This is a genomic window from Pseudomonas vranovensis DSM 16006, from assembly GCF_000425805.1.
Classification (GTDB): Bacteria; Pseudomonadota; Gammaproteobacteria; order Pseudomonadales; family Pseudomonadaceae; genus Aquipseudomonas; species Aquipseudomonas vranovensis.
Genome location: NZ_AUED01000012.1, coordinates 57,672 through 113,261 on the forward strand (window position 1 = coordinate 57,672; position 55,590 = coordinate 113,261).

Below are 55,590 nucleotides of genomic sequence, written 5' to 3' on the forward strand. Positions count from 1 at the left end.
TAGTCGCCAGTATCGGCAGCACCTCGCCCTTCATCGGCCTGTTCGGTACGGTCTGGGGCATCATGGAAGCCCTCAAGGGCATCAGTGCAGCGGGCTCTGCCAGCCTTGAAACTGTGGCCGGGCCCATTGGTGCGGCGCTGGTGGCCACGGGCGTGGGGATTGCCGTCGCGGTGCCGGCGGTGCTGGTTTACAACTACTTCCTGCGTCGCCTGAAACTCACCGCCGCCGACCTCGATGACTTCGCCCACGATTTCTACAGCCTGGCGCAGAAGAGTGCCTTCCGCGTGCTGGTCCACCCTGCGGCCTACAAGGCAGCCGGTACCCGTGCGCAAAAAGTGAAGGAGGCCTCCTGACATGGCGTTCTCGACCCAGGACAGCGACGAAGTACTCAGCGAGATCAACGTAACCCCGCTGGTGGATGTGATGCTGGTGCTGCTGGTGGTGTTCATCGTCACCGCGCCCCTGCTGACCAACGCCATCCCCATTAACCTGCCCAAGACCGAGGCCGTGGCGCCGGTGGAGCAGAAGGACCCGTTAGTGGTGAGCATCGACGGCGGCGGCAAGTTGTTCATCAACAAGGACGAGATCCAGCCCGACCTGCTGGAGACCAGCCTGCAGAGCGCCAAGGCCAAGGACCCGGAGCTGCGCGTGCAGCTGCAGGCTGATGATGGTGTGAACTACGGCGAAGTGGCGCGGGCCATGGCGGCCATCGAGCGTGCGGGCATTACCAAACTGGCGGTGATCACCGCCCGCTGAACGAGCAAGACTTCAGGGACCATTTCTGTGGCAGGGGATGGTCCCTTTTTTGTGCCTGTAGCACTGCCCTCGTAGCCGCGGCCGACAGGCTGCGATCGGCCGCGAAGCGGTCGTGGAGGTTCCTGGGCGACTGCTGCGCAGTCGATCGCAGCCTGGCGGCAGCGGCGACAAGCACTATGGTTTTGGTTATTAATAAATAGCTTCTTATTCCTTTACGAATATAACCACCTCCCTATACTTGACCTCATGTACGCAAACCAGCAGGAGGCGTTCCCATGCGCAATGAGTCGATCCGTTACCTGATTGTGCCGGGCTGGCAAGGTTCGCCAGAGGATCATTGGCAGAGTCACTGGCAGCAGGTGCTGCCCAACAGCGCTCGGGTCGAGCAGGCCGACTGGCTGACGCCAACGCGTGAGGACTGGGTTGCGGCACTGGAACAGGCGGTCGCCGCTGACGATTCGCCGGTGATCCTGATTGCCCACAGCCTGGGCTGCATTACCGTCGCCCATTGGGCTGCACACGCCAGTGTGAACCTGCTGCGTCGCGTTCGTGGCGCCTTGCTGGTGGCGCCGGCCGATGTCGAGCGCCCCACCTGCGCCGACGTCCTGCGCAACTTCGCCCCGATTCCACAGCAGTTGTTGCCGTTTCCAAGCCAGGTGGTCAGCTCCGACAACGACCCGGCCGTCAGTGCCCCGCGTGCCATGCAACTGGCCCGGGCGTGGGGCGCCGAGGCGGGCTTTCTGGCCGGTGCCGGGCATATCAACGTCAAATCCGGGCACCGTCGCTGGGAACAAGGTTTCGCCTACCTGTACCGCCTGCAGAGCCGCCTCGAACAGCACGCCCTTCGCCGCGCCTGATTCCGGGCGCTGACCTTCGCCAGATCCGACGCCCGGCCTCAGGTGCCGAGGGCGGGAGTTTGCCATGAGTACTCACGACACCCTGGGGCAGCCATTGCTGACCTTCCCCGAGCAGGACAAAAGCCCGCTGAGCATCCGCGCCAAGGCGCTGGTGTTCGTCGACCCGCGTTCGCGGCAACTGCGCGAAGAGCTGGAGCTGCTGGCGCCGCTGGCGTTGCCGGTGCTGATTCGCGGCGAGACCGGCACCGGCAAGGAGTTGCTGGCCCGTCAGATCCACCGGGCCAGCGATCGTGGCGGCCTGTTCGTTTCGGTCAACTGCGCCGCCATCAGTCCTACCTACGCCGACGCCGAGTTGTTCGGCTATAGCGCCGGGGCCCATAGTGGGGCGGCCAGCAGCCGCGCCGGCTGGTTCGGCTCGGCCAACGGCGGCACGCTTTATCTGGACGAGATCGCCGATTTGCCGCTGGCGATCCAGGTCAAGCTGCTCGCCGCCCTGGAAAACCATGAAGTCACCCGCGTTGGTGCCCAGCAACCTCACCCGGTGGATGTGCGGCTGGTGGCGGCATCGAGTATCGATCTGGCGGAAGCGGTCAATGCCGGCAAGTTCCACGAGCGGCTCTATCACTATTTGCGCGAGGGCCGCCTGGAGCTGCCAGCGTTGCGTGAGCGGGTGGGTGACATCCTGCCGTTGGCCGAGTATTTCGTCGGTATCTACAGCCCGCGGCTGAACCTGCCGGTACCGCTGATCAGCGAAGCGGCGCAGCGGGTGCTGGAATTGCACAGCTGGCCGGGCAATACCCGGGAGTTGGAAAACGTCATTCATTTCGCCTTGCTGGTCAGCAGTGGCGAAGAGATTCTGCCCCAGCACCTGAACCTGCCCACACCGCTGCAAGTGCTGGCCAGGCAGCTGGATCACCTCTGCGCCTGGGGCGAGCCACATGAGCTGAGTGCGGTGCAGGGCTTGCTGGAGCACGTGCTAGTGCAGCTTGCGTCAAAAAAGGAATAAGAAGCTAAGTAAAAGATATTGTTGCGGCATAAAGAATCTCGGTATTGTCCGCTTCAAGCCAGCTAGCAAAGTGCTGGCAACCCAATTTGCCGTCGACTGATGGCCACGTATTCGAATAAGGACTGCGCATGAAAAAGGCTCTGTTGTTCACTGCTCTGGCGACCGCACTGTCGGTTGCAGGTTTCGCCCAGGCGGGCGAGAAACTGGTGGTTGCTGCCACCCCTGTGCCGCACGCCGAGATTCTCGAGCTGATCAAACCGACCCTGGCCAAAGAAGGTGTGGACCTGGAGATCAAGGTGTTCACCGACTATGTGCAGCCTAACGTGCAGGTCGACCAGAAGCGTCTGGACGCCAACTACTTCCAGACCCTGCCATACCTGAAGAACTTCAACGAAGGTAAGGGCACCCACCTGGAAACCGTGATCGGCGTCCACGTCGAGCCTTTCGGTGGCTACTCCAAGAAGATCAAGAGCCTGAGCGAACTGAAGGAAGGCGCCACCGTCGCCATTCCTAACGAAGGCAGCAACAGCGGTCGTGCCCTGTTGCTGTTGCAGAAGGCGGGCCTGATCACCCTGAAAGACCCGAAGAATGCCCTGGCGACCCCGAAAGACATCGCCGAGAACCCGAAGAAACTGAAGTTCCGCGAGCTTGAGTCGGCCATGCTGCCGCGCGTACTGGATCAGGTGGACCTGGACATGATCAACACCAACTACGCCCTGGAAGCTGGCTTGAACCCGGCCAAGGACGCGCTGGTGATCGAAGGCGCCGATTCGCCGTACGTGAACTTCCTGGTGGCCCGTCCGGACAACAAGGACAGCGAGGCGATCCAGAAGCTGGCCAAGGCCTTGACCAGCCCTGAAGTGAAGAGCTTCATCGAGAAGAAATACAGCGGTGCGGTACTGCCGGCGTTCTGATTCGCCGCAGTCCGGGCTGCACAAAAAACGCCGACGCAGGCTAAGCCGCGTCGGCGTTTTTGCGTACGGCGCGCATCAGCGCAGCCAAGAGTTTCAACAGGTCCTGGGGATCGTGCTGCGCAGTGTTGTTCATTGTTGTGTTCTGCCTTGAGGGACAAGCGATAGCGCTTGGAGTGCGCGCATGGCCGAAAGATCCCGGTGCCACCAATCAATTTGCAATGGCGGCTTGTCACAGGCTTCCCGTAGCCGCTGCCGCCATGAAACTTCGACGTCCGCTTCACGGCCGATCACAGCCTGGCGGCAGCGGCTAGGGGTCGCAACCAGCCTAACGCCCTGGCACCAGCCTCAAGGTGCTCTGTGCCGCAACCTCCCCCAATTGCGCCTGGTGATACTGCCCCTCGATATAGTCCTTGGCCTGGTCGGCATAGTGCTTGTCGAACAGCACACCGCTTTGCCCGACCGGGTTGATGGTCAGGGCCTGCCCGGCATCGGCGAAGTCGATCAGGCGTCGGGTCGATGGCCCATAGGTGACCGGCCAGGGTGCCGGGCCGATTTTCGCCGAGAGGTTATTGGGCACTTCATGGCTGCCCGGTGCGGCAAAGGCACCGACATTGAACAGCAGGTTCAACGGCTTCTGCAGCCCCAGTGGATGGTTATGGGTCAGGGTGTGCGCCTTGCCCCATTGCCAGTCGGCCGGGTCTTTGCCCAGGGTTTCGCGCAGGTGGACCAGGCTGGCCTGCCAGGCGCGTTTCACCGCTTCGCTGCGACTGCCGTGCTCGCTGCTGCCGTGCAGCCCCCACCAGGGTGATTCGGCGTCGGCGGCCAGGCGTGGCAGGGCGGCGTCGATGGCGCGGGCGCTGAGCAGTGTCTGGAACCAGGCATCGCCCAGTTCGTCATGCATTGCCGCGTAAGCCAGGTCGTAGAGGAATTGGTTGAACAGCGTGGCGTTGACCGAGTCCAGCGGGTAGTCGCCGTTCCAGCTGGCCAGTTGCTCGACCAGCTCTTTCTCCTGATCGCCCTGGGCCACTTCGCGCAGCACGCCGAGCAACGGTGCCAGGGTGCGTTGGCCATAGCCGGTGGTGGTGTCGAGCTGCAGCGCCCGGCTGTTCTGGGTGTCCCATTTGACTTGTGGGTCGGCCAGGTGGCGGTCCAGTTGCTGGCCACGGTCGGCAAGGTTGTAGTAACCCGGGATCGGCATGGCAGCGGGTGGCTGGTAGTTGGCCGAGACGATATAGCCGCTGGCTGGGTTCTCCTGATGCGGGTTGGCGCTGAAGGGATAGAAGCCGAGCTTGTCGGCCTGGGGTGTGCTGCCGTCGAGGATAAAGGTCGAGTCGACCCCCGCCGGGCGAATCGGCAGCTGCGCCGCCGCCCACCAGCCGATATCACCGCTGGCGTTGGCCCACACCAGGTTGAGCCCGGGGGCCTGGATCTTCGCCGCTGCCGCGCGCATTTTGTCCAGGGTGTCGGCGCGGTTGACCTGATAGAAGCCGTCGAGAATCGGGTTGTCGGTTTCCAGAAAGGCCCACCACATGGCAATCGGCGTGGGGCCTGCGTGGCTGCCGATCACGTCGTTGACGATGGGGCCGTGGGGCGAGCGGCGCAGGGTGATACTGATCGGTGCTTCCCCCTTCACCGCGATGCTGTCCTGGGTAATGGCCAGCGGCTGCCACTGGCCGTTGATACGCACCTGATCGGGATTGTCGGGGTTGACCTGCTCGGCGATCAGGTCGACATCGTCGTTCTGGAACATGGTCAGGCTCCAGCCGAACTGACGGTTATGCCCAAGCGATGCAAACGGGTTGAGCGCCTGGTGATAGCCATACAGGTTGAAGCCGGGCGCCGACAGTTCGGCCTCGTACCACACCGCCGGCACGGCAAAGCTGATGTGCGGGTCGCCTGCCAGCAACGGCTTGCCACTTCGGGTGTGGTTGCCGGAGACGGCCCAGGCGTTGCTGCCTTCGTAGTGGGGAATGCCGGCCTCGCTCAGGGCTTGCTGACTGACCCGGGCCAGGTGCTCGAGACTTTTCCAGTCGGCGGCAGCCAGCGGCGGGCTGCTGTGCAGTGCGCCCTGGGGATTCCAGCCGAGGTCAAAGATGTTCAGGTACTCGGCACCGAGTTGATCGCGCACGTAGGTCATTGCCGGTTCGGTACGAAACGCTGCGGCGAAGCTGTAGGCCATGTAGCCGGCGATGCTCAAGGTGTCTTGCGCGGTGAAGGGCCGGGGCGTGATGCCCAGCACATCGAATTCCATGGGTTTGGGATGGCTTGCCTGCCAGGCGTTGACGCCATCGAGGTAAGCCTGCAGGGCGAGCCAGGCGGGCGACTGCTTGTCCTGGCGTTCGACATAGCGTTCGGCTTGCTCGCGAATACGCAGGGAACGGAACAAGGTGTCGGTCGGCACCAGCTTGCTGCCGAGGATTTCGGCCAGCTCGCCACGGGCCAGGCGACGGATGATCTCCATCTGGAACAAGCGGTCCTGGGCATGCACGTAGCCCAGGGCGTGGTACAGGTCGGTCTCGTTCAGGGCCTGGATATGCGGCACGCCGCGCTCGTCGTAGCGCACGCTGACCGGGGCCTGCAGGCTGGCCAGGGTCACCTCGCCTTCACGCTGCGGCAGCTTGCCCTGCACATACCAGTAACCGCCGCCGGCTGCCGCGGCAATGACCACGGCGAGGAAGGTCAGGCTGCGCTTCATCAGAACTCCTTGTACTTTTTGGCGGACAATGTGGTCCGATCATCGAGGTATTTGCGCACAGAGGATAGTCCCTAAGGAGGCACCATGGACCTCAGCGAAAAGCAGAAAATGCTCACCGGCCAGCTCTACCGCGCCACCTGCCCGGAACTGCAGGCCGAACAGATCGCCAACAAGTTGTGGATGCAGCGCTACAACGGCAGCGTCGAGCTGCTCAATGACCATCGTCATGGCCTGTTGCTGGAGCACTTTCATGCAGTGGGTGAAGGCGCAGTGATTCGCCCGCCGTTCTATTGCGACTACGGGTACAACATCAGCGTGGGTCGCAATGTATTCATGAACTTCAACTGCGTAATCCTCGATGTCTGCCCGGTGAGCATCGGCGACGACTGCCAGATCGGCCCGGCGGTGCAGCTCTACACTGCCGACCACCCGATGGACCCGGAGCTGCGCCGCAGCGGCCTGGAAAGCGGGCGGCCGGTGAAGATCGGCAACAACGTGTGGATTGGCGGTGGGGCAATCATCCTGCCCGGCGTGACGGTTGGCGATAACGCTGTGATTGGTGCCGGCAGTGTGGTCACTCGTGATGTGCCAGCGGGCTCGACGGTGGTGGGGAATCCTGCGCGGATGCGTCAGCCAGCCCAGGGGCAGTAACACCCCACCGCCATCGTGTGAGTGGCACTGACTGACCGCCCCTGGCTCAGCGCCAGAAGAATGGGTTCGATAAAGCTGTTGCTTGAATTGCAGGTTGCCCCCTCGCTGTAGGGGCCGAAGTAAGCCAGCTTGCCCTGGCGGTCCCAGATCGCCACGGCGGGGCTGGCGGGCAGGTGTTCGGTCCCTGGCAGATCGGCCAGTGGCTTGAGGGCGCTCAAGGTGGCCGGCAACTGGCCACGGCTGCCGGGCTTTTGTACGACGTAGAACTCCACGCCCTGGGCACCGAAGTGTTCGATCAGTTCGGCCAGGTGCTGCTGGTTGCCGACGTTGCACGGGCAGGCCGGGTCCCAGAAATGCACCAGGCGGATCGGCCCGGGGCCGGCGATGGCGTCCGGCAGTTGCAGGCGATCGCCGGAAAACAACGCCGTCTGGTTGTCGAAGGTACGCAGGTAGCGATTCTGGAAGCTGTCGTACGCCCACCACAGGCCCGCGGCGCACAGTGCGGTGATAAGCAGGCCGAGCAAGGTGCGGGTGGTAGGCGCGAGCATGGGGATGGTTTTCCGGAAAATGTCGCCTAGCTTGCCATGCTGCCGGCGACAGCTGAATATCACAGGTCAATATCCCGCTTCTTGTGTTCGGAAATCCTTATGCCTGCGTCATTTCAACCCGACTCGTTACGCGCCAGCCTCTCGCCTCTGGTTGCGCGTCAGCCACTGTCGGCGCAGGCCCAGGCCTATCAGCGCTACTACGGGCTCGATCTGTCGGCGCGCAAGGTAGAGCCGCAGCGCTGGTTGGGGCGCTTCGAGGCCGCGGGTTTCGAGCTGGTCGGGCAGGTCTGGATACCTGCAGCACCCGTGGCGACCCTGGTGATGTTGCATGGCTTCTATGACCACATGGGTTTGTACCGCCATGTCATCGATTGGGCGCTGGATCAGGACTACGCGGTCATTGCCTGCGACTTGCCGGGGCACGGCCTGTCCAGCGGCGAGCGGGCCAGTATCGACAACTTCGCGACCTACCAGCAGGTACTGCAGGCGCTGTTCGAACAAGGCCACGCGCTGGCGCTGCCGCACCCCTGGCATTTGTGTGGACAGAGCACAGGCGGGGCGATTGTCATCGATCATTTGCTGCACAGTGGCGCGCAAAGCCCGGCCCAGGGCGAGGTAATCCTGTTGGCGCCACTGGTGCGACCACGCTCGTGGCGCTGGTCGAAATTCAGCTATCGCTTGCTGCGTCCGTTCGTCAAAGGTATCGAGCGACGCTTCAGCGAGAATTCCAACGACCCGACCTTCCTGCCGTTCCTGCAGGCTGACCCGCTGCAGCCACGGCGCTTGCCGACCGCCTGGGTGGGGGCGCTGGTGGCATGGGTCAAGCGCATCGAGGCGGCGCCTGCCAGCACGCGGCGGCCGTTGATTATCCAGGGTGAGTCCGACATGACCGTCGACTGGCCACACAACCTCAAGGTGTTGCGGGAGAAATTTGCCGAGCCTGAGATACTGCTGATCCCCGAGGCGCGTCACCACCTGGCCAATGAGCTGCCGGCGATTCGACAGCGTTACTTCGACTTTATCGACCAGCGCCTGGGCTGATCACTTCAGGTCAGAGGTGTTCTGCCCGACCGCCAGGCCCGCGCGAATGGCCGCCAGGGCGGCCTTGTAGTAGGCCTGGCCTTCGTTGGATTCGGCAAAGGTGGCGAAGGCTTCAAGCTCGGCGTCGGTCAGGTCGCGGTAGACGTACAGCAGGGTGTTGTTCAACTCGCTGCCGATCTGGCTCATCAGTCGCTGGCGCTGGCCATCGAGCAGGCTCTGGGCCTGGCCACCCCCGAGCAGGCCGGGGATCATCTGGCTCAAGCTGTCGGCGGCAACGCCGGCAATCGCCAGGCTGACTTCGGCACCGGCCTCGCGAGCGGGCAGGGCCTGGGCCAGGTGGCCGATGATCAGCAGACGGTCGTCGCTGGCCTCGACCTTGGGCAAGCCCTTGGCGTTCTTGGCCAGTTGGTCGCGACGGGTCGCCAGCAGTTCGGCCGCGACGATCTTGCGACCCAGGGGCGACTGGAAAAAGGTCAGCGCGGGTGCCGGGTTGCTCAGGTTGGCGCGCAATTGTGCCTGCGCACGCCGGTCCACGGCCTGGGCCTGGAAACGCTGGTTGCTGTTATTGACCAGCGCCTGGTAAACGGCAGGCGGCAAGCTATTGCGATAGCGCTGCTGGGCGGCATCGAGGGCATCGGTAAAGTGGGCGCGCTGCTCAGGCCAGCCGGCGACCTTGTAGAGTTGGTCGAGGCTGTCTGCCCAGACAGGCGTGGTGCAGATCATGATCAGCAGAAAAAACAAACGGCGCATTCAGGACTCCTGTCGGCAGGGCGCTATTGTCTTGGCCTTGCCGGGCTTTGTCGAGACGCCATTGCACACTCTCAGCCAAGTGGCGCTGTCGGATTGCGCAGCACATCGATACTATGCGCGCCATGCACTTACCTTCTGATCACCCGCTGCTGTTGCGTATTGTCGACGACCTGGCCACCTGTGGCTGGTCGCAGCAGAACTTCTTCCTGCCAGGGCCCTTCACCCTGGCGCTGGCGGCTGAATGCCGCAAACGTGCGGCCGAAGGTGAGCTGGCGCCGGCGGCGGTAGGCCGCGGGCCCTCCCAGGAGGTGCGCGAGGGTATTCGCGGTGACCACATCCAGTGGCTCGAACCCGGCCAGGCCGAGTCCTGCGACCAGTACCTGAACCTGATGGACAGCCTGCGCGAAGCACTCAACCGCGGCCTGTTCCTGGGGTTGGAAGACTTCGAGTGCCACTTCGCCCTGTACCCACCAGGGGCGTTCTACCGCAAGCACCTCGATCGTTTTCGCGACGACGACCGGCGCATGGTCTCGGCGGTGATTTACCTCAACCCCGAGTGGCTGCCGGAGGACGGCGGGCAACTGCGCATGACCCTCAAGGGCGACGTGGAGCATGACGTACAGCCCATTGGCGGCTGCCTGGTGGTGTTTCTGTCGGGCGATATCCCCCATGAAGTGCTGCCGGCACAGCGCGAGCGCCTGTCGCTGACCGGCTGGTTCCGTCGTCGTGGCAACGAACCCTTCTAGGCCGCAGCACAAGGTGCTGGTCAGCGCCTGCCTGCTCGGCCAGCCCGTGCGCTATGACGGGCGCTCCAGTGGTCATCCCGATCTGTTGCAGCAATGGCAGGGCGAAGGCCGGATCGTGCCGTTGTGCCCGGAAGTGGCGGGCGGCTTGCCGACGCCCCGCCCACCTGCAGAAATTCCCGGTGGCCAGGGGGCGGCTGTGCTGGAGGGTGATGCGCAGGTCATCACGGTAGGGGGCGAGGATGTCACGGCGCAGTTTGTGGCCGGCGCGCAGATGGCGCTGGCGCTGGTGCGCAAGCACGGCATTCGGATTGCGGTGCTCAAGGCGGGCAGCCCGTCGTGTGGCAACCAATTGACCTACGACGGTACGTTCAGCGGCACCAAGGTGGCGGGGGAAGGCGTCACGACCGCATTGCTGCGCCGCGAAGGGGTGCTGGTGTTCAGTGAGTTGGAGCTTGAGGCGGCCGCGTTGGCGTTGGGGCGGCTGTAATGCTTTCGTGGGGCAAGCCTGCTCCTACGATGGCAGGAGCGGGCTTGCCCCGCGATGTTCTTGAATTCACTTCGGCGGCTTGCTGGCATCCATCCCGAACCATTTCTGCGACAGTTCGCTCAGTCGGCCATCGGCCTTTATCCGTTGCAGGGCGTTGTCCACGGCGCTCTGGAAGGCCGGGTTACCTTTCTGGAACGGAATTGCCAGGCTCAGGATAGGCCCCACAGTGGCGCCTTTGGTCACGTGCTGCTCGCTGTCACGAATGGCGAAGGGCACCAGCAGTCGGTCGCTGATGGCCGCGTCGATCTGCTCGTTGGCCACGTCCTTGATCGGTTGGGTCGCATCCGGGTAGCTGCGCAGGTCAACGCCTTCGACGCCGCGCGCCTGTTCGGCGAACTGGCTGCCCTGGACCACGCCCAGGCTATGTCCCTTGAGAGCATCGAGGGTGCTCGGGGGGCGCTTTTCTTCCTTGCGCACGATCAACTGGGCACTGGAATAACCGTAGGGCTCACTGAAGTCCAGGCGCTCCTTGAGTTCCGGGGTAATGGCGACATGGTTCAGGGCGATGTCGTACTTGCCGCTTTCGACGCCTGGCAGCAAGTCGTCCCGATCGGTGACGACGAACTCGGCGCGAACATCGAGTTCATTCGCCAGCAGTTGACCCAGTTCGATCTCGAAACCGGCCAGTTTCTCGTCTTTCTTGAAGTTGAACGGCGCCATGTTGGCTTCGACGGCAATGCGAAGTTCGCCGCGGTCATTGATGTCGTCGATCAGTTCTGCATGTGCCCATGGGCTGAGCAGGGTGGCAAGTAGTACCCCGATGGTCAAACGCATAAGCCCCTTAATCCTTTTGGCAGTAAAAATGACAGTCGCCGCAGCTTTGTGATGATGCCACGGTCGCGCGCAACTTAGGACCGCATCCTGTCCTGGATGTTAGATACCAGGAGAAATATTTTCCTGCGGTGTTCCCGAACATATTTTGATTCATTTGTTCTATGGTTACAGGTCGTTGCCATTCGATTCAGTGGCAACGGTATTGAAGTAAATCACAGGAGAAGTGAATGAAAAGCCTAGTTTCGCGTGCTGCCGTTGCCGGCCTGCTGATGGGAGTCTCGGTATTTGCCGCCGCCGAAGGCCTGAAGAGCCAGGAGCCGCCGAAAGACGCCAAGGTCTTCATCGTCTCCCCAGCCGATGGCGCGACGGTCGACAAGACCTTCACCGTCAAGTTCGGCATCGAGGGCATGGCGCTCAAGCCAGCGGGTGACCAGACACCGCATACCGGCCACCACCACCTGCTGGTAGACGTCGACAAGGAACCGGCTAGCGACCAGGTACTGCCGACCAGCCTGCTGCCGGAGAACAAGGCACCTCTGCCAGCTGGCCCGCAAGTGCTGCACTTTGGCAAGGCACAGACTGAAGTGGAGCTGACCCTGACCCCAGGCAAGCACACCCTGCAACTGGTACTGGGCGACAAGTTCCACGTGCCCTTCAAGCCAAGTGTCGAATCGAAGAAGATTACCGTCACTGTGAAGTAAGCGGCTGAAACGATCGCGGGGCAATCCCGCTCCTACACTACGTAGGAGCGGGATTGCCCCGCGATTTTTGTCGCCTGAATAACTTAGAACAGTACGCGGGAACGAATGGTGCCCTTGACCTGTTGCAGTTTTTCTTGCGCCAGATCCGAGTACTCGGCGTCAACGTCGATGACCACGTAACCGACTTTCTCGTTGGTCTGCAGGAACTGACCGGAGATGTTGATACCGTTTTCGGCGAAGACTTTGTTGATCTCGCTGAGTACACCCGGAATGTTTTCGTGAATGTGCAGCAGGCGGTGCTTGCCTGGGTGCGCCGGCAGGGCCACTTCAGGGAAGTTGACCGACGAAACCGATGTACCGTTGTCGCTGTACTTGACCAGCTTCTCGGCCACTTCCAGGCCGATATTGGCCTGGGCCTCGGCGGTGGAACCACCGATGTGCGGAGTCAGGATCACGTTGTCCAGGCCACGCAGCGGGCTTTCGAACTCTTCGTCGTTGGAGCGTGGCTCCACCGGGAATACGTCAATGGCAGCGCCGATCAGGTGCTTGTCCTTGATCGCGGCGGCCAGGTGATCGAGCTCGACCACGGTGCCACGAGCAGCGTTGATCAGGATGCCGCCTTTCTTGATGGCACGGATTTCCTTCTCGCCCATCATCCACTGGGTGGCGGCGGTTTCCGGTACGTGCAGCGAAACGATGTCGGACATCGCCAGCAGCTCGTGCAGGTTGCCTACCTGAGTGGCATTGCCCAGCGGCAGCTTGGTGATGGTGTCGTAGAAGTACACCTGCATGCCCAGGCCTTCGGCCAGGACCGACAGTTGGGTACCGATCGAGCCGTAGCCGACGATGCCCAGCTTCTTGCCACGGATCTCGAAGGAGTTGGCTGCGCTCTTGATCCAGCCGCCGCGGTGGCAGGAGGCGTTTTTCTCAGGGATGCCGCGCAGCAGCAGGATCGCTTCGGCCAGCACCAGCTCGGCGACCGAACGGGTGTTGGAGTAAGGTGCGTTGAACACCGCGATACCGCGCTCGCGAGCGGCTGCCAGGTCGACCTGGTTGGTACCGATGCAGAAACAGCCGACAGCGACCAGTTTCTTGGCGCAGTCGAAAACCTCTTCGGTCAGTTGAGTGCGTGAGCGGATGCCGATGAAATGGGCATCAGCGATCTTTTCCTTCAGATCGGCGTCTGGCAGGGAGCCAGTGAGGTACTCGATGTTGCTGTACCCGGCGGCCTTGAGGACGTCCACGGCGGATTGGTGGACGCCTTCGAGAAGAAGGAACTTGATCTTGCTCTTATCGAGAGAAGTCTTGCTCATCTGCGTAAACCTGTGTCCCGGAGAAAAATGGCAGGGAAGTGAAGCGCTCGCAGTATCGGCCTCAAAGCACGATCAGCGGGGGGCGTATGCTAGCATGAGTACCCCCCGATACGCCCATCCCTGGCACGTGAAGAGTGCTCAGGGTGACTATGAATAGTTCGAGAGTTCTGTCGATGACCGATTCTGCGTTGCTTGATGAGCTGATGACCCTGGTTGAGCCCGGCAAGATGCTGACTGATGCGGCTTCTCTCGAAGCGTATGGCAAGGATTGGACCAAGCATTTCGCCCCGGCGCCGCGGGCTATCGTATTTCCCAAGAGCACCGAACAGGTCCAGGCCATCGTCCGCTGGGCCAACCAGCACAAGGTTGCCCTGGTGCCGTCGGGCGGCCGCACCGGGCTTTCTGCGGCGGCGGTGGCTGCCAATGGCGAAGTAGTCGTGTCGTTCGATTACATGAACCAGATCCTGGCGTTCGATGAATTCGACCGCACCGTGGTCTGCCAGCCCGGCGTGGTCACCGAACAGTTGCAGAACTTTGCCGAAGACAAGGGCTTGTACTACCCGGTGGACTTCGCCTCTGCAGGTTCCAGTCAGATTGGCGGCAATATCGGCACCAATGCCGGCGGTATCAAGGTTATTCGCTACGGCATGACCCGCAACTGGGTCGCCGGCCTGAAAGTGGTCACCGGCAAGGGCGAACTGCTTGAGCTGAACAAGGACCTGATCAAGAACGCCACCGGCTACGACCTGCGCCAGCTGTTCATCGGCGCCGAGGGCACCCTGGGCTTTGTGGTCGAGGCGACCATGCGCCTGGACCGTGCGCCAAACAATCTCACCGCGATGGTGCTGGGCACGCCTGATTTCGACTCGATCATGCCGGTGCTGCACGCCTTTCGCGACAAGCTCGACCTCACCGCCTTCGAATTCTTCTCCGACAAGGCCCTGGCCAAGATCATGGGTCGCGGCGATGTGCCTGCGCCTTTCGACACGCCGTGCCCGTTCTATGCCCTGCTGGAGTTCGAAGCCAGCAATGAAGCGGTGGCCAACGACGCCCTCGCCACGTTCGAGCATTGCGTGGAGCAAGGCTGGGTGCTGGATGGGGTGATGAGCCAGAGCGAGCAGCAGTTGCAGAACCTCTGGAAGTTGCGTGAGTACATCTCCGAAACCATCTCGCACTGGACGCCGTACAAGAATGATATTTCGGTGACTGTCTCGAAAGTGCCGGCATTTCTCCGGGATATCGATGCGATCGTCGAACAGAACTATCCGGACTTCGAGGTAGTTTGGTACGGCCATATCGGTGACGGCAACCTGCACCTGAACATCCTCAAGCCCGACGCTCTGAGCAAGGACGAGTTCTTCGCCAAGTGCGCCACGGTGAACAAGTGGGTGTTCGAGATCGTGCAGAAGTACAACGGCTCGATCTCTGCCGAACATGGAGTGGGCATGACCAAGCGGGATTACCTGACCTACAGCCGGTCGCCCGCTGAAATCGAATACATGAAAGCCGTGAAGGCGGTGTTCGACCCCAACGGGATCATGAATCCCGGCAAAATCTTCGCGGTCGAGTGAGTTACAAGCACAAGAGCTTCCAATAGCGCCAGGAGTCGGTAATGAGCTATCAGCACCAGTATGTAGACGGCACGCGTATTCACTTTCCCCTGGGCAAGGTGGTGTGCATCGGGCGCAACTATGCCGAGCACGCCAAGGAACTGGACAACCCAATCCCCACTGAACCTTTGCTGTTCATCAAGCCGGGCAGCTGTGTAGTGCCGATGGATGGCGGCTTCAAGATCCCCACCGAGCGCGGCTCGGTGCATTACGAGGCAGAGATTGCCGTATTGCTGGGCAAATCGCTGTCACCTGAGCCGAGCGAGGAAGAAGTGCTCGACGCCATTTCCGGCTTCGCCCCGGCCCTGGACCTGACCCTGCGTGACCTCCAGGCCGAGCTCAAGGCCAAGGGCCTGCCGTGGGAGCGCGCCAAGTGCTTCGACGGTGCGTGTGTGCTGGCGCCCTTCGTATCGGGCGGCACCTTTGAAGACCTGGCCGATATCGGCATTCGCCTGACCATCAACGGTGAGGTGCGCCAGGACGGCAACAGCGCCCTGATGCTCAACCCGATCGTGCCGATGATCCAGCACATGGCCTCGCAGTTCACCCTGCAGGCTGGCGATGTGATCCTGACCGGTACGCCGGTTGGCGTCGGGCCGCTCAATCCGGGCGACGAGCTGGTGCTGGAACTGCCCGGCGCGAGCCGTTTCGAAAGCAAAGTGCTGTAACCCCTCCCTCATGGCAGCCAGTGATGCTGGCTGCCATGCGCTCTGTCGGCTTTTGTCATTTTTTTCACAATCAATCCGGATAATGCTTGCGGATTCGGCTCTGTGAACGTGCCGGTAATGTGTTATTAACTGGCAAAAAACAAGAGCATCGATCCCCATGGCCACTCCCGTTCCTTCCAGTAAAACCGTGCCTTCTGCGCGTAAGCGCGGGCTTGCCTTGCGTTGGTCAACCTGGGTGGCCGCAGCGGCCATCATTGGTTATGGGGTGGCGATTGCCATGCACTGGGACGATCGCGGGCTGCTGTGGATAAAGGAAGGGTTTGAAACCCCGGTCGAGCAGCAAGCCAGCATCTGGCTGCCGGATTATCAGGTCGATATCGATGCCAAAGTGTTGCCGGGCATGGAAGACGACGAAGCGTCCGACCTGACCTATAACCCGGTGAGCAAGACGTTGTTCGCGGTGATGGGCAAGAACCCCTTCCTGGTCGAACTGAACCTTGACGGCGATGTATTGCGCAAGATGCCGCTGGTGGGGTGGAGCAACCCTGAAGGTGTGGCGGTGCTCGAAGGGGGTCGCCTGGCGATTGTCGATGAGCGTGATCACAAATTGACCATCGTGACCCTCGGCGCCGACACCCAGTCGCTGAACATCGCCGACTTCCCGCAATATGACCTCGGTCCTTCAAAGAATCAGAACAAGGCCTTCGAGGCGGTAGCCTGGGACCCGGCGCAGCAGCGCATTATCCTTGGCGAAGAACGTCCGCCGGCGCTGTTCACCTGGGCCAGCGATGGCAAGCGCCCGCTGGCGGGCGACAAGCAATCGCTGCCAAGCGACGAACTGGACCTGCGCAACCTCTCGGCGCTGGGTGTAGACCCGCGCACCGGCCACCTGCTGGTGCTGTCGGCAGACTCCAACATGCTGCTGGAACTGGACGAGAAGGGCGAGCAAGTCAGTTTCATGACCCTGCTCGGCGGCTTCAATGGCTTGAGCAAGCGTATTCCACGTGCCGAAGGCGTGGCGATGGATGAACATGGCACGCTGTACATCGTCAGCGAGCCGGATCTGTTCTATCGTTTCAAAAAGCCTTGAATTGAGACAATTCCTACGCAGCTTTTAAGTTTGGCTTCAGTTGAATGTGGTTTGATTCAGGCTGTCACCCATCGAGTCCCCCTGAATGCGCCGCTACATCCGCCTGCCCCTGATTGCCCTGGTTGTCAGCCTGATCGCCCTGCTTCTGCTTGCAGTAGCGGGGCAGCATTACCGTCTGTATGAGCGAGGTTGGTTCAACCTCAAGAGCTGGTGGCAGCCGGCCGAGCAGAGCATGGGGCTTGATCAGTACCGCGTGGTCCTTCAGGCCAAGCCCATCGACGGGCTGGATGAAGACATTTCCGCGCTGACCTTCGACCCGGATCGCAACAGCTTGTTCACCGTTACCAACAAGCAGCCTGAGCTGATCGAGCTGTCGCTGGACGGGCGTATCTTGCGGCGCGTACCGTTGACCGGTTTCGGCGATCCCGAGGCGGTGGAGTATGTAGGCCCCGGCAGCTATGTGATTACCGATGAGCGCGAGCAGCGCCTGATCCGTGTGCGGGTTGACGACACCACGCTGTTTCTCGATGCCAATGACTCCGAACAGCTGAGCCTGGGCATTGGCCTGAACGGCAACAAGGGTTTTGAAGGGCTTGCCTATGACTCGAAGGGCAAGCGCCTGTTCGTGGCCAAGGAGCGCGACCCGATGCTGATCTACGAAGTGCATGGTTTTCCCCATGACAACCCCGAGCAGCCCTATGCGGTACACGTAGTGCAGGACCGCAAGCGTGATTCGCGATTGTTCGTGCGTGACCTGTCGAGCTTGCAGTTTGACGAGCGCAGCGGCCACTTGCTGGCCTTGTCGGATGAGTCGCAGTTGGTGCTGGAGCTCGATACCACCGGCAAGCCCCTGAGCAGCCTGTCGTTGCGCAAGGGTTTCCAGGGACTGGAGAAGAGCGTGCCCCAGGCCGAAGGCATCGCCATGGACGATGCCGGGACCATCTACCTGGTCAGTGAGCCGAACCTGTTCTACGTGTTCAAGAAGCCGACTGACTGACCGTATCGCGGGGCAAGCCCGCTCCCACATGTGGGAGCGGGCTTGCCCCGCGATGCTTCAGGCTTTGAGCGTTTTCACACCTTCAGCCGTGCCCAACAGCAGCAGGTCCGCCGGCCGCGCCGCGAACAGGCCGTTGGTGACCACGCCGACGATGGCGTTGATCTGGCGTTCCAGCTCCACCGGGTTGGTGATCTGCATGTTGTACACATCAAGGATGATGTTGCCGTTGTCGGTCACTACACCCTCGCGATAAACAGGGTCGCCGCCTAGCTTGACCAACTGGCGCGCGACATGGCTGCGGGCCATCGGGATGACTTCGACCGGCAGCGGGAAAGCGCCAAGCACCGGCACCAATTTGCTGGCGTCGGCGATGCAGATGAAAGTCTTGGCCACGGCAGCAACGATTTTCTCGCGGGTCAGGGCTGCACCGCCACCCTTGATCAGGTTCAGGTGCTCGTCGCTCTCGTCGGCGCCGTCGACATAGAACTCCAGGTCGCTGACGGTGTTCAGTTCATAGACCGGAATACCGTGGCCCTTCAGGCGCGCGGCGGTGGCTTCGGAGCTGGCGACCGCGCCGTCGAAGGCGGTCTTGTGCTTGGCCAGGGCATCGATGAAACAGTTGGCGGTCGAGCCGGTGCCGACGCCGACGATGCTCTTGTCGTCGAGCTTGGGCAGAATGAAGTCGACAGCGGCCTGGGCGACAGCCTGTTTGAGTTGGTCCTGGGTCATGCGGGCTCCGAAGCGGGGAGGAGTATCGTGAAGGCGCGTAGTATAGCGGCTAAAACCGCAGACTTGCTGTGGTCGCCCGACGGGGCGCTGGGGTAGACTCCAAGCCCCCGCCCAACCGCCCAGTGATGCTTTCCCGATGCTCGAACAGTACGTCAAGAAGATCCTCACCTCGCGCGTTTACGACGTTGCGGTCGAAACCCCGTTGCAGACAGCCGGCCAACTGAGCAAGCGCCTGGGCAACAACATCCTGCTCAAGCGCGAAGACTTGCAGCCGGTGTTTTCCTTCAAGATTCGTGGTGCCTACAACAAGCTGGCGCAGCTGACCCCGGAAGAACTGGCCCGTGGCGTAGTCACGGCCTCGGCGGGCAATCATGCCCAGGGCGTGGCCCTGGCGGCGCGGGAGTTGGGGATCAAGGCGACCATCGTGATGCCCAAGACCACTCCGGAGATCAAGGTCGAAGGCGTGCGTTCGCGCGGTGGCAAGGTAGTGCTGCACGGTGACTCCTTCCCTGATGCGCTGGCTTATTCGCTCAAGCTGGTCGAGGAAAAAGGCTTCGTTTATATCCACCCCTACGACGATCCGCACACCATTGCCGGGCAGGGCACGGTGGCCATGGAGATTTTGCGCCAGCACCCGGGCCAGTTGGATGCGATCTTTGTACCGGTCGGCGGCGGCGGGCTGATTGCGGGCATTGCCGCCTACGTGAAATACCTGCGCCCAGAGATCAAGGTGATCGGCGTCGAGCCGGATGACTCCAACTGCCTGCAGGCTGCCATGGCCGCCGGTGAGCGGGTGGTGCTGCCCCAGGTCGGGCTGTTCGCCGACGGCGTGGCGGTGGCGCAGATCGGTCAGCACACCTTCGACATCTGCAAGCAGTATGTCGACGAGGTGGTGACCGTGAGTACCGATGAAATCTGCGCGGCAATCAAGGATATCTACGACGATACCCGCTCGATCACCGAACCTGCTGGCGCGCTGGGCGTCGCCGGGATCAAGAAGTACGTCGAGCTCAAGGGTGTCGGCGGGCAGACCCTGGTGGCCATCGATTCGGGTGCCAACGTCAACTTCGACCGCCTGCGCCACGTTGCCGAACGGGCCGAGCTGGGCGAGGGCCGCGAAGCTATCATCGCGGTCACCATTCCCGAGCAGCCGGGCAGCTTCAAGGCGTTCTGCGAAGCCATCGGCAAGCGCCAGATCACCGAGTTCAACTACCGTTACCACGCCGATGGCGAGGCGCACATTTTCGTCGGTGTGCAGACCCACCCGGATACCGATCCGCGCAGTGCGCTGATCCAGAGCCTGACCGAACAGGGCTTTCCGGTGCTCGACCTGACCGACAACGAACTGGCCAAGTTGCACATCCGCCACATGGTCGGCGGTCATGCGGCGCGGGTCAGTGACGAACTGGTGCTGCGCTTTGAATTCCCGGAGCGTCCGGGGGCATTGTTCAACTTCCTCAACAAGCTGGGCGGTCGCTGGAACATTTCGATGTTCCACTACCGCAACCACGGTGCGGCCGATGGTCGCGTGGTAGCCGGCCTGCAGGTTCCGGATGATGAGCGCCACCTGGTGCCGGCGGCGCTGGCCAAGATCGGCTATCCGTACTGGGATGAAACCGATAACCCGGCGTACCGGCTGTTCCTGGGCTGAGCAGCTAAGCTCAGTTCAGCCTAAAAGGAAGCAAATGACATGGAACACCTGACCACTCTCAAAGCCCTGCACGTGTTGGCCACCGTGGTGCTGCTCGGCAGTGCCCTGGGCCTGGCGATCTGGACGTGGCTGGCGCGTCGCAAAGGCGACGCCACCGCCCCCACCCGCTTGATGCAGCGTCCGCTGGTGTTCGTCTGGTTGTTGATGGGCATCAGCCTGGTGAGCATGCCGTTCACCGGCTGGTGGCTGGTACACCTGATTGGCTGGCCGCTGGGCCAGACCTGGGTGCTGGGCTCCAGCGTGATCTACACCTTGGGTGCGTTCAGCTGGTTCTGGCTGCTGGCGCGGGTCAATCGCCTACGCACCGAGCCGGGAGCGGGTAGCCCGAAGTTCACCCTGGCGCTGGCGGTGTTCAGTGGGGTGTGTTTTATCGCCATTGCGGGGTTGATGGGCGCTAAGCCGGTCTGACCAATGCATCGCGGGGCAAGCCCGCTCCTACAGTGTGGGAGCGGGCTTGCCCCGCGATCACCTTCACCTCAATCGCGCAGGCTGATCACCGGCCAGCCGCGCTTCTCGGCCTCGGCACGCAGGTTCGGATCAGGATCGACCGCCACCGGGTTGGCCACTTGCTCCAGTAGCGGCAGGTCGTTCATCGAATCGCTATAGAAGTAGCTGCCGTCCAGGTTATGGCCGTTCTCTTCCAACCAGCGGTTCAGGCGCGTCACCTTGCCTTCACGGAAGCACGGTACATCTGTGCTGCGTCCGGTGTAGCGACCATCAACCATCTCGCATTCGGTGGCCAGCAGGGTCTCGACGTCCAGGCGCTTGGCAATCGGGCCGGTAATGAAGCGGTTGGTGGCGGTGATGATCACCAGCTTGTCGCCAGCGTCGCGGTGCTTCTTCAATAGCGCCAGTGCCTTGGGCTGAACGATCGGCTCGACGCAGTCCCGCATGAAGTCACGATGCCATTCGTCGAGTTGCGCCATGTCAGTCGCGGCCAGGATCTCCAGGCTGAAGTTCAGGTAGGCATCCAGGTCCAGCTTGCCAGCCAGGTAGTCCTGGTAGAAGGCATCGTTGCGGTTCTGGTACTCCACCGGGTCGAGAATCCCGCGGGCGCAGAGGTAGTCCCCCCAGGCGTGATCGCTGTCGCCGCCAAGGAGGGTATTGTCCAGATCGAATAAAGCCAGGCGCATTGAAGTCACTCGCATAACATCTGAAAAGGCCCACAGAATACGGACTTTTCACAACGATGCACATAAGGTAAACAGGCGCGTTGCTGGCCTTGTGGCCTTTGTGGAACAATGCCGTGACATGCGTTTGCGAGGTTGCTGCCGTGATCGACCCCGATGGTTTTCGCCCCAATGTCGGGATCATTCTGACGAATGATCTTGGGCAGGTGCTATGGGCTCGACGGATCAACCAGGATGCCTGGCAGTTTCCCCAGGGTGGGATCAATCCTGAAGAAACGCCGGAAGATGCCCTGTACCGCGAGCTGAACGAAGAAGTGGGGCTTGAGCGGGATGATGTTGAAATTCTTGCCTGCACCCGCGGCTGGTTGCGTTATCGTTTACCCCAACGTCTGGTCCGTACCCATAGCCAACCGCTGTGCATCGGCCAGAAGCAAAAGTGGTTTCTCCTGCGCCTGGTCTCCAACGAGCAGCGGGTGCGGATGGATCTGACCGGGAAACCGGAGTTCGATGGCTGGCGTTGGGTCAGTTATTGGTATCCGCTGGGCCAGGTGGTGACATTCAAGCGCGAGGTTTACCGCCGCGCTCTCAAAGAGCTTGCCCCGCGCCTGCTGGCGCGCGACTGACGACGGAGTTCGACCCCGAGCCATGCTCAATACGCTGCGCAAGATCGTCCAGGAAGTTAACTCCGCCAAGGATCTCAAGACGGCGTTGGGGATCATTGTGTTGCGCGTAAAAGAGGCCATGGGCAGTCAGGTCTGCTCCGTCTATCTGCTTGATCCGGAATCCAACCGTTTCGTGCTGATGGCCACCGAGGGCTTGAACAAGCGCTCGATCGGCAAGGTCAGCATGGCACCCAACGAGGGCCTGGTCGGCCTGGTCGGCACCCGCGAAGAGCCACTGAACCTGGAACACGCCGCCGACCACCCGCGTTATCGCTACTTTGCCGAAACGGGTGAAGAACGCTTCGCTTCATTCCTTGGTGCGCCGATCATCCACCACCGGCGTGTGGTGGGGGTGCTGGTTATCCAGCAAAAGGAACGTCGCCAGTTCGACGAGGGCGAAGAAGCCTTTCTGGTGACCATGAGCGCCCAGCTCGCCGGCGTTATTGCCCATGCCGAGGCCACGGGATCGATCCGTGGCCTTGGTCGTCAGGGCAAGGGTATCCAGGAAGCCAAGTTCGTCGGTGTGCCAGGTTCGCCCGGTGCGGCGGTGGGCAAGGCGGTGGTCATGCTGCCGCCGGCCGATCTCGACGTGGTGCCCGACAAGACCGTCGATGACATCGACGCCGAACTCCAGCTGTTCAATAACGCCCTGGAAGGGGTGCGCGAAGACATGCGCAACCTCTCCGCCAAACTGGCCACCCAGTTACGCCCGGAAGAGCGCGCGCTGTTCGACGTCTACCTGATGATGCTCGATGACGCGGCCCTGGGCGGTGAAGTGGCGCAGGTGATCAAGACCGGCCAGTGGGCGCAGGGTGCCCTGCGCCAGGTCGTGACCGAGCACGTCAATCGCTTCGAACTGATGGACGATGCCTACCTGCGCGAGAGGGCTTCCGACGTGAAGGATCTGGGCCGGCGTCTGCTGGCCTACCTGCAAGAGGCAAGGCATCAGACGCTGGTCTACCCTGACAACACCATTCTGATCAGCGAAGAGCTGACCCCGGCCATGCTCGGCGAAGTGCCGGAAGGCAAGCTGGTGGGCCTGGTGTCGGTACTGGGCTCGGGCAACTCCCACGTTGCAATCCTCGCCCGCGCCATGGGCATTCCCACCGTGATGGGCCTGGTCGACCTGCCGTACTCGAAGGTCGATGGCATCGACATGATCGTCGATGGCTACAAGGGCGACGTCTATACCAACCCCAGCGATGTACTGCGCAAGCAGTATGCCGAAGTGGTCGAAGAAGAACGCCAGCTGGCCCAGGGGCTCGATGCCCTGCGCGAACTGCCGTGCATCACCCTCGATGGCCACCGCATGCCGCTGTGGGTCAACACCGGCCTGCTCGCCGACGTGGCTCGTGCCCAGCAGCGTGGCGCCGAAGGGGTAGGGCTGTACCGCACCGAAGTGCCGTTCATGATCAACCAGCGCTTCCCCAGCGAAAAGGAACAACTGGCGATCTACCGCGAGCAACTGGCGGCCTTTCACCCGTTGCCTGTCACCATGCGCAGCCTCGACATCGGCGGTGACAAGGCGCTGTCGTATTTCCCGATCAAGGAAGACAACCCCTTCCTTGGCTGGCGCGGTATCCGCGTTACCCTCGACCACCCGGAAATCTTCCTGGTGCAGACCCGCGCCATGCTCAAGGCCAGTGAAGGCCTCAACAACCTGCGCATCCTGCTGCCGATGATTTCCGGTATCCACGAGCTCGAAGAAGCCCTGCACCTGATCCACCGTGCCTGGGGTGAAGTGCGCGACGAGGGCACCGACGTGCCGATGCCGCCGGTGGGTGTGATGATCGAGATCCCGGCAGCGGTGTACCAGACCCGCGAGCTGGCGCGCCAAGTGGACTTCCTGTCGGTCGGCTCCAACGACCTGACCCAGTACCTGTTGGCGGTGGACCGCAACAACCCGCGTGTCGCCGACCTCTATGACTACTTGCACCCGGCAGTCCTGCAGGCACTGCAGAACGTGGTGCGTGATGCCCATGCCGAAGGCAAGCCGGTGAGTATCTGCGGCGAGATGGCCGGCGATCCGGCAGCGGCGGTGTTGTTGATGGCCATGGGCTTTGACAGCCTGTCGATGAACGCCACCAACTTGCCGAAGGTGAAATGGATGCTGCGTCAGGTGAGCCTGAGCAAATCCCAGGAATTGTTGGCCCAGGCCATGGGTATCGACAACCCGCAAGTTATCCACAGCTCGCTGCAATTGGCCCTGAAGAACCTGGGGCTGGCGCGGATGATCAATCCAGGGTCGTCGAAGACCTTGTGACATCGCGGGGCAAGCCCGCTCCTACACCGGTAGGAGCGGGCTTGCCCCGCGATTGTGTCAAAGCTGCAAACCCACCTCGCCCAAGTGCCCCCCGAACGGCCCGAAGCTGCGCTCGACCATCCTCCGCCGACCATCCGCCTCGACAATCAGCACAGTACTCGCCCGCGTACCGTAGTTCTGGCTGGCAATGAACACACTCGACAGCAACCGCTCAGTACTCATCCCCACCCCGGTTTCCGGCAGTTCTGCATCTGCCGCCTGCAGGTTATCCCCCAGCAGGTCCAGTAGCGCTTCAGGTTGAGGGTCGGCCAGGTGCTGCTGCAAGCTCGTTCGTGCCTTGACCAGCTTTGGCCACGGTGTATCCAGGCCAGCATTGGAGAGCCCGTACACGCCCTCACTCAGTAGTTGCGGCGCCGCTTCGCGGGCATTCAGATACCCCAGCTGCCCGCCATCAGCCACCAGCAGGTTGAACCCCGAATAGTGCTGGCTGTGGCTGGCCACCTGGTCCAGGTAGGCCTCGACCCCCAGCTTCCCGCGCAAAAACGCCGCCACCAGTTCGCCCCGTGAGCGGGCGCCCTGGGCCTGGTGCGGGTCGCGGATGTTGGTCAGCGCCGCGAAACGACCTGCCGGGCCCACGCCCAGCCAGGTGCCGCCCGCTTCCAGGTCGCGCCCGGCATAGACCCCTGGCGCATCGTCCCAGGCCTCAAGCACACGGCTCGGGCGGGCGTAGAACTCATCGCGGTTGGCCGCGACGATCAGCGGCTGGGCATGCCCCGGCCGCCAGGCGAAAACGATCAGGCACATAGGTGGGCCTCTGTGTTTTTTACCCACTCTACCGATAGCGTCCTGCCGGTTCCATCGACTTCATGTGTCTTCACTAGAGCCACAGGCCTACCTTCCGTTACCATGCCGGACTGAATTTACGGGGGCGACAATGGAATTCGTGCTCTATCTGCTGCTGGGCGCCTGTGCAGGCGTGCTGGCCGGGCTGTTCGGCGTGGGCGGCGGCATCATCATCGTGCCGGTGCTGGTGTTCAGTTTCACCCTGCAGGGCTTCGATACCTCGGTGCTGACTCACTTGGCGGTGGGTACTTCCCTGGCGACCATTGTCTTTACCTCGGTCAATGCCATTCGCGAGCACCATCGCAAAGGTGCAGTGCAGTGGCCGATTTTCGTCTGGATGACCCTGGGTATCCTGGTCGGCGCCGGTATCGGCGCCAAGACCGCATCGGCAATCCAGGGCCCGATGCTGCAAAAGATCATCGGCATCTTTGCCCTGGTGATCGCCGCGCAGATGGCCCTGGACCTCAAACCCAAGGCCAGTCGCGGCATTCCTGGCAAGCCCGGGCTGACGGCGGCCGGTGGTGTGATCGGCTGGGCCTCGGCGATCTTCGGTATCGGTGGCGGGTCGTTGACCGTGCCATTCCTGACCTGGCGCAGCCTGCCCATGCAGCAAGCGGTGGCGACGTCCTCGGCCTGCGGTTTTCCGATTGCCGTGGCCAGCGCCCTGAGCTTTATCTGGTTGGGCTGGCACGACCCGCACCTGCCCGACCATAGCCTGGGCTTTGTGTATTTGCCCGCACTGCTGGGGATTGCCCTGACCAGTATGTTTTTTGCCCGCTTCGGCGCGCGACTGGCGCACAAGCTGTCGCCACGCCTGCTGAAACGGCTGTTCGCCGCGCTGCTGTTTTGCGTGGGCTTAAGCTTTTTGCTTTAACGAGAGGAGTCACCATGCTGCCTTACCCGCAGATCGATCCAGTGGCCATTGCCCTGGGTCCGCTGAAAATCCATTGGTACGGCCTGATGTACCTGATCGGCATTGGCGGCGCCTGGCTGCTGGCGTCGCGCCGACTCAACCGCTTCGACCCGACCTGGAGCCGCGAGAAACTCTCCGATCTGGTGTTCTGGCTGTCGATGGGGGTGATCGTCGGCGGGCGGCTTGGCTACGTGCTGTTCTATGACCTGCACGCGTACCTGGCCAACCCGGCGCTGATCTTCGAGGTATGGAAGGGCGGCATGTCGTTCCACGGCGGCTTTATCGGCGTGATGTTGGCGGCCTTGTGGTTCGGCAAGCGCAACAACAAGTCGTTCTTCGAACTGATGGATTTTGTCGCGCCGCTGGTGCCGATCGGCCTGGGCGCCGGGCGTATCGGCAACTTCATCAACGCCGAATTGTGGGGCAAGGCGACCGATGTGCCGTGGGCCATGGTCTTCCCGCCGTTCAGCGATCCGGCCCAACTGCCGCGTCACCCGTCGCAGCTGTACCAGTTCGCCCTGGAAGGTGTGGCATTATTCCTGATCCTTTGGCTGTACTCGCGTAAACCGCGTCCGACCATGGCCGTATCCGGCATGTTCGCGCTGTTCTACGGCATCTTCCGCTTCATCGTCGAGTTTGTGCGGGTTCCCGATGCCCAGCTGGGCTACATCGCCTTCGGCTGGTTGACCATGGGTCAGTTGCTCTGCGTGCCGATGATTCTCGGTGGCATCGGCCTGATCTGGTGGGCCTACAACCGCAAACCCACGGCCAAGGCCGCCGTTTGATTTTCCACGGCAGGGTGATCCCCTGCCGTCTTTGCTACAGGTAAGCCATGAAACAGTATCTAGATCTGGTCCGCGATGTGATCGAAAACGGCACCCTGCAGGGTAACCGTACCGGTGTCCGTACCATCAGCCTGCCGGGCGCCATGCTGCGCTTCGACCTGCAGAAAGGCTTCCCGGCCATCACCACCCGCAAGCTGGCGTTCAAGTCGGCCATCGGCGAGATGGTCGGCTTCCTGCGCGGCGTGAAGCATGCCGGCGAGTTCCGCGAACTGGGCTGCAAGGTATGGGACCAGAACGCCAACGAAAACGCCCAGTGGCTGGCCAACCCGTTCCGCCAGGGGCATGACGACCTTGGCGAGATCTACGGCGTGCAATGGCGCCAGTGGCCGGCCTACAAGCGCATCCCGCTGAGCAACCCGGCTGCGATCGAACTGGCCCAGAGCCAGGGCTTCCAGCAGATTGCCCAGGCCGAAGAAGACGGCGAAGCCTTCGTGGTGCTGTACAAGGCCATCGACCAAATTCGCCAGTGCGTCGACACCATCATCAACGACCCGGGCAGCCGCCGCATCCTGTTCCACGGCTGGAACTGCGCCCAGCTCGACGAAATGGCCCTGCCACCGTGCCACCTGCTGTACCAGTTCCACCCCAATGTAGAGACCCGGGAAATTTCCCTGACCCTCTATATCCGCTCCAACGACCTGGGCCTGGGCACGCCGTTCAACCTCACCGAGGGCGCGGCGCTGCTGTCGCTGGTAGGTCGCCTGACTGGCTACACGCCGCGCTGGTTCACCTACTTCATCGGTGATGCGCACGTGTACGAAAACCACCTGGACATGCTCAACGAGCAGCTTAAGCGAGAGCCGCTGGCCGCGCCGAAACTGGTGATCAGTGATCGAGTGCCTGAGTTCGCCAAGACCGGCAAGTACGAGCCGGAGTGGCTGGAGAAGATCGAGCCGAGTGACTTCAGCCTCGAAGGCTACGAGCACCACGCGCCAATGACGGCGCCGATGGCGGTCTGAATACGGTAATCACGACCGCTGCGCGGCCGATCGCAGGCTGTCGCCAGCGGCTACACGGGGTTGGCCTGTGGCCGCTGGCGAGGAACGAGGCTGTGATCGACTGCACAGCAGTCGCCATCCCGCTTTCCAATCAATGGCCGTGGCTGCGACCTACGTGGGAATGCTCCGCTTCCGGAGCAGTCACCGCGCCATTGACCTCCAGATGCTGCAGGATCGAGCACTGTACCTCCTTGGGATGACAGTGCTGGCGCAGTTCCAGCAGTTGCGCCTGCAAGGCCTGCAACCCATCGATTCGCGCCTTGACGTGCTGGATATGCTCGTCGATCAGCGCATTCACACTTTCGCATTGATCCTCCGGGCTGTCGCGCAGGCGCAGCAGGCTGCGGATTTCCTCCAGAGTCATGTCCAGGGTGCGGCAGTTGCGGATGAAGGTCAGGCGCTCCACATGGGCCTGGGTGTACATCCGGTAGTTGCCCTCGCTGCGTGCCGGTTCCGGCAGCAGGTTCTCCCGCTCGTAGTAGCGAATGGTTTCCACGGCGCAATCGGTGGCCTTGGCCAGTTCTCCGATCTTCATCTGCAAATACCTCGACAGGTGGCTTGACCCTATAGTGGCTACAGGGTGTTCACTTGGCAACAGGACATTTAAGGATGAACTCATGAACCAGCCTGTCAGCCCCAAAGCGCCCCATGACCACGCCAAGCACGCCCACAGTTGCTGCTCCCACGACGCCGCACCCGCCCTGGTGCAGTTGAGCGAGGCGGCCAGCAGCGACGCGCGCCTGAGCCGCTTTCGCATCGAGGCAATGGATTGCCCGACCGAGCAGACCCTGATCCAGAACAAACTGGGCAAGCTGGCAGGCGTCGAACAGCTGGAATTCAACCTGATCAATCGTATCCTCGGGGTGCGCCATACCCATGCCGACACCCGGGAAATCGAGCAGGCCGTTGCCTCGCTGGGCATGCAGGCCGAGCCCCTGGTCGAAAGCAGCGAAGAACCTGCCGCCGCACCCGCACCGGCTAAAAAGCACTGGTGGCCGCTGGCCTTGGCGGGCGTTGCCGCGCTGGCCGCCGAGGGCGTTCACTTTGCCGAGGTGGCACCCGACTGGGTGGTGGCGGTGCTCGCCCTGGTGGCGATTCTGAGCTGTGGCCTGAGCACCTACAAAAAGGGCTGGATCGCCCTGAAGAACCGCAACCTCAACATCAACGCGCTGATGAGCATCGCCGTGACCGGCGCCGTGCTGATCGGCCAGTGGCCGGAAGCGGCCATGGTGATGGTGCTCTTCACCCTCGCCGAGTTGATCGAGGCGCGCTCGCTGGACCGCGCGCGCAATGCCATCGGCGGCCTGATGCAGTTGACCCCGGACATGGCCACCGTACAGCAGGCCGACGGCCAGTGGCGTGAGCTGGAGGTCAAGCAGGTCGCCCTCGGTGCCCTGGTGCGAGTGCGCCCTGGTGAGCGAATCGGCCTGGATGGCGAGGTGGTCAGCGGCCAGTCGAGCATCGACCAGGCACCCATCACCGGCGAGAGCCTGCCGGTGGAGAAGGGCCCGGGCGACAAGGTGTTTGCCGGCACTATCAACCAGGCCGGCGCCCTGGAGTACCGGGTGACGGCAGCGGCAGGGCAATCGACCCTGGCGCGGATCATCAAGGCGGTGGAAGAAGCCCAGGGCGCGCGGGCGCCGACCCAGCGCTTCGTCGATCAGTTCTCGCGCATCTACACCCCGGCAGTGTTTGCGTTTGCCCTGGCAGTGGCTGTGATTCCGCCACTGTTCATGGCCGGTGCCTGGTTCGACTGGATCTACCGTGCCCTGGTGTTGCTGGTGGTGGCATGCCCGTGCGCCCTGGTGATTTCGACCCCGGTGACCATCGTCAGCGGCCTGGCCGCAGCGGCGCGCAAGGGCATCCTGGTCAAGGGCGGGGTGTACCTGGAAGGCGGGCGCAAGCTCGACTTCCTGGCCCTGGACAAGACCGGCACCATCACCCATGGCAAGCCAGTGCAAACCGACCATATGGTGCTTGACCCGCTGTTCGAAGGCCGCGCCCAGGCACTGGCGGCAAGCCTTGCCGAGCGCTCCGATCACCCGGTATCGCGCGCCATTGCGGTGTTCGCTGGCGAGCAGCAACTGGCCTTCAGTGAAGTGAGCGCTTTTGAAGCCCTGGCCGGCCGAGGCGTGCGCGGGGAAATCGACGGCAAGTTGTATCACCTGGGCAACCATCGTCTGGTCGAAGAGCTGGGCCTGTGTTCACCGCAGCTCGAAGCACAGCTCGACGCCTTGGAACGCCAGGGCAAGACCGTCGTGCTGCTGCTCGACAAGTCCGGCCCGCTGGCCCTGTTCGCGGTGGCTGATACGGTCAAGGAAAGCAGTCGCCAGGCCATAGCCGAGTTGCATGAGCTGGGTATCAAGACTGTCATGCTCACCGGCGACAATCCCCACACTGCCCAAGCCATCGCCGCCCAGGTGGGGATCGACCAGGCCCATGGCAACCTGCTGCCCGCCGACAAGCTCAAGACCATCGAGGACCTGTATGCGCAGGGCCATCGGGTTGGCATGGTCGGCGATGGTATCAACGATGCCCCGGCACTGGCGCGGGCCGAGATCGGTTTTGCCATGGCGGCAGCCGGTACCGACACGGCCATCGAGACCGCCGACGTGGCGTTGATGGATGATGACTTGCGCAAAATCCCCGCCTTCGTCAGGCTCTCGCGTCACAGTGCGGCGATCCTCACCCAGAACATTGTGCTGGCGTTGGGGATCAAGGCGATATTCCTGGCGATCACCTTTGCCGGCATGGCAACCATGTGGATGGCGGTGTTCGCCGACATGGGCGTGAGCTTGTTGGTGGTGTTCAACGGTTTGCGTCTGCTGCGTAAGTAAATCGAGGATGTATGTTGAGTTCCGAGTTGAAAGCCTTCTACATGGTTGCCCGCCTGGGCAGCATCACTTTGGCGGCGAAGAAACTTGGGCTCAGCCAACCGACGGTCACCACCCAGATCCGCAACCTGGAAAGCCAGTACGCGGTGGAGCTGTTCTACCGCGGCGGCCGGCGCTTGACCCTGAGTGACGACGGCACCCGGCTGCTGCCGATGGTCAAGGCGCTGCTGCAGCAGGAGGCCGACATCGAGTTCTTCCTGCGCAACAGCGGCCAGGCCCAGGGCAGTTTGCGCATCGCTGCCACCGCGCCGTACTACATCCTCGACCTGGTGAAGATCTTTCGCGAGCGCCTGCCGCAGGTCGACGTCTCGGTGGAGATCGGCAACTCCCAGCAGGTGCTGGAGTTGCTGGAAGACTACCGCGTCGACCTTGCCGCCTCCTCGCAATTGCTGGAAGACACCCGCCTGGTGCGTCGGGTGCTGGGCACCGATCCGCTGGTGGTCGCGGTGCACCGCAATCATCCTTTGGCCAGCCGCGAATCGCTGCCGCTGTCGGCACTGGCCGGGCATTGCCTGCTGGTGCGCGAGCAGGGTTCGACCACGCGCAAGCTGACCGAGCAGATGCTGGCAGAGGCGGGCGTCAAGGTGGGCTCGATGCTGGAGATCGGCAGCCGTGAGTCGATTCGCGAAGCGGTGCTGCGCAATATCGGCATCAGCCTCATTGCCCGCCATGAAGTACCGCACAACCCGGAGCTGCGGGTGCTGGCGCTGGAGAACGCGCCGGTGATGCATGAGTACTTGTATTGCTTGAAGGAACGGCGCCAGGCGCGCCTGCCTGCCGCCTTCCTGGGTGTAGCCCAGGAAGTGGCAGCCCTGTAGGCGCGGACAAGCCCGCGCCTACACCCAAATCTGCCTATACCAGTATCGGCAGCTTTTGCTTCCCAGCCACAGAACCTTCGCAATCGGCCCCTAGCATGGCCCTCATTCGTTCGATGAGGTCCTGCCATGAACACTCCGGTCGCAAACCCAGGCGCACAAATGAAAGTGCGCGGTATCCACAAGCGCTTCGGCGCCTTTACCGCCCTGCAGGATGTCTCCCTCGACATCGCCGCTGGTGAACTGGTGTGCCTGCTCGGCCCGTCCGGCTGTGGCAAGACCACACTACTGCGCTGCATCGCCGGCCTTGAACGCCAAGACCGTGGCACCCTGTACATCGGCGATCGCGACATCTCCGACCTGCCGCCCCAGGCCCGTGACTACGGCATTCTGTTCCAGTCGTATGCGCTGTTCCCCAACCTGACTGTCGAGGCCAATATCGCTTACGGTCTGGCCGGCAGCGGGCGTGACGAAGTTCGCCAGCGCGTGGCGCAGATGCTGGAACTGGTGGGCCTGTCGGGCAGCGAGAAAAAGTACCCCGGCCAGCTTTCCGGTGGCCAGCAACAGCGTGTGGCCCTGGCCCGCGCCCTGGCACCGGCGCCGTCGCTGCTGCTGCTCGACGAGCCGATGTCGGCCCTCGATGCGCGAGTTCGCGAGCACCTGTGTACCGAGTTGCGCCAGCTGCAGCGCCAGCTCGGTATCACCACCTTGATGGTGACCCACAACCAGGACGAAGCCATGCTCATGGCCGACCGCATTGCCGTGATGAACAATGGCCAGGTCGAGCAGTACGCCACGCCCCAGGACATCTACGACAAGCCGGCCACACCGTTCGTGGCCGAGTTCGTCGGCCAGGGCAACTGGCTGCCGTTCCAGCGCCACAGCGACAGCCACGCCCAGGTCGGCGCCTTGAACATGCGCCTGGCCGACGGTGCCGGCCAGGCTCGCAGCGGTCGTTTGTTCTGCCGCCCCGAGGCGATCAGCGTCAACCCGCCGGTGCATGAAGAAAACCTGTTCCCGGCGCGAGTGCGCGAGATCACCTTCCTCGGCAACCGCTGCCGCATGAGCTTTGAATTCAATGAGCTGCCCGGCCATGCCTTGCTGGCTGAAGTGGCACCCGAATCGATGCCGCGCCTGGGTTCCCAGGACATCTGGGTAGCCCTGCCACCGCGCAGCCTGCAGGTGTTTGCCTGAGATGGCCGCGCCAATGACCATGCCGATCGCGCACGCGAAGGCAGTACAGCGCTCCGGCGCCTCTCTGGGTGATCGACTGTTCGTGGTCGGCGGCAAGTGGTTGCTGCTGCTGTTGCTCACCGTTGCCGTGCTGATGCCGTTGATGGCGATCTTCTGGCGCGGTTTCAGCAGCGATGCCGGGCAGGGCGGTGGCCTGGTGGCCGCGCGTGAACTGTTTGCCAGCGCCAACTTCCACTGGTTGCTGGGCAACAGCCTGAAGGTGTCGCTCAGCGTCGCGGCCATCGTCGTGCCGCTGGCCTATCTGTTCGCCTATGCGCTGCAGCGCACGCTGATCCCCGGCAAGCGTATCTGGCGGGGTATCTCGCTGCTGCCGCTGCTGGCACCGTCGATGCTGCCGGCCATTGCCCTGGTGTACCTGTTCGGCAACCAGGGGCTGCTGCGCAGCCTGCTCAGCGACAATATCTACGGCTTCTGGGGCATTGTCCTGGGCGAAGCCATCTACACCTTTCCCCATGCCTTGATGATCCTGCTCTCGGCGCTGTCGCTGGCCGACGCGCGTCTGTTCGATGCCGCATCGAGCATGGGCGCGGGCCCTTGGCGTGCCTTTCGCAGCATCACTTGGCCGGCCACTCGCCAGGCCGTGTTCGCCGCCTTCTGCCTGGTGTTCACCCTGACCATCACCGACTTCGGCGTGCCGGTTGTCGTGGGCGGCGACTATCAGGTGCTGGCGCTGGAAGCCTACAAGGCGGTGGTCGGCCAGCAGCAGTTCGGTCGCGGTGCCCTGATCGGCATGGTTCTGCTGGTGCCGGCGCTGCTGAGCTTCACTGTCGATGCCTGGCTGCGCCGCCGCCAGGGCGACTCGATGAGTGGCCGTGCCCAGGTGTTCCAGCCGCAGCCGTCGCGTCGTCGCGATGCCTGGTTCCTGGCGGTGGTGGTGATGGTCTGCGCGGTATTGCTGCTGGTAGTGGGCATGGCGGTGTACTCGTCGCTGGTCACCTTCTGGCCCTACAACATGACGTTGTCGCTCAAGCACTACCAGTTTGACGAAACCGCCGGCGGTGGCTGGCTGGCCTACCAGAACAGCCTGACCATGGCCCTGTGCGCGGCGCTGATCGGCAGTGCAGTGATTTTCACCGGCGCCTACCTGATGGAAAAGACCAAGGGCCAGCGCTCGCTGAACCTGGTGCTGCGACTGCTCAGCTTCGTGCCGATGGCGGTACCGGGCTTGGTGTTGGGCCTGGGCTATGTGTTTTTCTTCAACCTGACCAGCAACCCCCTGCATGTGTTCTACGGCAGCATGGCGCTGCTGGTGGTGTGCACCATCGCCCACTACCTGACTACCGCAAACATGACTGCGACCACCGCCCTGCGCCAGCTCGACGGCGAATTCGAGGCCGCCGCGCTGTCACTCAAGGCACCGCTGTACCGACACTTCCTGCGGGTCACCGTACCGATCTGCCTGCCGGCGCTGCTGGACATCGTCCGCTACCTGTTCGTCTCGGCGATGACCACGGTCTCGGCGGCGATCTTCCTCTATAGCCCCGACACCATCCTCGCCGCCGTCGCCGTGTTGAACATGGACGATGCCGGCAACGTTGGCGGCGCGGCGGCCATGTCGACCCTGATCCTGCTCACCAGTGCCACCGTTTCGCTGCTCCTGGCCTGGGCCTCGCGCGGCCTGTTGCAACGCTCCCAAGCCTGGCGCCAGCGCGCGCCGGGCAACTGATTGCCTTACCCAACCCTGTACCGTTCAAAGGAACCGCATCATGTTCAAGCCACTTGCTCTTGCCGCTGCCGTCCTCACTGCGTTCAGCCTGCAGGCCACTGCCGCCGATACCCAGCTGACGGTCTACACCGCGCTCGAAGCCGAACAGCTCAAGAGCTACAAGCAGGCCTTCGAAAAGGCCAACCCGGATATCGAAATCAAGTGGGTGCGTGATTCCACCGGCATCATCACCGCCAAGCTGCTGGCCGAGAAAGACCGTCCGCAGGCCGATGCCGTATGGGGCCTGGCCGCCTCCAGCCTGGCGATCCTCGACCAGCAGGGCATGCTGCAAAGCTACGCACCGAAAGACCTCGACAAGATCGGCGGCAACTACCGCGATGCCGCCAACCCACCAGCCTGGGTCGGCATGGACGTCTGGGCTGCCACCATTTGCTTCAACACCATCGAAGCCGAAAAGCAGGGCCTGACCAAGCCGGTGAGCTGGCAAGACCTGACCAAGCCTGAGTACAAGGGCAAGATCGTCATGCCGAACCCGGCGTCCTCCGGCACCGGCTTCCTGGATGTCAGCGCCTGGTTGCAGACCTTCGGTGAGAAACAGGGCTGGCAGTACATGGACGACCTGCACCAGAACATCGGCCAGTACGTTCACTCCGGCTCCAAGCCGTGCAAGCTGGCGGCCGCCGGTGAGTTCCCGATCGGTATCTCGTTCGAGTACCCGGCCGTGCAGCTCAAGCGCCAGGGCGCGCCGCTGGACATCGTCCTGCCGAAGGAAGGCCTGGGCTGGGAAATCGAAGCCACCGCCGTGCTCAAGGGCAGCAAGCATGAAGCTGCCGCCAAGCGCCTGGCGGACTTCTCGGCGAGCCCGGCGGCGATGGAGCTGTACAAGGAAAACTTCGCTGTACTTGCCCAGCCAGGTATTGCCAAGCCGCAGACCGAACTGCCGGCCGACTACGAGCAGCGCCTGATCAAGAACGACTTCGCCTGGGCTTCGCAGAACCGCGACACCATCCTGGCCGAATGGCGCAAGCGCTATGACGGCAAATCGGAGAAGGTGGCGCAGCAGTAAGTTCGAAACGCGGGGCAAACCCGCTCCTACGGTAGGAGCGGGCTTGCCCCGCGATCATTTCAAAAGGATTTACCATGACCGATCTACTCATCGTCGGCGCTGGCATTCTCGGCCTGTCCCACGCCTATGCCGCTGCCCGCCGTGGCCTCAAGGTGCGGGTGTTCGAGCGTACCGCCACCCCGCTTGGCGCCTCGGTTCGCAACTTCGGCCAGGCCCTAGTCACCGGCCAGCCACCGGGCGAGATGCTCGAACTGGCCAAGGCCAGTCGAGGTATCTGGGCGCACTGGTCGCGCCAGGCTGGCTTCGACGTAAAGAGCAACGGCTCGCTGCTGTTCGCCCGCACCGCCCTTGAGCAGGAACTGCTCGAAGCGTTCTGCACCGAGCGGGCCGTGGAGCATGGCTACAGGGTCGAGTTGCTGTCGGGTGCGGCCCTCAATGACCTGTACGGCGGCCAGTTCCGCCACCACCGCGCGGCATTGCGCGGCCTGGACGACCAGCAGTTGTACTCGCGTGAAGCCCTGCCGACGCTGATCCGCTTCCTGCAAACGGAACTGGATGTGCAGTTCCATTTTTCGACCCTGGTGCGCGGCATCGAGCCTGGTCGCGTCTCGACCACCGCCGGCGATTTCAACGCCCGCCAGATCGTGGTCTGCTCGGGTCACGACTACCAGACCCTGCTCGCCGAACCGATCGCCACACTGCAACCCCGGGTGTGTCGCCTGCAGATGTTGCGCGCCCGTCCGCGCTTCAGGCTGGACCTGCAGCACGCACTGCTGACTGGCCTGAGCTGCGTCCATTACGGCGCCTTCGCCGACCTTCCACAGGCCCAGGCACTCAAGGCGCAATTGCAGACCAATAGCCCGCACCTGATAGAGCACGGCATCCACCTGCTGGTCAGCCCCACGCCCCATGGCGAGCTGATCATCGGCGACTCCCATGCCTATGGTAGCGATGTGTCACCCTTCAATGCCGAGCAGGTCGACAACTGGATGATCGAGCTGGCCGAACACACCCTCGGTGGTCGTATCGAGGTGGTCGAGCGCTGGCAGGGCGTCTATGGTTCTGGCGGCCCTGGGCCGTTTTCGCTAATGCAGGTAGCGCCGGGCGTGAGTGCGGCACTGATGCACAGCGGCGTCGGCATGAGCGTCGGCCCGGCCCTGGCCGAGCGACATATCGCTCGACTACTGAACGAAACCGAATGAGGGGATGACCATGAGACCAGCCGAACAGGTTGTCAGCGAAATCTTCGCCCTGTACCAGCGGCATGGCGATGACGATTACATCGGCGAGCCGGTGTCGCAGCTGGAGCACATGTCCCAGGCGGCCCAACTGGCGCTGGATGAAGGTTTTGATGATGAGGTGGTACTGGCGGCATTCTTCCACGACATCGGCCATATCTGTGGTGGCGCCGAAGGTGACATGGGCGGCTACGGAGTGGTCAGCCATGAACAGGTGGGCGCGAACTACTTGCGGCGCTGCGGCTTCAGTGAGCGCCTGGCGACCCTGGTGCAGTACCACGTCGAGGCCAAGCGTTACCTCACCCTGCGCAAGCCCGGTTATTACGAGCGGCTGAGCGAAGCCAGCCGGCGCACACTTGAATACCAGGGCGGGGTGATGAGCGAAGCACAAGCCGATGCCTTCGAGCGCGATCCGCTGTGCGCAGTGAGCCTGCGGATGCGCGAGTGGGATGAACTGGCCAAGGAAATGAATGTGCCGGTGATTGACCTGGAGGTGCTCAAGACGAAGGCCCTGGGGCTTTTGCATTGAGTGTTCGCGCGGCTACCCAGTCAGCAGCGTCTAAAGCTCCAGTACCAATGCGTCGATCTGCTCCTGACGTTCCACCTGGTTCACCTTGGCCCCCGGATTAAGCGACGACCATTGCGGATGCGCCCGTGCCTTGATCAAGGCTTCCGGCAACTTGCCCTCGCGCCAGCTCTGTTCCTGCGGCGCGCTCAATTTGATTCGTTCCACCGCCGCATGCCCGCGGCTGTCCAGCGCCTGGATCAGCTGATGCTGACGCAAGGCTAACAGGCGCAGCACGCTGTCATCCACCGTCAGTTCCCGCTGCCCCTTGAGCTTGCCAAGCAGCCGTGAGCCATAGCTGCGCGCCGTTTGCAGGGCACCGCCGGCAATCGCACCGGCCAGTGCTGCCGCGCCGAGGGTGATGCCACCCACCAGCAGGTCGATGCCCGCACCCGCCGCCGCACCTGCGGCCACACCGCTGCCAAGGCGAACGCCCAAGAGCTTGAGGGTTTCGGGGTTGAACAGGTCGTCGCCCCAGCGTCCGTCGAGCAAGGGCAGCTCGTTGGCGCTGGCGTCGTCCTTGCGAAATGCATAGAGCTTGAGCAACGCCTCGACGCAGCGTTGTTCACGCTGGCGAATGTCCTTGCGCAAGGCGTCGATGGCGGCCGCTTCTGCACCAGGTTCGGTGACCACGCTGCGCCGGCACGCGGCGCAATCGAGCAGCAGTTCGGCCACCAGACGCTTGGCACTGAGCTGTCGGGCCAGGCGTTGTGCCTGCTGGTCGTCGATCAGCCGTTGTAACGCCGGGCGAGACTTTTCCAGCATCAGCGCCAGGCTCTCGTAGAGGCGTCGCTCGCCATCTTCCGGCGGGGCGACGCTGTCGAAACGTACCAGGGCATGCAAGCCCAGGCGTGCCAGGGCTTCCCGCCAGTCCGGCTCGCGGTGGTCACTGCTGGCGACGAAGTTGAGCACCGGCAACAGTGGTTTGCCGCAACCGGCGAGCACTTCCAGCTCATCCCGGTATTTGGCCAGTACCGGTTCACGGGCATCGATCACGTACAGGCCGGCGTCGCTGGCCTGCAACTGGCGCAGCACCTTGGCTTCCTGTTCGAAACGCTGGCGCGCCTCGCTGCCCTGGAGAAAACGTTCCAGGCGGGCCGGGCCATCAAGGCGCTCACCCGGCCGCTCCAGGCGTTCCAGATAGTCGAGCAGGGCGATGGCATCTTCCAGGCCGGGGGTGTCGTACAGCTCCAGCAGGGGCTCGCCGTCCACCGACAGGCGTGCGCCTTCGACATGGCGGGTGGTGCTGGGGCGATGGGAGACCTCGCCGAAGCCCACATCGCGGGTGAGGGTGCGCAGCAGGGAAGTTTTGCCGACGTTGGTGTGGCCGACCACGGCCAGCTTCAGAGGCTTAGTCATGGCCATGCTCCAGCCAATTCAAGGGCGCGCTGTCGGCGTATTCCAGCCCAAGCTGTTCCAGCGCCTGGTGCCAGTCGCCCAGGCGGTCGGCGTCCAGTGCCTGGCCGGGCAATGCCTGCAACAACCAGATGCGCGTGGCGCTGGCGTTACGCGCAAGCTCGGCGAGCAGTGCCAGGCTGCCACGATCAGGGGAGCGCCGCGGGTCGCAGGCAATGGCCAGGCGCGCCGGTGGAAAGCGGCTGAGTTGTTCGAGCAGTTTGTTGCGCGACTCGCGGCTGTCGAGGATGCCGGCGTTGCTGACCGATTTCGGCAAGGCCGGTGGCCAGGGGCGCTGGTCGTCCAGTTCCAGGCCCACCAGCAGGGCGCCGTCGCTGTGTGCTTCACCCGCGCTGCGAACAATCTGCGGCAGCGCTTCGGGCGCGGCATCATTGACGCCCAGGCGTTCGCTGCTGGGCATCAGGGCTTCGCGCAACTGGCTGTAGCCGGGCAGTTTGAGGTCCAGCTGCAAGCGCTCACGCCCGCTGCGCCAGCGCCACAGGCACAGGGCAGCCAAGGCCAGGCGCGGGACAATACCGTACAGCAGCAATACCCCGAGCAGCCAGCTTGCCCAGGCCTGGCGAGCCAGTTCCAGGGCCGGCTGGCTGTCGCCACTGGCGCGGATCATATCGACGTCGGGTACGTTGAACCCCAGCAGTGAAGGCAGTGCGCCCAGGGCCTGGGTCAGGCCGACGAAGGTGTTGGCACCGAGGATGGTGGTTTCCCAGACAAAGCCGTAGCGCCGGGTGGCAAGCAGGATCAGCAGCATGACCAGCGCCGTGGCCAGGGCGACCAGCCACAGGCCATGCACCAACAGCCCGAGCAGCCAACGGTTGAGTTTCTGTCGTTGCAGCAGCACCAGCAGGGCGGGGGCCAGGTGCGCGGCCTGGGCATCGCGGGCGAACTTTTCGCTGAGCCACATCCACAGCCGCCCCAGGGTCGCGACCTGTTCGCCGGCGAAGAAAAAGCCCAGTGCCCAGCCCAGCAGCAACAGCAGGTTCAGGCCCAGCAGGCTGCCCAGGGCCCAGAACACATTGATCGGCCGCTGGCTGTCGCCCAGCGCGGCGAGGGCCAGGCCTGCGCCGCTGAATACCGCCAGTACCAGCAACAGTGCCAGCGCCAGGCGGGCGCCCTGTTTCCAGTGTTGCAGGGCGCTGCGCATGCCATCGCGCTCGGCCAGCCACAGGGCGCGCTGCTCGATACGCGTGGGCAGGTCGCCGCCGTGCTGGCGGGCGCGGCGATTGGCTTCCTGGTCTTCCAGCGGGCCTGCATGTTCTTCGCGCAGGCGCACGGCTTCGGTGAGCCAGCGTTTGTCCAGGTCAGTCAGTGCAGTCACACGGTCTTCCATTGAGCAATTGATCCCAAAGCATAACCCAGGCATCGAAGAACGGGCTTTGCTATCCTCGCCGGCATGAAAACATCACTCCCCCTCAGCCTGATCGCGGCACTCGCCGAGAACCGCGTGATCGGCATCGACAACAGCATGCCCTGGCACCTGCCGGGGGATTTCAAGTATTTCAAGGCTACTACCCTGGGCAAGCCGATCATCATGGGCCGCAAGACCTGGGACTCGCTTGGCCGGCCCCTGCCGGGGCGCCTGAACCTGGTGGTCAGCCGTCAGCCGGGGTTGCAGCTCGAAGGTGCCGAGGTGTTCGCGTCGCTGGATGAGGCTATGCTGCGCGCTGAGCAGTGGGCGCTGGCGCAGGGTGTCGATGAGCTGATGCTGATTGGCGGGGCGCAGCTTTATACCCAGGCAATCGAACGCGGTCTTGCAGACCGTCTGTACCTGACGCGGGTCGAGTTGAGCCCGGAAGGGGATGCGTGGTTTCCCGAGTTTGATGCGGCGCAGTGGACGTTGGCGTCGAGTCAGGAGCATCCGGCTGAAGGAGAGAAGCCGGCTTACCATTTTGAGGTGTGGGAGAGGGTTTGATGCATCGCGGGGCACGTCGAGACGTGCCCCGCGATCACATCAGGAGTGCGTCAGTTCCGCGTGCTCCTGAGCCTCCAGCAGGGTCTTGTCGGTCTGCTGCAGCATCTGGCTGGTAATCGCACCGGCCGTCATCGAACCGTTCACATTCAGCGCCGTACGGCCCATGTCGATCAGCGGCTCGACCGAAATCAGCAGGGCCACCAGTTCCACCGGCAAGCCCATGGCTGGCAGCACGATCAGCGCGGCAAAGGTCGCACCGCCACCCACACCGGCAACGCCGGCCGAACTCAGGGTCACGATGGCCACCAGGGTGGCGATCCACAGCGGGTCCAACGGGTTGATGCCCACGGCAGGGGCGACCATCACCGCCAGCATGGCCGGGTACAGGCCGGCGCAACCGTTCTGGCCGATCGTCGCGCCAAACGAGGCGGCGAAGCTTGCGATCGATTGCGGAATGCCCAGGCGGCGGGTTTGCGCCTCGATGCTCAGCGGGATGCTGGCGGCGCTGGAGCGGCTGGTGAAGGCGAATGTCAGCACCGGCCAGACCTTGCGGAAGAAGCGCAGCGGGTTGACGCCGCTGATTGCCAGCAACACGCCATGCACCACGAACATCAGGCCCAGGCCGATGTACGACACCACCACGAAACTGCCGAGCTTGAGGATGTCATCCAGGTTGGAGCTGGCAACGACCTTGGTCATCAACGCCAGCACGCCGTACGGGGTGAGCTTCATCACCAGGCGTACCAGGCGCATCACCCAGGCCTGCAGGGTGTCGATCGCGGCCAGGGCGCGGTTGCCCTTGTCGGCGTCATCCTTGAGCAGTTGCAGGGCGGCAAGGCCAAGGAACACGGCAAAGATCACCACACTGATGATCGAGGTCGGCTTGGCCCGGGCCAGGTCGCCCACCGGGTTGCTGGGGATGAACGACAGCAGCAACTGCGGGATATTCAGGTCGGCGACCTTGCTTACGTAGTCGCTCTGGATGGCCTGCATCCGAGCGGTTTCGGCGGTGCCGGCCACCAGGCCCTCGGCGGTCAGGCCGAACAGGTTGGTCAGGCCGATACCGATCAGCGCGGCAATGGCCGTGGTGAACAGCAGGGTGCCAATGGTCAGGAAGCTGATCTTGCCCAGCGACGAAGCGTTGTGCAGGCGGGCCACGGCGCTGAGGATCGAGGCAAAGATCAGCGGCATGACGATCATCTGCAGCAGTTGCACGTAGCCGTTGCCGACCAGGTCGAGCCAACTGATGGTGGCTTTGAGCACCGGATTGCCAGCGCCGTAGATGGCGTGCAGGGCACCGCCGAAAAGCACACCGAGGATCAGGCCGACCAGGACTTTTTTGGCCAGGCTCCAGTTGCCATGACGGGTTTGCGCCAGGCCCAGCAGCAACGCCAGGAACGCCAGCAGATTGAGAGACAGCGGCAGATTCATTGAAGCTCCAGAGAAAAAGCGGGGGCATCGCCTCTGTGTGCGATTGCGAACGGAAATGCTAACAGCATGAAAACGAACGAATGTATATCGAAATGGAATTTGTTTAGATGTTTTTGGAATAACTGGTCGCGAGACAAGCCAGGTCTTACAGGTAAATGGATATCAATTGCGAATTGATATCATCTTCTGCTAGCGTGCGCTCACTTTGAGACCCTCCGCCAGGAAGTACCGTGTCTTCGTGGAATACGCAGATTGCCCGGTTGTTTGCCGAGCACAAGAAAGCGCTGGAAGCCTTTGTTGCGCGACGTACTGGCAACGCTCAGGTGGCGGCTGACCTGACCCAGGAGTCTTTCCTGCGCCTGGCGCGGCTGCCAGCCGACAAGAAGATCGACAACCTGCCCGCCTTCCTCTTCACCATTGCCAGCAACCTGGTGCGCGACCATCAGCGCCAGGTGATTCGTCGCGAGCGCCTGGACGGCGGTGAGCCGAGTGAAGCGCTGGCCTGCAATGCACCCGGCGCTGAAGAGCAGCTGTGGGTGGAGCAGGAGCAAGCCTTGATGCACCAGGCCATCGAGTCCTTGCCCGAGGCGACCCGGCATATCTTCCTGCTTTATCATGTCGATGAATGCTCCTACCGGGAAATCGGCGAACGGCTGAAAATCTCTCCGCGTAGTGTCGAATACCAATTGCGTCGTGCGCTGATCGACTGCCGGGCCTTTATCAAGGCGCGCCTGCTCAGCGATACGTCGGGGCCGTCTCGATGAACCGGCCACCAGCAGCTACGGATACCCCGATGACCGACCCTTGTGCCACGGATGCCGACGACCTGTTCGCTGAAGCCAGTGGTTGGTACTACCGCCTGCAGGCCGAGGACCTCAGCGCCACTGAGCGCGAGGCCTTTGCCGCCTGGCTGGCCCAGGGCCCTGACCAGGCGCAGGCCTGGGACGAGGTGTTGAACTTGCTGGGGGCATTGCGCGAACCGGCCCGGCAGATCCGCCAGGCCCAGCGCGCGCGCTGGCGCCGGCCACGTGCTCGGGTCTGGGCCAGTGCGGCGGCAGTGCTGCTGATGATGGGCCTGCTGGCCTATAGCCCCTGGCCGGACCGCTGGCGCGCCGACTATGCCACTACCACCGGGGAAACCCGGACCGTCGCCCTGGCCGATGGCTCGCAACTGCAGCTCAACACTGATACCGCCGTGCAGGTTGAGCTAGGCGAGGGCGAGCGGCGGGTGCGCTTGTTGCGCGGCGAAGCCTGGTTCGATGTCAGCCCTGATCCGGCTCGGCCGTTTGTGATTCGGTCCGGCGACGGCTGGGTCAAGGTGGTGGGCACCCGCTTCAGCGTGGCCCGGCAGGGCGACCTGACCCGCGTGCGTGTGGCGCAGGGCAAGGTTCAGGTCAGCGCCGACAACACCCGCTCGGAGCTGTTGGCGCCTGGGCGAGGGGTTGAATACAGTGGCGTGAGCCTAGGCACGGTGCATGGTTTTGACGGTGCTGCCGAATTTGCCTGGCGCCAGCGCCAACTGGTGTTCCGACAGCAGCCGCTGGCCGAAGTGGTCGATGAACTCAATCGCTACTGGCCCGGTCGGACCCTGGTGCTTGGCGATGCATTGCGCCAGCGCAAGGTGTCGGGGGTGTTCGAGATCGACAAGCCGCAAGCCGTGCTCAAGGCCTTGACCCACACGCTGGGCCTGCGGGCCGAGCAGTACACCCCGTACGTGCGGGTGCTGCGCGAAGGTTGAAATAAATTAAAAAATTCTCAGGGTTTTCCCCGGGCATGACGTCCTTGAACTCGTAGGCGCAAATAATAAGCACTCTCAGACAGTGCCGCGCCATTCGACGACTTCGACGTTTTTGGGGGAGCACAACCGATGGAAAATACCACCGCCACCCGGCGCCTGCCCGGTCTGCCGACCCTGTTGAGCCTGGCCATTGCCCTGGGCTGCGGTGTGCAGACTGTGCCGGCACTGGCCGCACCCGCCGCGCAGGCTCAGGTCTATCGCTTCGAGATTCCAGCGCAGTCGCTGGACGCAGCGTTGGCCGCCTTCAGCGCAGTCACTCGTGTGCAGGTGCTGGTGGGCGCGGAGGTGACCCAAGGGCTGCACTCGCCAGGGCTCAACGGCAGTTATGCACAAGACCAGGCGCTCGCCCGGTTGCTGGCAGGTACCGGCCTGACGGCGACCTACATTGATGGCGACAGTGTCACCCTGGAAAAACGCCTGGGCGGTGACAAAGCCCTGCAGTTGGGGGCTACCAGCATCACCGGCCAGCAACTGGGCGCCACCACCGAGGGCTCGCACTCCTACACCACGGGCGCGCTGACCATCGGCAAGGGTGAGCAGAAGCTCAAGGACATCCCGCAGTCAGTCTCGGTGGTCACCCGCCAGCGCCTGGATGACCAGAACATGAACAGCCTGCAGGACGCCATGCGCCAGGTCACCGGGGCTACCATCAAGACCTACAACTCCGGCTCCAGCCTCAACGACGTCTATATGCGCGGTTTTCTCGTCGACCAGGTGCAGGTCGACGGTGTTTCCCAGGCCACCGGCCAGGGCGACCTGATGACCAGCTTCGACCTGGCGATGTTCGACCGGGTCGAAGTGTTGCGCGGGCCATCCGGCCTGTACCAGGGTGCGGGTGAACCCGGCGGCACCATCAACCTGGTGCGCAAGCGTGCGCTGGGTCAGTTCGCCTTGAGCGGCGAGCTGTCGGCGGGCTCCTACGATCACTACCATTCGACAGTGGACATCACTGGCCCGCTCAACAGCGATGGCAGCCTGCGCGGGCGCTTCGTCACCGCCTATGAAGACAACAAATCGTTCGTCGACTACGCCCAGAACGAGCGGCCGATGGTCTACGGCCGGCTGGAATACGACGTGACCCCGGACACTACCCTGTCGCTGGGTGGCGCCTACCAGCACAACCATTCGACCCCGGCATTCGGCCTGCCGGCCTATGCCGACGGCAAGTTGCTGGATGTGAAGCGCTCGACCTTTGTCGACGCCAAGTGGAACGAGCTGGACGAGCATGTGTGGGAGAGCTTCTTTGAAGTCGACCATGCCTTGGAAAACGGCGGCCAGTTCAAGACCTCGCTGACCTACCGCGACGCCGAAACCCCGACACGCAACTTTACCTGGGCCGATGGCGCCGTGGACCCCGACACCGGCGCGAGTTCGGCGGTGGCCTACTCCTACTACACCCACATCAAGACCCTGGGCGTGGACAGCTTCGTCACGCTTCCGGTGGAAGCCTTCGGCCGCACCCACGAGTTCACCGCCGGTGCCGAGTACCAGCACCTGGACAAGGACTTCACCTACGGCGGCGGCGAGTACTTCGACATCAACGTGTTCGACCCCGGCAGCATCAATATCCCCAAGCAGAAATTCGAGATGGACAATGGCAACTGGTCGAAATCGCACCAGTACGGCCTTTATGCCCGCACCAAGATCAGCGCCACCGATTGGCTGGACGTGATCCTCGGCAGCCGGGTGACCTGGTTCGAGAGCGAGGCGCACAACGCCAACGCCTTCTTCAATAACTTCACCACCACTGACACCAGCATCAACCGCAAGGTCATCCCTTATGCGGCGCTGGTCGCCAAGCTGACGCCGGAGCTGTCGGCCTACGCCAGCTACACCAGCGTGTTCAAGCCACAGACCGAAGTTGACGCCGATGGCGAGACCATCGACCCGCGCAAGGGCAAGCAGTATGAGCTGGGCCTCAAGCGCGAGTTCTATGAAGGGCGCCTCAATGGCAGCGTGGCGCTGTTCCGTATCTACGACGAGAACCGCGCCGAGCTGGTGAACAATGCGCAGTACAACGAACCGCAAGGCAAGATCCGCAGCCAGGGCTGGGAAACCGAGCTCAGCGGCAACCTCACGGACAACTGGAGTATCACCACCGGGTACGCCTTCACCATGCTCAAGTCGATGAGCGGCGAAGACACCAATCAGGGCACGACCATTACCCCCAAGCACAACTTCAACCTGTGGACGCGCTACGAGTTTGCCGGTGGGCCGCTGAAGAACTTCAGCGTCGGGGGCGGAGTACGGGCGGTGAGTGCCACTTATTACAAGCGTGACGTGGATTTCGTGCAGGGTGGCTACAGCATTGCCTCGGCCCAGATGGGGTATGCGTTCAACAAACACTTGTCGGCGACACTGACGGCCAACAACCTGTTTGACCGCACCTACTATGAGCGGGTGGACAGCGCCTGGGGGTCGAACTTCTATGGTGAGCCGCGCAACCTGACGTTTACGCTGCGTGCCAAGTATTGAGGCTTTTCTAACGGTCTTGCACACAATCACGACCGCCGTGCGGTCGATCGCAGGCGGTCGCCAGCGGCTACAGGGGCGCTACCCAAGTGGATCGGTGCCACCATGCCTTCGAACAAAAAACCGGCGCACAAGGCGCCGGTTTTTTAGTGCCAGGATGGTTTACAGGCCATCGAGCAACGCTTTGTTGCGCACCGCACCCTTGTCGGCGCTGGTGGCCAGCAAGGCGTAGGCCTTGAGCGCGGTGGTCACTTTGCGTGGGCGCGACTCGACCGGCTTCCAGCCTTTCTTGTCCTGCTCGACGCGGCGCGCCGCCAGCTCTTCGTCGCTGACCAACAGGTTGATCGAACGGTTGGGGATGTCGATCAGCACTTTGTCGCCGTCCTGCACCAGGCCGATGGCGCCACCGGCAGCGGCTTCTGGCGAAGCGTGGCCGATGGACAGGCCCGAGGTGCCGCCAGAGAAGCGACCGTCGGTGAGCAGGGCGCAGGCTTTGCCCAGGCCCTTGGACTTGAGGTACGACGTCGGGTAGAGCATCTCTTGCATGCCCGGGCCGCCTTTCGGACCCTCGTAGCGGATGATGACGATGTCGCCAGCCTTGACTTCGTCGGCGAGGATGCCGCGCACGGCGCTGTCCTGGCTTTCGAAGATCTTGGCGTTGCCTTCGAACACATGGATCGACTCATCGACGCCGGCGGTTTTCACCACGCAGCCGTCCAGGGCGATGTTGCCGTACAGCACGGCCAGGCCGCCCTCTTGCGAGTAGGCGTGCTCGACACTGCGGATGCAGCCGTTTTCACGGTCGTCATCCAGCGTTTCCCAGCGGGTCGACTGGCTGAAGGCGGTCTGGGTCGGGATACCGGCCGGGCCTGCCTTGAAGAAGTGGTGCACCGCTGCGTCGTCGGTCTGGGTGATGTCCCACTTGGCGATGGCTTCTTCCATGCTCGGGCTGTGCACGGTCGGCAGGTCGGTGTGCAGCAGGCCGCCACGGGCCAGCGAGCCGAGGATGCTGAAGATGCCGCCAGCGCGGTGGACGTCTTCCATGTGGTACTTCTGGATGTTCGGCGCGACTTTGCACAGCTGCGGCACCTTGCGCGACAGGCGATCGATATCGCGCAGGTCGAAGTCGATCTCGGCTTCCTGGGCCGCGGCCAGCAGGTGCAGGATGGTGTTGGTCGAGCCGCCCATGGCGATGTCGAGCATCATGGCGTTCTCGAACGCCTTGAAGTTGGCAATGTTGCGCGGCAACACGCTCTGGTCGTTCTCGCCGTAGAAGCGCTTGCACAGTTCGACGATGGTGCGGCCGGCCTGAAGGAACAGCTGCTCGCGGTCGCTATGGGTGGCCAGGGTCGAACCGTTGCCCGGTAGGGCCAGGCCCAGGGCTTCGGTCAGGCAGTTCATCGAGTTGGCGGTGAACATGCCGGAGCACGAACCACAGGTCGGGCAGGCACTGCGCTCGTACTCGGCGACTTTTTCGTCGCTGGCGGTGGAGTCGGCGGCGATGACCATGGCGTCGACCAGGTCCAGGCCGTGGCTGGCCAGCTTGGTCTTGCCGGCTTCCATCGGGCCGCCGGAGACGAAGATCACCGGAATGTTCAGGCGCAGGGCGGCCATCAGCATGCCGGGGGTGATCTTGTCGCAGTTGGAGATGCAGACAATGGCGTCGGCGCAGTGGGCGTTGACCATGTACTCGACCGAGTCGGCGATGATCTCGCGGCTTGGCAGCGAGTAGAGCATGCCATCGTGGCCCATGGCGATGCCGTCATCGACCGCGATGGTGTTGAACTCCTTCGCCACGCCACCGGCGCGTTCGATCTCGCGGGCAACCAGCTGGCCCAGGTCCTTCAGGTGTACATGGCCCGGGACGAACTGGGTGAACGAGTTGGCGATGGCGATGATCGGCTTCTTGAAATCTTCGTCTTTCATCCCGGTGGCGCGCCACAGGGCACGTGCGCCGGCCATGTTGCGACCGTGGGTGGACGTTTTAGAGCGGTAATCAGGCATGAAGCACTCCTGGCGGCTAATCAGGTAACAAAAAGGGGAAGTGAGCTTCTCTTGTCCTTTGCACCGAAGGCAGGTGGCCGCTGGTACGGATGAAGCCGATGACGCCGCGGGATCGCCGTGCGCTCGGCCAGAGCTCATAAACCCGCCGGGATACTGGCGATGAATAGCCCGATTCTACACCGCTGGGGGCTTCTGGGAATGGCGTTGTGGATGGTCGGCCGCTTTATTCGGCGCAGTTGTCGAGCGCAGGGTAAACCCGATCCTGTCCGGTAGGAGCGGGTTTGCCCTGCGAATGCTTAGCTGTTGGGCAGCAAGCGGCAGGTAATGCTCTTGATGTAGCGGGTTTCCGGGATCGCCGGGTGAACCGGGTGATCGGGGCCCTGGCCACCGCGTTCGAGCAGCTGGATGTTGCGATCCAGGTGACGGGCGCTGGTCAGGAGGATGTTCTGCAGGTCGTCTTCGGGCAGGTGCATCGAGCACGATGCGCTGACCAGGATGCCGTCCTTGGTCAGCAGGCGCATGGCCTGCTCGTTCAGGCGGCGGTAGGCGCCTTCACCGTTCTTCAGGTCTTTCTTGCGCTTGATGAAGGCGGGCGGGTCGGCAACGATCACGTCGAAGCGTTCTTCGGAGGCCTTGAGCTCTTTCAGGGCTTCGAACACATCGCCTTCGATGCACGTGAGCTTCTCGGCAAAGCCGTTGAGCCCGGCGTTGCGCTCGACACCATCGAGGGCAAAGCCGGAGGCATCGACGCAGAACACTTCACTGGCGCCAAAGGCACCGGCCTGCACGCCCCAGCCGCCGATGTAGCTGAACAGGTCCAGCACGCGCTTGCCCTTGACGTACGGTGCCAGGCGCGCGCGGTTCATGCGGTGGTCATAGAACCAGCCGGTCTTCTGGCCTTCCATGACCGGCGCTTCGAACTTGACGCCGTTCTCTTCCAGGGCGACCCACTCCGGCACCAGGCCGAACACGGTTTCGACGTAGCGGTTCAGGCCTTCGGCATCACGGGCGGCCGAGTCGTTCTTGAACAGGATGCCGGTTGGCTTGAGCACCTGGACCAGGGCGGCGATCACGTCGTCCTTGTGTTGTTCCATGGTGGCCGAGGCCAGTTGCACCACCAGGATGTCGCCGAAACGGTCGACCACCAGGCCCGGCAGCAGGTCGGAGTCGCCGTACACCAGGCGGTAGAACGGCTTGTCGAACAGTCGCTCGCGCAGCGACAGGGCAACGTTGATGCGGTGTACCAGCAGCGACTTGTCCAGGGCCAGCTTGCTGTCGCGCGACAGCAGGCGTGCGCAGATCAGGTTGTTCGGGCTCATGGCGACGATGCCCAGGGCCTTGCCGCCGGCGGTTTCGAGGATCGCCTGGTCACCGGCCTTGAAGCCATGCAGCGGGGTCGCGGCGACGTCGATTTCGTTGCTGTAGACCCACAGGTGGCCGGCGCGCAGGCGGCGGTCGGCATTGGCTTTGAGACGAAGGCTGGGCAGGGACATGACGTCGCTCCGGGAAAAAAGAGCGGGATTATAACCCGATGCCCGTCATACAGATTCGTCGTGGCGACAAATAGCAGGCCGTCGCGCGCCTTTCGCTTGCCCACCGGGCGAGGCGATCGGGTTAGAATCGCGCCTCAGCCCCGAGTGTGTACCTATGTCCCAGGAACTTTCCGCCGAACAGATCCAGCAAGCCCTGCAAGGTATCAGCGTGCCGCCGCAACCGCAGATCATGGTTGACCTGCAGTTCGAGCAATACATGCCCGATCCCGACCTGGAGGTGATCGCCAAACTGATCTCCCAGGACCCTGGCCTGTCCGGCGCTTTGCTCAAACTGGTCAATTCGCCCTACTACGGTTTGAGCAACAAGATCGCCTCGATCCAGCGCGCGGTGAACCTGCTGGGCAGCCGCTCGATCATCAACCTGATCAACGCCCAGTCGATCAAGGGCGAGATGAGCGACGAGACCATCGTCACCCTCAACCGTTTCTGGGATACCGCCCAGGACGTGGCCATGACCTGCATGACCCTGGCCAAGCGCATCGGCTCGCAGGCCGTGGATGAAGCCTATGCCCTGGGCCTGTTCCACGACTGCGGCGTGCCGCTGATGCTCAAGCGTTTCCCCGACTACATGAGTGTGCTCGAAGACGCCTATGCCAGCGCCGGCCCCAACCAGCGGGTGGTCGACACCGAGAACCAGGTGTTCAACACCAACCATGCCGTGGTCGGCTACTACACTGCCAAGTCCTGGCGCCTGCCAGAGCACCTGAGCAACGCCATCGCCAATCACCACAACGCCCTGGCGGTGTTCAGCGATGACTCAGCGCGCAACAGCCAGCTCAAGAACCTGCTGGCGATCCTGAAGATGTCCGAGCACATCTGCGCGTCGTACCGGGTGCTGGGCAATCAGCACGTGGACCACGAATGGAATACCGTCGGGCCGCTGGTGCTCGACTATATCGGGTTGTCGGAGTACGACTTCGAGAACCTCAAGCAGACTATCCGCGAGCTGGGCGGTCACTGATTCATGCCGGAACTACCTGAAGTCGAAACGACCCGGCGCGGGATCGCGCCTTACCTGGAAGGCCAGCGGGTCAGCCGGGTGATTGTGCGCGACCGCCGTTTGCGCTGGCCAATCCCTGAGGACCTGGACATCCGCTTGTCCGGGCAGCGTTTCGTCAAGGTGGAGCGGCGGGCGAAATACCTGCTGCTGAACGCCGAGGTGGGCACGCTCATCAGCCACTTGGGCATGTCCGGCAATCTGCGCCTGGTCGAGATCGGCCTGCCGGCCGCCAAGCACGAGCATGTGGATATCGAGCTGGAGTCGGGGCTGGCCCTGCGCTACACCGACCCGCGTCGGTTCGGTGCGATGCTCTGGAGCCTGGACCCGCTCAATCACGAGCTGCTGATCAAGCTGGGGCCGGAGCCGCTGACCGACCTGTTCGATGGCGAGCGCCTGTTCCAGCTGTCGCGCGGCAAGCATATGGCGGTCAAGCCGTTCATCATGGACAACGCGGTGGTGGTCGGGGTGGGCAATATCTACGCGACGGAGGCGTTGTTCGCCGCCGGCATCGACCCGCGCCGCGAGGCGGGGAGCATTTCGCGGGCGCGCTACCTGAAGCTTGCGATCGAGATCAAACGCATCCTGGCCTGCGCCATCGAGCGCGGCGGCACCACCTTGCGCGACTTTATCGGCGGCGACGGCCAGCCGGGCTACTTCCAGCAGGAGCTGTTCGTGTACGGGCGGGGCGAGGAGCCTTGCAAGGTCTGCGGTAGCATTTTGCGCGAGGTCAAGCTGGGCCAGCGCGCCAGCGTCTACTGCCCGCGCTGCCAGAAGTGAACGTGCTCAGCGTGGGCTGAGCACTGCCGATTCACCCACGCCGCGCGGATCGCTCGCGGCTTCCAGGGTGTTGGCGGCCTTGTTCCAATACAGCACCTGTTGATTGCCGTAGGTCCGCCCCAGGTCCTTGAGCGTGTAGCCGCGTGCCTGCAGTTCGCGTTGCTGCGCGGGGCTGAAGGTGCCGGGCTCATGCTCGACCACATCCGGCAGGTACTGATGGTGATAGCGCGGCACCGCTGGCCAGTTGGCAATCGGCTTGCCTTCCAGGAAACCCATCATCGACAGCAGCACCATGCTCGGGATCCGGCTACCGCCTGGTGTGCCGAAGGCGGCGAACTGGGTCGGGCTTTCGATAAAGCTTGGGCTCATGCTCGATAGCGGGCGCTTGCCGGCCGCCACCGCGTTGGCCTGGCTGCCCGCCAGCCCGTAGCTGTTGCTACCGTGGGGATCGGCGGCAAAATCGTCCATTTCGTTGTTCAGCACCACGCCGGTGCCAGGTGCGCTGAAAGCGGCGCCGAAAGGCAGGTTGACCGACAGCGTCGCGGCCACGGCATTGCCGTTGGCATCGATCACCGCGAAGTGGGTGGTGTGGTCGCCTTCACGCCAGGCGGGGGCCGGTGGCAGGCGGCTGCTCGGCGTGGCCTGGTATGCCTCGATGCTATCGGCAAGGCCGGTGAGGTAAGGACGAGCGAGCAACTGCGTGACAGGGTTGGCGACGTAATCCGGGTCACCCAGCAGGCCGCGGTCGCGGTAGGCCCGGCGCAGTACCTCCAGCACGTAATGGCTGCGTTGCACTGGCTCTGCACTTTGCCACGGCAGGCGCTGGAGCATGGCCAGGCTCTGGGCCAGGGCGATGCCACCGGCCGAGGGTGGCGGGGCGCTGATCAGTTCGCGCTGGTCGGCCAATGGGTAGCGCAGTGGTTCACGTGTGGCTGTGCGGTAGTTGGCCAGGTCGTCCAGGCTCCAGATCCCGCCTGCCGCTTGCACGCCGTTGACCATGGCCTGGGCGGTAGCGCCGGCATAGAAGCCGTCGCGGCCCTGGTTGGCCAAGCGTTCGAGGGTGACGGCCAGCTCCGGTTGGCGGATCTGCGCGCCCAGGGCGGGCACTTCGCCTTGCTGGAGGAACAGGCGGGCGCTTTCCGGGTCGTCGCGCAGGGCGCTCAAGCGCATGGTGGCCCGGTCGCGGTAGACGCGGTCGACGGCAAAGCCCTGGTTGGCCAGGCGGATGGCCGGGGCCAGGGTACTTTTGAGCGGTAGCTTGCCGTAGTGCGCGGCCAGGTCTGCCAGTGCCGCCGGCAGGCCCGGGATGGCCGCAGCCAGCGGGCCATTGATCGACAGCCCCGGCTGGACCTTGCCGTCCTTGAGGTACATGGCCGCGCTGGCCTTGCCAGGGGCTCGCTCTCGGGCATCGATAAAGGCGTAGCGCGCGGGGTTGCCTGCCTCGCGCAGGAGGAAGAAACCGCCGCCGCCCAACCCCGAACCATAGGGCTCGACCACTGCCAGCGCAGCACTGACGGCAATCGCCGCGTCGAAGGCGTTACCGCCTTGCTCGAGGATTTCCCGTGCGGCCGCCGTGGCCTGGGCATGCGGGCTGGCAATCGCCGCCTGGCCCGGCCCTTGCGCCTGGGCGCACGCCGCCCCTAGCGCGAACAGCGCGCCAAGGATCAGGGGGGGAAAGCGGGCGACGAACGGCATCACGCCTTGCCGGTGATTCGGCGGTATTTTTCCATCAGTTGCTCTTCGGTCTCCGGGTGGGCTTCATCCAGGGGGATGCAGTCAACCGGGCAGACTTGCTGGCATTGAGGCTCGTCGTAGTGGCCCACGCACTGGGTACACAGGTTCGGGTCGATCACGTAGATCTCTTCGCCCTGGGAAATAGCGGCGTTCGGGCACTCGGGTTCGCAGACGTCGCAGTTGATGCAATCGTCGGTGATGATCAGGGACATGGGGACTCCGGCCAGGGCTCAGAACCCTGGCATTTGAAAACCAATGGGCACAATTGTGCCGCATTAGCGCCCGTAGTGCACGCGGGCGCGGTCGTCAAATCACCGATGTCACTTCTTGAAGCGTTCGGTCAGGGCGTCGGCCACGATGGGATGGACGAACTTGGTGATGTCGCCACCGAGCGCCGCAATTTCCCGGACCAGGGTCGAGGAAATGAACGAGTAGCGCTCGGAGGGGGTCAGGAACAGGCTCTCGACATCGGGTGCGAGCTGGCGGTTCATGTTCGCCAGCTGGAACTCGTACTCGAAGTCCGAAACCGCCCGCAGGCCACGCAGGAATACATTGGCCTGCTGTTCCTTGGCGAAATGCGCCAATAAGCTGGAGAAGCCGATGACTTCGACATTGGGCAGGTGCTTGGTGACCTCACGAGCCAGTTCCACCCGTTGTTCCAGCGGGAACAGCGGGTTTTTCTTCGGGCTGGCAGCGACCGCAATGATCACTTGGTCGAACAGCCGCGAGGCACGCTCGACCAGATCGCCATGGCCCTTGGTAATAGGGTCGAAAGTACCTGGGTACAACACTCGGTTCATCGCGTCGTCCTGGCAGGAGTGCGTTGGGGAGTCGGATGGTATCGCAGCAGTGGCAGTCGGCCAAGTCGCCTGCGCACGCTGAAGGCACTATAGACAGTGTGTTGATTTGTTGTCATCTGCTGGCAGCCAGGCGCTCGATCAGGGCATCGGTGAGCCGGGCGGTGAGGCCATACACCGACAGTTGCGGGTTGGCGCCGATGCTGGTGGGGAACAACGAGCCGTCGTGAACCGACAGGTTGGCCAGCTGATGATGCCGTCCGAGGCTGTCGCAGACCGCTCGGCGCGGGTCTTCGCCCATGGTGCAACCGCCCATGACGTGGGCGCTGCCAAGGCGGGTGCGAAACAGCTCAAGGCTCAGGTTGTCGATCATTTGCCGGACTTCGGCCAGGGTATTCACGTAACGACCGTCACTGTGCATTGGCAGTACCGCCTCGGCCCCGGCGGCGAACTGGATCTCGGCCATGGTGTGGAAAGCGCGGCGTATGCCTTCCCACAGGTAGGGGGACACGGGGTAGTCGAGCACTGGCGTGCCGTCACCGCGCAACTGCACTTCGCCACCGACGCTTTCGGGGTGGAAACCGTCGCGCAGCAGGGCGAGCATGACGTGAGTGTTGGGCAGTTGCTCCATGCGCAGCGCATTGTCGTGGCCAAAACCACCGAGCAGGGTGGCGGCCAGCGCTGGCTGCAGCGGTGGCACTTCGAGTTTGTAGCCGACCGGGCCGGCGACGCCGTCGCGCCACTGGAAGTGATCGGAATAGATCGACTGCGGTGCACCGTAGAAGGGGTTGACCTTGTCCTTGAACAGGCCGGCGCTGAAGTTGACCAGGTGCAGGAACGTGCGCTTGCCCAGGCGCTCATGCGGGTCGGGGGCATCCGAGCGCAGCAGTAGCGCCGGGCTGTTGATACCGCCGCCGGCGAGAATGTAATGCCGTGCCTTGACCTGGATCTGGCGCCCGGTGGGGTTCACGCAGCGCTCGTCCATGGCTACGCATTGCAGGCTGCTGATGCGCTCGCCATCGTGGACCAGACGTTCGGCGCGAGCCAGGTAGAGCAGCTCGCCGCCCTTCTCCAGGGTGGCCGGAATGGTGGTCACCAGCATGGACTGCTTGGCGTTGACCGGGCAGCCCATGCCGCAGTAGCCCAGGTTCCAGCAGCCGCGCACGTTGCGCGGAATCACCTTCCAGCTGTAGTTCAGGGCCTCGCAGCCGCGCCGCAGTGCCTCGTTGTTGGCATTGGGCGGCATGGCCCAGGGCGCGATGCCCAGGCGCTGCTCCATGCGCTCGAAATAAGGCGTCAGTTCTGCGCTGCTCAAGCCTTTGACGTCATGCTCGCGGGCCCAGTGCTGCAGGGTCGGCTCGGGGGTGCGAAAGCTCGAGGTCCAGTTGATCAGCGTGGTGCCGCCCACGGCGCGGCCTTGCAGGATGGTAATGGCGCCATCCT

Annotated in this window: 52 protein-coding genes (2 of these 52 running past the window's edge); 34 read left to right on the forward strand and 18 right to left on the reverse strand. The window is 63.1% G+C overall.

Going from position 1 to position 55,590, the window contains the following annotated elements:
* From H621_RS0113125 to H621_RS0113145, 5 genes are all read left to right on the forward strand, one after another.
* Window positions 1–353, forward strand: the end of a protein-coding gene (locus H621_RS0113125; RefSeq protein WP_028943840.1) for a MotA/TolQ/ExbB proton channel family protein. The gene continues 370 nt to the left of window position 1, outside the view; only the last 353 of its 723 coding nucleotides appear in the window; its start codon lies beyond the left edge, outside the window; it ends in the stop codon at window positions 351–353.
* A gap of 1 nt (window position 354) precedes the next feature.
* Complete coding sequence (locus tag H621_RS0113130) at window positions 355–756, forward strand: ExbD/TolR family protein (protein WP_028943841.1); 402 nt, start codon at window positions 355–357, stop codon at window positions 754–756.
* A 275-nt stretch (window positions 757–1,031) separates the two neighbouring features.
* Window positions 1,032–1,613: an alpha/beta hydrolase gene (locus H621_RS0113135; RefSeq protein WP_028943842.1), complete on the forward strand. Its 582-nt coding sequence runs from the start codon at window positions 1,032–1,034 to the stop codon at window positions 1,611–1,613.
* A 64-nt stretch (window positions 1,614–1,677) separates the two neighbouring features.
* Window positions 1,678–2,619, forward strand: a complete 942-nt coding sequence (locus H621_RS0113140; protein WP_028943843.1) for a sigma 54-interacting transcriptional regulator — start codon at window positions 1,678–1,680, stop codon at window positions 2,617–2,619.
* Between the two features lie 128 nt (window positions 2,620–2,747).
* A complete protein-coding gene (locus H621_RS0113145; RefSeq protein WP_028943844.1) occupies window positions 2,748–3,533 on the forward strand; it encodes a MetQ/NlpA family ABC transporter substrate-binding protein in 786 nt (261 codons plus the stop codon).
* A 325-nt stretch (window positions 3,534–3,858) separates the two neighbouring features.
* Here the strand turns inward: H621_RS0113145 and H621_RS0113155 are convergent, their stop codons facing one another.
* Entirely contained in the window at window positions 3,859–6,228 is a 2,370-nt protein-coding gene (locus H621_RS0113155) for a penicillin acylase family protein (protein ID WP_028943845.1), read from the reverse strand.
* A gap of 84 nt (window positions 6,229–6,312) precedes the next feature.
* On the opposite strand from H621_RS0113155, the gene H621_RS0113160 reads away from it, so the two are divergent.
* Window positions 6,313–6,879, forward strand: a complete 567-nt coding sequence (locus H621_RS0113160) for a sugar O-acetyltransferase (protein ID WP_028943846.1) — start codon at window positions 6,313–6,315, stop codon at window positions 6,877–6,879.
* On the opposite strand, the gene H621_RS0113165 is transcribed toward H621_RS0113160, so the two are convergent.
* A complete protein-coding gene (locus tag H621_RS0113165) occupies window positions 6,858–7,427 on the reverse strand; it encodes a DUF6436 domain-containing protein (protein ID WP_028943847.1) in 570 nt (189 codons plus the stop codon). The genes H621_RS0113160 and H621_RS0113165 overlap by 22 nt on opposite strands.
* A 99-nt stretch (window positions 7,428–7,526) precedes the next feature.
* Between H621_RS0113165 and bipL the strand changes: the two genes are divergently transcribed.
* The gene (gene bipL, locus H621_RS0113170) at window positions 7,527–8,468 is read left to right on the forward strand and encodes a phospholipase BipL (protein ID WP_028943848.1); all 942 of its coding nucleotides are present in this window, start codon (window positions 7,527–7,529) and stop codon (window positions 8,466–8,468) included.
* Here bipL and H621_RS0113175 read toward each other — a convergent pair whose 3' ends face one another.
* Window positions 8,469–9,218, reverse strand: a complete 750-nt coding sequence (locus tag H621_RS0113175) for a DUF2059 domain-containing protein (RefSeq protein ID WP_028943849.1) — start codon at window positions 9,216–9,218, stop codon at window positions 8,469–8,471.
* Between the two features lie 113 nt (window positions 9,219–9,331).
* Here H621_RS0113175 and H621_RS0113180 point away from each other — a divergent pair, with 113 nt between their 5' ends.
* A complete protein-coding gene (locus H621_RS0113180; RefSeq protein WP_028943850.1) occupies window positions 9,332–9,964 on the forward strand; it encodes a 2OG-Fe(II) oxygenase in 633 nt (210 codons plus the stop codon).
* On the forward strand, window positions 9,945–10,451 hold the full coding sequence (locus H621_RS0113185) for a 2-thiouracil desulfurase family protein (RefSeq protein WP_036989804.1): 507 nt from the start codon (window positions 9,945–9,947) through the stop codon (window positions 10,449–10,451). Before H621_RS0113180 ends, H621_RS0113185 begins: the two co-directional genes overlap by 20 nt.
* 66 nt (window positions 10,452–10,517) lie before the next feature.
* Here the strand turns inward: H621_RS0113185 and H621_RS0113190 are convergent, their stop codons facing one another.
* Complete coding sequence (locus tag H621_RS0113190; RefSeq protein WP_028943852.1) at window positions 10,518–11,285, reverse strand: transporter substrate-binding domain-containing protein; 768 nt, start codon at window positions 11,283–11,285, stop codon at window positions 10,518–10,520.
* A gap of 227 nt (window positions 11,286–11,512) precedes the next feature.
* Here H621_RS0113190 and H621_RS0113195 point away from each other — a divergent pair, with 227 nt between their 5' ends.
* Window positions 11,513–11,986: a DUF4399 domain-containing protein gene (locus H621_RS0113195; protein WP_028943853.1), complete on the forward strand. Its 474-nt coding sequence runs from the start codon at window positions 11,513–11,515 to the stop codon at window positions 11,984–11,986.
* Between the two features lie 83 nt (window positions 11,987–12,069).
* On the opposite strand, the gene serA is transcribed toward H621_RS0113195, so the two are convergent.
* A complete protein-coding gene (serA, locus tag H621_RS0113200; protein ID WP_028943854.1) occupies window positions 12,070–13,299 on the reverse strand; it encodes a phosphoglycerate dehydrogenase in 1,230 nt (409 codons plus the stop codon).
* A 173-nt stretch (window positions 13,300–13,472) separates the two neighbouring features.
* On the opposite strand from serA, the gene H621_RS0113205 reads away from it, so the two are divergent.
* From H621_RS0113205 to H621_RS0113220, 4 genes are all read left to right on the forward strand, one after another.
* Window positions 13,473–14,870, forward strand: coding sequence for an FAD-binding oxidoreductase (locus tag H621_RS0113205; protein WP_028943855.1), 1,398 nt, complete (start codon window positions 13,473–13,475; stop codon window positions 14,868–14,870).
* A 41-nt stretch (window positions 14,871–14,911) separates the two neighbouring features.
* On the forward strand, window positions 14,912–15,577 hold the full coding sequence (locus H621_RS0113210; protein ID WP_028943856.1) for a fumarylacetoacetate hydrolase family protein: 666 nt from the start codon (window positions 14,912–14,914) through the stop codon (window positions 15,575–15,577).
* A 157-nt stretch (window positions 15,578–15,734) separates the two neighbouring features.
* Window positions 15,735–16,667 (forward strand): SdiA-regulated domain-containing protein, encoded by a 933-nt coding sequence (locus H621_RS0113215; protein WP_028943857.1) that lies wholly within the window; start codon window positions 15,735–15,737, stop codon window positions 16,665–16,667.
* A gap of 85 nt (window positions 16,668–16,752) precedes the next feature.
* The gene (locus H621_RS0113220) at window positions 16,753–17,664 is read left to right on the forward strand and encodes an SdiA-regulated domain-containing protein (RefSeq protein WP_028943858.1); all 912 of its coding nucleotides are present in this window, start codon (window positions 16,753–16,755) and stop codon (window positions 17,662–17,664) included.
* A 57-nt stretch (window positions 17,665–17,721) separates the two neighbouring features.
* Here the strand turns inward: H621_RS0113220 and rpiA are convergent, their stop codons facing one another.
* The gene (gene rpiA / locus H621_RS0113225; protein WP_028943859.1) at window positions 17,722–18,393 is read right to left on the reverse strand and encodes a ribose-5-phosphate isomerase RpiA; all 672 of its coding nucleotides are present in this window, start codon (window positions 18,391–18,393) and stop codon (window positions 17,722–17,724) included.
* A gap of 136 nt (window positions 18,394–18,529) precedes the next feature.
* Between rpiA and ilvA the strand changes: the two genes are divergently transcribed.
* Both ilvA and H621_RS0113235 read left to right on the forward strand, forming a co-directional pair.
* Complete coding sequence (gene ilvA / locus H621_RS0113230) at window positions 18,530–20,044, forward strand: threonine ammonia-lyase, biosynthetic (RefSeq protein WP_028943860.1); 1,515 nt, start codon at window positions 18,530–18,532, stop codon at window positions 20,042–20,044.
* 39 nt (window positions 20,045–20,083) lie between these two features.
* Window positions 20,084–20,512: a DUF2269 domain-containing protein gene (locus H621_RS0113235; protein ID WP_028943861.1), complete on the forward strand. Its 429-nt coding sequence runs from the start codon at window positions 20,084–20,086 to the stop codon at window positions 20,510–20,512.
* 68 nt (window positions 20,513–20,580) lie between these two features.
* On the opposite strand, the gene H621_RS0113240 is transcribed toward H621_RS0113235, so the two are convergent.
* A complete protein-coding gene (locus tag H621_RS0113240; RefSeq protein WP_028943862.1) occupies window positions 20,581–21,237 on the reverse strand; it encodes a histidinol-phosphatase in 657 nt (218 codons plus the stop codon).
* A 140-nt stretch (window positions 21,238–21,377) separates the two neighbouring features.
* On the opposite strand from H621_RS0113240, the gene H621_RS0113245 reads away from it, so the two are divergent.
* Window positions 21,378–21,857, forward strand: a complete 480-nt coding sequence (locus H621_RS0113245) for an RNA pyrophosphohydrolase (RefSeq protein WP_010222140.1) — start codon at window positions 21,378–21,380, stop codon at window positions 21,855–21,857.
* 22 nt (window positions 21,858–21,879) lie between these two features.
* Window positions 21,880–24,159: a phosphoenolpyruvate--protein phosphotransferase gene (ptsP, locus tag H621_RS0113250; RefSeq protein WP_028943863.1), complete on the forward strand. Its 2,280-nt coding sequence runs from the start codon at window positions 21,880–21,882 to the stop codon at window positions 24,157–24,159.
* 57 nt (window positions 24,160–24,216) lie between these two features.
* Here the strand turns inward: ptsP and H621_RS0113255 are convergent, their stop codons facing one another.
* Entirely contained in the window at window positions 24,217–24,963 is a 747-nt protein-coding gene (locus H621_RS0113255) for an NRDE family protein (protein WP_028943864.1), read from the reverse strand.
* Between the two features lie 130 nt (window positions 24,964–25,093).
* Here H621_RS0113255 and H621_RS0113260 point away from each other — a divergent pair, with 130 nt between their 5' ends.
* Genes H621_RS0113260 through H621_RS0113270 form a run of 3 tightly spaced genes read left to right on the forward strand, consistent with a single transcriptional unit; the run spans window position 25,094 to window position 27,719 of the window.
* The gene (locus H621_RS0113260) at window positions 25,094–25,876 is read left to right on the forward strand and encodes a sulfite exporter TauE/SafE family protein (RefSeq protein WP_028943865.1); all 783 of its coding nucleotides are present in this window, start codon (window positions 25,094–25,096) and stop codon (window positions 25,874–25,876) included.
* A 14-nt stretch (window positions 25,877–25,890) separates the two neighbouring features.
* The gene (gene lgt / locus H621_RS0113265; RefSeq protein WP_028943866.1) at window positions 25,891–26,700 is read left to right on the forward strand and encodes a prolipoprotein diacylglyceryl transferase; all 810 of its coding nucleotides are present in this window, start codon (window positions 25,891–25,893) and stop codon (window positions 26,698–26,700) included.
* Window positions 26,701–26,747: 47 nt separating this feature from the next.
* Window positions 26,748–27,719 (forward strand): thymidylate synthase, encoded by a 972-nt coding sequence (locus H621_RS0113270; protein WP_028943867.1) that lies wholly within the window; start codon window positions 26,748–26,750, stop codon window positions 27,717–27,719.
* A gap of 130 nt (window positions 27,720–27,849) precedes the next feature.
* Here H621_RS0113270 and cadR read toward each other — a convergent pair whose 3' ends face one another.
* Window positions 27,850–28,293 carry a Cd(II)/Pb(II)-responsive transcriptional regulator gene (gene cadR / locus H621_RS0113275; protein WP_028943868.1) on the reverse strand — a complete coding sequence of 148 codons (444 nt, stop codon included), beginning with the start codon at window positions 28,291–28,293 and terminating at the stop codon, window positions 27,850–27,852.
* An 82-nt stretch (window positions 28,294–28,375) separates the two neighbouring features.
* Between cadR and H621_RS0113280 the strand changes: the two genes are divergently transcribed.
* From H621_RS0113280 to H621_RS0113310, 7 genes are all read left to right on the forward strand, one after another.
* Window positions 28,376–30,595, forward strand: a complete 2,220-nt coding sequence (locus H621_RS0113280; RefSeq protein ID WP_028943869.1) for a heavy metal translocating P-type ATPase — start codon at window positions 28,376–28,378, stop codon at window positions 30,593–30,595.
* An 11-nt stretch (window positions 30,596–30,606) separates the two neighbouring features.
* On the forward strand, window positions 30,607–31,470 hold the full coding sequence (locus H621_RS0113285; protein ID WP_028943870.1) for a LysR family transcriptional regulator: 864 nt from the start codon (window positions 30,607–30,609) through the stop codon (window positions 31,468–31,470).
* A gap of 126 nt (window positions 31,471–31,596) precedes the next feature.
* A complete protein-coding gene (locus H621_RS0113290) occupies window positions 31,597–32,661 on the forward strand; it encodes a putative 2-aminoethylphosphonate ABC transporter ATP-binding protein (protein ID WP_028943871.1) in 1,065 nt (354 codons plus the stop codon).
* A gap of 1 nt (window position 32,662) precedes the next feature.
* Window positions 32,663–34,387, forward strand: a complete 1,725-nt coding sequence (locus H621_RS0113295; protein ID WP_028943872.1) for a putative 2-aminoethylphosphonate ABC transporter permease subunit — start codon at window positions 32,663–32,665, stop codon at window positions 34,385–34,387.
* Window positions 34,388–34,427: 40 nt separating this feature from the next.
* Window positions 34,428–35,453 carry a putative 2-aminoethylphosphonate ABC transporter substrate-binding protein gene (locus H621_RS0113300; protein ID WP_028943873.1) on the forward strand — a complete coding sequence of 342 codons (1,026 nt, stop codon included), beginning with the start codon at window positions 34,428–34,430 and terminating at the stop codon, window positions 35,451–35,453.
* A gap of 74 nt (window positions 35,454–35,527) precedes the next feature.
* Complete coding sequence (locus tag H621_RS0113305) at window positions 35,528–36,655, forward strand: TIGR03364 family FAD-dependent oxidoreductase (protein WP_028943874.1); 1,128 nt, start codon at window positions 35,528–35,530, stop codon at window positions 36,653–36,655.
* A gap of 10 nt (window positions 36,656–36,665) precedes the next feature.
* Window positions 36,666–37,220 carry a phosphonate degradation HD-domain oxygenase gene (locus H621_RS0113310; protein ID WP_028943875.1) on the forward strand — a complete coding sequence of 185 codons (555 nt, stop codon included), beginning with the start codon at window positions 36,666–36,668 and terminating at the stop codon, window positions 37,218–37,220.
* Window positions 37,221–37,250: 30 nt separating this feature from the next.
* On the opposite strand, the gene H621_RS0113315 is transcribed toward H621_RS0113310, so the two are convergent.
* Together H621_RS0113315 and H621_RS0113320 are read right to left on the reverse strand one after the other, a co-directional pair.
* Complete coding sequence (locus tag H621_RS0113315) at window positions 37,251–38,615, reverse strand: GTPase/DUF3482 domain-containing protein (protein ID WP_028943876.1); 1,365 nt, start codon at window positions 38,613–38,615, stop codon at window positions 37,251–37,253.
* Window positions 38,608–39,999, reverse strand: a complete 1,392-nt coding sequence (locus tag H621_RS0113320; RefSeq protein ID WP_036989809.1) for a DUF2868 domain-containing protein — start codon at window positions 39,997–39,999, stop codon at window positions 38,608–38,610. Before H621_RS0113320 ends, H621_RS0113315 begins: the two co-directional genes overlap by 8 nt.
* Window positions 40,000–40,062: 63 nt before the next feature.
* Here H621_RS0113320 and H621_RS0113325 point away from each other — a divergent pair, with 63 nt between their 5' ends.
* Window positions 40,063–40,581 (forward strand): dihydrofolate reductase, encoded by a 519-nt coding sequence (locus H621_RS0113325; RefSeq protein WP_028943878.1) that lies wholly within the window; start codon window positions 40,063–40,065, stop codon window positions 40,579–40,581.
* A gap of 39 nt (window positions 40,582–40,620) precedes the next feature.
* Here the strand turns inward: H621_RS0113325 and H621_RS0113330 are convergent, their stop codons facing one another.
* A complete protein-coding gene (locus H621_RS0113330; RefSeq protein WP_028943879.1) occupies window positions 40,621–42,012 on the reverse strand; it encodes an L-cystine transporter in 1,392 nt (463 codons plus the stop codon).
* 230 nt (window positions 42,013–42,242) lie between these two features.
* Here H621_RS0113330 and H621_RS0113335 point away from each other — a divergent pair, with 230 nt between their 5' ends.
* The 3 genes from H621_RS0113335 to H621_RS0113345 all read left to right on the forward strand — a co-directional run bounded on the left by H621_RS0113335 (window position 42,243) and on the right by H621_RS0113345 (window position 46,285).
* Complete coding sequence (locus tag H621_RS0113335; protein ID WP_028943880.1) at window positions 42,243–42,776, forward strand: RNA polymerase sigma factor; 534 nt, start codon at window positions 42,243–42,245, stop codon at window positions 42,774–42,776.
* Between the two features lie 29 nt (window positions 42,777–42,805).
* Window positions 42,806–43,750, forward strand: coding sequence for a FecR family protein (locus H621_RS0113340; protein ID WP_028943881.1), 945 nt, complete (start codon window positions 42,806–42,808; stop codon window positions 43,748–43,750).
* A 129-nt stretch (window positions 43,751–43,879) separates the two neighbouring features.
* Window positions 43,880–46,285 (forward strand): TonB-dependent siderophore receptor, encoded by a 2,406-nt coding sequence (locus H621_RS0113345; protein ID WP_028943882.1) that lies wholly within the window; start codon window positions 43,880–43,882, stop codon window positions 46,283–46,285.
* A 159-nt stretch (window positions 46,286–46,444) separates the two neighbouring features.
* Here H621_RS0113345 and ilvD read toward each other — a convergent pair whose 3' ends face one another.
* On the reverse strand, window positions 46,445–48,286 hold the full coding sequence (gene ilvD, locus H621_RS0113350) for a dihydroxy-acid dehydratase (RefSeq protein WP_028943883.1): 1,842 nt from the start codon (window positions 48,284–48,286) through the stop codon (window positions 46,445–46,447).
* A 296-nt stretch (window positions 48,287–48,582) separates the two neighbouring features.
* Window positions 48,583–49,779 carry a class I SAM-dependent rRNA methyltransferase gene (locus H621_RS0113355; RefSeq protein WP_028943884.1) on the reverse strand — a complete coding sequence of 399 codons (1,197 nt, stop codon included), beginning with the start codon at window positions 49,777–49,779 and terminating at the stop codon, window positions 48,583–48,585.
* A gap of 208 nt (window positions 49,780–49,987) precedes the next feature.
* Between H621_RS0113355 and H621_RS0113360 the strand changes: the two genes are divergently transcribed.
* Complete coding sequence (locus H621_RS0113360) at window positions 49,988–50,800, forward strand: HDOD domain-containing protein (RefSeq protein WP_209420938.1); 813 nt, start codon at window positions 49,988–49,990, stop codon at window positions 50,798–50,800.
* 3 nt (window positions 50,801–50,803) lie between these two features.
* A complete protein-coding gene (gene mutM, locus H621_RS0113365; protein ID WP_028943886.1) occupies window positions 50,804–51,616 on the forward strand; it encodes a bifunctional DNA-formamidopyrimidine glycosylase/DNA-(apurinic or apyrimidinic site) lyase in 813 nt (270 codons plus the stop codon).
* Between the two features lie 6 nt (window positions 51,617–51,622).
* Here mutM and ggt read toward each other — a convergent pair whose 3' ends face one another.
* The 4 genes from ggt to H621_RS0113385 all read right to left on the reverse strand — a co-directional run.
* Window positions 51,623–53,311 (reverse strand): gamma-glutamyltransferase, encoded by a 1,689-nt coding sequence (gene ggt / locus H621_RS0113370; protein WP_028943887.1) that lies wholly within the window; start codon window positions 53,309–53,311, stop codon window positions 51,623–51,625.
* Window positions 53,311–53,562 (reverse strand): YfhL family 4Fe-4S dicluster ferredoxin, encoded by a 252-nt coding sequence (locus H621_RS0113375; RefSeq protein ID WP_010222176.1) that lies wholly within the window; start codon window positions 53,560–53,562, stop codon window positions 53,311–53,313. The genes ggt and H621_RS0113375 overlap by 1 nt, the downstream gene beginning before the upstream one ends.
* Window positions 53,563–53,670: 108 nt before the next feature.
* The gene (gene coaD, locus H621_RS0113380) at window positions 53,671–54,150 is read right to left on the reverse strand and encodes a pantetheine-phosphate adenylyltransferase (protein WP_028943888.1); all 480 of its coding nucleotides are present in this window, start codon (window positions 54,148–54,150) and stop codon (window positions 53,671–53,673) included.
* 112 nt (window positions 54,151–54,262) lie between these two features.
* Window positions 54,263–55,590, reverse strand: the 3' portion of a protein-coding gene (locus H621_RS0113385) for a GMC family oxidoreductase (protein ID WP_028943889.1). The gene runs 271 nt beyond the window's last position; only the last 1,328 of its 1,599 coding nucleotides appear in the window; the start codon falls outside the window, past its right edge — the gene reads right to left on this strand; its stop codon occupies window positions 54,263–54,265.

Excerpts from the sequence above, each read along its gene's own strand:
- H621_RS0113260 (WP_028943865.1), top strand. The coding sequence starts at position 25,094 with ATGGAATTCGTGCTCTATCTGCTGCTGGGCGCCTGTGCAGGCGTGCTG.
- H621_RS0113210 (WP_028943856.1), top strand. The coding sequence starts at position 14,912 with ATGAGCTATCAGCACCAGTATGTAGACGGCACGCGTATTCACTTTCCC.
- H621_RS0113180 (WP_028943850.1), top strand. The coding sequence starts at position 9,332 with ATGCGCGCCATGCACTTACCTTCTGATCACCCGCTGCTGTTGCGTATT.
- H621_RS0113205 (WP_028943855.1), top strand. The coding sequence starts at position 13,473 with ATGACCGATTCTGCGTTGCTTGATGAGCTGATGACCCTGGTTGAGCCC.
- H621_RS0113295 (WP_028943872.1), top strand. The coding sequence starts at position 32,663 with ATGGCCGCGCCAATGACCATGCCGATCGCGCACGCGAAGGCAGTACAG.
- ilvD (WP_028943883.1), bottom strand. The coding sequence starts at position 48,286 with ATGCCTGATTACCGCTCTAAAACGTCCACCCACGGTCGCAACATGGCC.
- H621_RS0113145 (WP_028943844.1), top strand. The coding sequence starts at position 2,748 with ATGAAAAAGGCTCTGTTGTTCACTGCTCTGGCGACCGCACTGTCGGTT.
- H621_RS0113165 (WP_028943847.1), bottom strand. The coding sequence starts at position 7,427 with ATGCTCGCGCCTACCACCCGCACCTTGCTCGGCCTGCTTATCACCGCA.
- H621_RS0113355 (WP_028943884.1), bottom strand. The coding sequence starts at position 49,779 with ATGTCCCTGCCCAGCCTTCGTCTCAAAGCCAATGCCGACCGCCGCCTG.
- H621_RS0113375 (WP_010222176.1), bottom strand. The coding sequence starts at position 53,562 with ATGTCCCTGATCATCACCGACGATTGCATCAACTGCGACGTCTGCGAA.
- H621_RS0113315 (WP_028943876.1), bottom strand. The coding sequence starts at position 38,615 with ATGACTAAGCCTCTGAAGCTGGCCGTGGTCGGCCACACCAACGTCGGC.
- H621_RS0113320 (WP_036989809.1), bottom strand. The coding sequence starts at position 39,999 with ATGGAAGACCGTGTGACTGCACTGACTGACCTGGACAAACGCTGGCTC.
- H621_RS0113300 (WP_028943873.1), top strand. The coding sequence starts at position 34,428 with ATGTTCAAGCCACTTGCTCTTGCCGCTGCCGTCCTCACTGCGTTCAGC.
- lgt (WP_028943866.1), top strand. The coding sequence starts at position 25,891 with ATGCTGCCTTACCCGCAGATCGATCCAGTGGCCATTGCCCTGGGTCCG.
- H621_RS0113190 (WP_028943852.1), bottom strand. The coding sequence starts at position 11,285 with ATGCGTTTGACCATCGGGGTACTACTTGCCACCCTGCTCAGCCCATGG.
- H621_RS0113155 (WP_028943845.1), bottom strand. The coding sequence starts at position 6,228 with ATGAAGCGCAGCCTGACCTTCCTCGCCGTGGTCATTGCCGCGGCAGCC.
- H621_RS0113215 (WP_028943857.1), top strand. The coding sequence starts at position 15,735 with ATGGCCACTCCCGTTCCTTCCAGTAAAACCGTGCCTTCTGCGCGTAAG.
- H621_RS0113280 (WP_028943869.1), top strand. The coding sequence starts at position 28,376 with ATGAACCAGCCTGTCAGCCCCAAAGCGCCCCATGACCACGCCAAGCAC.
- H621_RS0113240 (WP_028943862.1), bottom strand. The coding sequence starts at position 21,237 with ATGCGCCTGGCTTTATTCGATCTGGACAATACCCTCCTTGGCGGCGAC.
- bipL (WP_028943848.1), top strand. The coding sequence starts at position 7,527 with ATGCCTGCGTCATTTCAACCCGACTCGTTACGCGCCAGCCTCTCGCCT.
- H621_RS0113330 (WP_028943879.1), bottom strand. The coding sequence starts at position 42,012 with ATGAATCTGCCGCTGTCTCTCAATCTGCTGGCGTTCCTGGCGTTGCTG.
- H621_RS0113175 (WP_028943849.1), bottom strand. The coding sequence starts at position 9,218 with ATGCGCCGTTTGTTTTTTCTGCTGATCATGATCTGCACCACGCCTGTC.
- mutM (WP_028943886.1), top strand. The coding sequence starts at position 50,804 with ATGCCGGAACTACCTGAAGTCGAAACGACCCGGCGCGGGATCGCGCCT.
- H621_RS0113345 (WP_028943882.1), top strand. The coding sequence starts at position 43,880 with ATGGAAAATACCACCGCCACCCGGCGCCTGCCCGGTCTGCCGACCCTG.
- H621_RS0113325 (WP_028943878.1), top strand. The coding sequence starts at position 40,063 with ATGAAAACATCACTCCCCCTCAGCCTGATCGCGGCACTCGCCGAGAAC.
- H621_RS0113270 (WP_028943867.1), top strand. The coding sequence starts at position 26,748 with ATGAAACAGTATCTAGATCTGGTCCGCGATGTGATCGAAAACGGCACC.
- H621_RS0113290 (WP_028943871.1), top strand. The coding sequence starts at position 31,597 with ATGAACACTCCGGTCGCAAACCCAGGCGCACAAATGAAAGTGCGCGGT.
- ilvA (WP_028943860.1), top strand. The coding sequence starts at position 18,530 with ATGCTCGAACAGTACGTCAAGAAGATCCTCACCTCGCGCGTTTACGAC.
- H621_RS0113235 (WP_028943861.1), top strand. The coding sequence starts at position 20,084 with ATGGAACACCTGACCACTCTCAAAGCCCTGCACGTGTTGGCCACCGTG.
- H621_RS0113160 (WP_028943846.1), top strand. The coding sequence starts at position 6,313 with ATGGACCTCAGCGAAAAGCAGAAAATGCTCACCGGCCAGCTCTACCGC.
- coaD (WP_028943888.1), bottom strand. The coding sequence starts at position 54,150 with ATGAACCGAGTGTTGTACCCAGGTACTTTCGACCCTATTACCAAGGGC.
- H621_RS0113135 (WP_028943842.1), top strand. The coding sequence starts at position 1,032 with ATGCGCAATGAGTCGATCCGTTACCTGATTGTGCCGGGCTGGCAAGGT.
- rpiA (WP_028943859.1), bottom strand. The coding sequence starts at position 18,393 with ATGACCCAGGACCAACTCAAACAGGCTGTCGCCCAGGCCGCTGTCGAC.
- serA (WP_028943854.1), bottom strand. The coding sequence starts at position 13,299 with ATGAGCAAGACTTCTCTCGATAAGAGCAAGATCAAGTTCCTTCTTCTC.
- ggt (WP_028943887.1), bottom strand. The coding sequence starts at position 53,311 with ATGCCGTTCGTCGCCCGCTTTCCCCCCCTGATCCTTGGCGCGCTGTTC.
- H621_RS0113305 (WP_028943874.1), top strand. The coding sequence starts at position 35,528 with ATGACCGATCTACTCATCGTCGGCGCTGGCATTCTCGGCCTGTCCCAC.
- H621_RS0113195 (WP_028943853.1), top strand. The coding sequence starts at position 11,513 with ATGAAAAGCCTAGTTTCGCGTGCTGCCGTTGCCGGCCTGCTGATGGGA.
- H621_RS0113310 (WP_028943875.1), top strand. The coding sequence starts at position 36,666 with ATGAGACCAGCCGAACAGGTTGTCAGCGAAATCTTCGCCCTGTACCAG.
- H621_RS0113130 (WP_028943841.1), top strand. The coding sequence starts at position 355 with ATGGCGTTCTCGACCCAGGACAGCGACGAAGTACTCAGCGAGATCAAC.
- H621_RS0113220 (WP_028943858.1), top strand. The coding sequence starts at position 16,753 with ATGCGCCGCTACATCCGCCTGCCCCTGATTGCCCTGGTTGTCAGCCTG.
- H621_RS0113285 (WP_028943870.1), top strand. The coding sequence starts at position 30,607 with ATGTTGAGTTCCGAGTTGAAAGCCTTCTACATGGTTGCCCGCCTGGGC.
- ptsP (WP_028943863.1), top strand. The coding sequence starts at position 21,880 with ATGCTCAATACGCTGCGCAAGATCGTCCAGGAAGTTAACTCCGCCAAG.
- H621_RS0113140 (WP_028943843.1), top strand. The coding sequence starts at position 1,678 with ATGAGTACTCACGACACCCTGGGGCAGCCATTGCTGACCTTCCCCGAG.
- H621_RS0113255 (WP_028943864.1), bottom strand. The coding sequence starts at position 24,963 with ATGTGCCTGATCGTTTTCGCCTGGCGGCCGGGGCATGCCCAGCCGCTG.
- cadR (WP_028943868.1), bottom strand. The coding sequence starts at position 28,293 with ATGAAGATCGGAGAACTGGCCAAGGCCACCGATTGCGCCGTGGAAACC.
- H621_RS0113340 (WP_028943881.1), top strand. The coding sequence starts at position 42,806 with ATGACCGACCCTTGTGCCACGGATGCCGACGACCTGTTCGCTGAAGCC.